The organism is Jongsikchunia kroppenstedtii DSM 45133 (assembly GCF_000380485.1).
Taxonomy (GTDB): domain Bacteria; phylum Actinomycetota; class Actinomycetes; order Mycobacteriales; family Mycobacteriaceae; genus Jongsikchunia; species Jongsikchunia kroppenstedtii.
Window position 1 is genome coordinate 1 of the sequence record NZ_AQYG01000034.1, and the last position, 57671, is coordinate 57671.

Genomic DNA, 57671 nt, shown 5'->3' on the forward strand with positions numbered 1-57671 from the left:
GGGACTGCTGCACGTTCAGGTGACATCTGATCTGGCTTGCCTCTGGGCGGGCCTGGAAGGATGTTGTTGTGCCCAAGCCGTATCCGAGAGAGTTTCGTGATGATGTCGTGCGCGTGGCCCGTGCCCGCGAGTCCGGTGTCACGTTGGCCCAGATCGCGCGGGACTTCGGTGTTCATGAAATGACGTTGACCAAATGGCTGCGTCAGGCCGCTGTCGATGATGGCGAGCGGCCCGGAACGAGTACGTCGGAGTCGGCCGAGTTGCGGGAGGCGAATCGGCGGATCCGGTTGCTGGAGCAGGAGAACGAGGTCTTGCGGCGGGCGACCGCCTATCTGTCGCAGGCCAATCTGCCGGGAAAAGGCTCTACCCGCTCGTGAAAGAGCTCGCCGCCGACGGTATCCCCGTCGCGGTGACGTGCCGGGTCCTGCAGCTCGCCCGTCAGCCCTACTATCGGTGGCTGGCCGTTCCGGTGACCGCCGCGGAGCTGGTCGAGGCCTATCGGGCTAACGCGTTGTGTGATGCCCACCGTGATGATCCCGAGTTCGGCTACCGGTTCCTTACTGATGAGGCGGCTGCCGCCGGCCAGGCGATGGCCTCGCGCACGGCATGGCGGATCTGCCGGTCCAACCGGTGGTGGTCGAGTTTCGGTAAACCTGGCCGCGGGAAGAATCGCCGGCCGGGCCCGCCGGTGCATGATGATCTGGTGTGCCGGGATTTCACCGCTGATAAACCGAATCAGTTGTGGCTCACCGATATCACCGAGCACCGCACCGGTGAGGGCAAGTTGTACCTGTGTGCGGTCAAGGATGTGTGCTCGGGCCGGATCGTCGGGTACTCGATGGACTCACGGATGAAGTCCCGGTTGGCGGTGGCGGCGATCAATAACGCCGTGGCCCGCCGGGACGATGTGGCCGGCTGCATCGTGCATAGCGATCGTGGCAGCCAATTCCGTTCCCGCCGTTACGTTCACACGCTGAACGTCCATCGGCTGGTCGGGTCGATGGGGCGCGTCGGCGCGGCCGGTGACAACGCGGCGATGGAATCGTTCTTCGCGCTGCTGCAGAAGAACGTCTTGGACCGGCGGCCGTGGGCCACCCGGGAAGAGTTGCAGATCGCGATCGTGACCTGGATTGAACGTACCTACCACCGGCGCCGTCGCCAAGACCGACTCGGACGATTGACCCCGATCGAATTCGAGACCATGATGACCACAGCAGTCACTCAGGCTGCGTGACCAAACTGTCACCTGAACGTGCAGCAGTCCCATATGTTGTCAACCGATCCGCCCTACTACAACAACATTGGGTACTCCGACCTTTCCGACTTCTTCTATGTGTGGCAACGCCGTTCGCTTCAAACTATCTACCCGAGGCTGATGTCGTCGATGCTCGTTCCGAAAGCCGAAGAGCTAGTGGCGAATCCGTACCGCCACGACGGCGTCACTGGCGCGCACACGTTCTTTGAGGAGGGATTCCGCTCGGTCTTTCGCCGCGTTCGCGAGTCCACGCTGCCCGACTTCCCTATTACCGTCTACTACGCCTTCAAGCAGCAGGAATCAAACGCGACCGGGGAGGCGTCGAGCGGCTGGGAGACACTACTGGAAGGTATGGTCCAGTCCAACTGGCGAATCACGGCTACCTGGCCTGTACGCAGCGAGCTCACCAATCGAATGTTGTCGCAGGGGACCAACGCATTGGCCTCCTCTATTGTCCTGTCTCTGCGCCCGCGGCCGCAAGACGCACCAGCCATCGACCGGCGTGGGTTTGTGTCAACGCTGAAAGCGGAACTGCCGCAGGCGCTTCGTGAACTCCAGCAAGGCGCGATCGCGCCGGTCGACATGCCTCAGGCCGCGATCGGGCCCGGTATGGCGGTGTTCTCGCGTTACTCGGCCGTGCTCAATGACGACGGCACCTCGATGACAGTCCGCGCCGCACTTGCCCGGATCAACGAGATCCTCGACGAGGTGCTTGCGGAGCAAGAAGGCGACTTCGATGTCGATACGCGCTTCGCCATCGCCTGGTATCGGCTCAACGGGTTCGGCAAGGGCAAGTTCGGCGACGCCGACAGTATGGCCCGCGCCCGGTCGACGTCCGTCGAGCATATGGACCGCGCCGGGATCCTCACCGCCCGCGCCGGCGAGGTGACGCTGCTGTCCCCCGCCGCGCTCGACGAGATCTACGCCGACACTCCATACGACCCGGCGGCCGACAAGATCATCAGCGCCTGGGAAGTCACCATGCATCTGTCCCGGCTGCTGCAGTCCGGTGGCATCCCCGCGGCCGGCGAACTGCTGGCGACGGTCCCCGAGTCGATCGACAAGGACCTCTGCAAGGAGCTGGCCTTCCTCCTGTTCGCGATCTCCGAGGATCGCAAGCAGACCAAGGATGCGGTCGAATTCAACGCACTCGGCACAGCCTGGTCGGACATCGTCGCGGCCAGCCGCACGGCCGTCACCCAGCTGACCCTGGAGTAGCGGCTCGACGATGCGCGCATCCGGTGACGATGCAGTTGATCGATCAGCTGCATCGTCGCCGAACCGCTGCACCAACAGACGGCCCGCCGCTGATCAGACGGATCGGGCATTACCCGCGCGAGCACGTCACATCAATCGTTAACCTAACGCACAACGCGTTATGAATCTTTGGGGAGAACACAGTGGCACAGACGAATCGGGATCGTGTCGGCAAGGCGATGGAATTGCTGGGTCCAGCACTCGACGTCTTCCTGACCAAGGTGTTTGACGGCGAGCTGCCCGGCCAGACCGACTGGACCGCGCTGCTCGCGGCGAAGGACTCGCAGCAGGGCGGCGGCGCACCCAAGTCATACAGTCGCACCGATCCGCAGAACAGCCTGCGGATGCTTGCCAACAATGTGCCGGGCTCACTGCGCCGTGGGTGGTACCCGTTCGATGAGCACCTGTCGCGCGTCGAGAAGAGTTGGGCCGAAGAACTCCGCGATGCCCGCAACAAGTGGGCGCACAACGAACCCTTCAGCTTCGACGACTGCACCCGCGCTCTTGACACCACCGAACGCTTCCTCAAGGCGATCAACGCTCCCGAAGCCGCCGACCAGGTACGGCGATCCCGCATCGACCTGATGCGACTCGGCACCGAGCGCGAGGACAGCAAAGTCGTGAAGTCCACGGCCACAGCAGACATCAAGTCGCCCGGCCTGCAGCCCTGGCGCACGATTCTGACACCGCACAAAGACGTTGCGAGCGGCAACTTCCATGCCGCTCAATTCGCCGCCGACCTCGGAATGGTCGCCCGCGGCGAAAGCGATGCCGAATACAACGATCCCATCGAGTTCTTCCGGCGCACTTTCCTCACCGAAGGGCTCAAGGATCTGATCCGTCGTGCGGTGGCCCGGTTGTCCGGCGATATGAACGCGTCGCCGGTCATCAATCTGCAAACCAACTTCGGTGGCGGCAAGACGCACTCGATGCTCGCCGTATGGCATCTCGCATCCGGACGGTCACTCACCGAGTTTCCACAAGAGGTTCAGGACACCCTCGGTGTTTCGGCGCTGCCCACGAACGTGAAGCGAGTTGCGCTGGTCGGCACGGAGATTCAGGCCGGCGCACCGAAGACGGTCGCGCCCGGAGTCACCGTCAACACCATCTGGGGCATTCTCGCCTGGCAACTCGGCGGCGCCGAGGCCTACGAGATCGTCCGCGCCGCTGACGAAGCCGGCACCAGCCCCGGCGAGTCACTGCGTGTGCTGTTCGAGACGTTCGGTCCAGCCGCCATCCTGATCGATGAGTGGGTGGCGTATGCGCGCATGCTGCTCGGCACCGAGAATCTCCCTGACGGCACCTTCGATTCACAGTTCACCTTCGCGCAGACCCTCACCGAGCAGACCAAGGCGGTGCCGGGAATGCTTCTGCTGGTTTCGATTCCGGCGTCAGAGAAGATCGAGGACGGCAAGTACGTCGGCGACGAAGAAGAGGTCGGCGGCGAGAACGGCAAGGCGGCACTGAACATGCTCCGCAAGGCTGTCAGCCGCGTCGCCGATCAGTGGCGGCCCGCCAATGCCGACGAGAGCTTCGAGATCGTCCGTCGCCGATTGTTCGAAGAACCAACCGCCGATCAACGCGCCCAGATCACCAATGCAGCAAAGGAACTGAGCGGCTTCTACCAGAAGTATCACGCCGAGTTCCCCAAGGAGGCCGTCGATTCCGATTACCAGGACAAGATCAAGCGCAGTTACCCGATCCATCCGGAACTGTTCGAGCGGCTCTATCAGGACTGGTCGACGCTGGAACGGTTCCAGCGCACCCGCGGCGTGCTACGTCTGATGAATGTCATCGTCGGAAGCCTGTGGCGCAGCGAGGCGAGCGCGCCATTCGTGATGCCGGGCGATATTCCCCTGGACGACAAGGAAGTTTCTCAGGAACTGAACCAATACCTGGATGACAACTGGATTCCGATCATCGATCGCGATGTCGACGGTCGCGACGCGGTGCCGGCCAAGATCGACAAGGAGAACACTGCGCTCGGGGCGCGGCATATCACCCAGCGCCTGGCCCGCACGGTCTTCATAGGTGCGGTGCCCGGCCTCAAACTCCCGAAGAGCACGCACAAAGGACTTGACCGCAAGCGCGTCTTTCTCGGCACCGCGATCCCCGGCGATGTCCCCGGAAACTTCTACCCCGCGCTCAATCACCTCACCAATCAGGCCACCTACTTCTACGGCGCGGACAATCGGTATTGGTATGACACGCATGCCAATACGACGCGATCTGCACGCGACTACGCCGAGCAGCTGCACGCCGAGGATGTCTGGGCCGAAGTCAAGCGGCGACTGAACAATCACCGCAAGCCGTCGCCCACCGGTTTCGTCAACGTGCATATCGCTCCCGACTCCACGGCCGAGGTGCCCGACATCGCCGAAGTGCGGCTGGTGATGCTGCCGGCGAACATCCCCCACGCGAAGGGAAAAGCTGATTCGACGGCTACGGAATTCGCGCGCGAATACATCGACAACGCCGGCTCGGCGCAGCGGATCAACCGGAACATGATCGCATTTCTCGCACCGGACGAGAGCCGCTCCAGAGAACTCGACAGCGGCATCCGCGAGTACCTCGCCTGGAAACATCTGGCCGACAACGCGAAGCAGTACGACTTCACGGCCAGCCAGCTCGAACAGATCAACGGCCGGGTGACCACCCACGACCAGACAGTGAAAGATCGCCTGGCACAGACCTACACCTGGCTCATCACGCCTACGGCGCTGCCGGGACAGAAGTACACGCTCGACATCGCCAAGGCAGACACGAACGAAAACGACTTCTCGGCACGCGCTGCCGCAAAAATGCGTGACGACTCCATCCTTGCCTTGAACCACTCGCCGCGAAACATCCGGCTTCAGCTCGACGGCCCGCTCAAGTCGATCTGGGCCGAGCGCGGCTACATCAGCCTCGGTGAGCTGTGGGGCTACTACGCGCAGCACCCATACATGCCACGGTTGCGCGATCGTTCCGTGTTGGAGGCCGGCGTGCTCGGCGTCTTCGACGATCCCATCGGCTGGGAGGCGGCGACGTTCGCCCTGGCGATCGGCGTTGACGACGGCAAGTTCACCGAGGTGTTCCTGCCCAGCGGCAATCTGACGCCGCCGGTCTCCGATTCACTGCTGCTGATCCGACCGGATCTGGCCCAGAAGCATGTCGACGAGCAGATCTCCGAGATCACCGAGGCCCCTGAGTCCATGGATGGCGCGAGCCCGGACGAACCAGTGCAGCCGCCACCGGTCGGACCTGCCCCCAAGACCCGCTACGTCGGGACCAAGCTGTTCGCGCCCGACGCGATCGCCTCGCAGTTCAGCAACGTTCTGCAAGAGGTGATACAGCAGCTGCAGAGCGTCGATGGCGCTCAGGTCGAGGTGCGGATCGATATCGCGGCGACGGCACCTAACGGATTCGATGAAGCAAAGATGCGCACGGTGAAGGAGAACGGCACTACTCTCAAATTCCAAGACAACGAGTTTTACGCGGACTGATCCGACTCGTTCTGCGACTATTTTCTGGTCCTAAAGAGGCCTGCGCTGCTATCCTGTCTGGAAGCACGGCCTCCATCCTGGGGCCGTGTTGCTGCATTTGGTGCCAACGACGATGTTGGCGCATGTCTGTTAGGAGACCGAGATGACTGAGACGACGTGGTTGACCCCGGAGTCGCACGAGCGGCTGAAGAGCGAGTTGGACCAGCTCATCGCCAATCGGCCGGTCATCGCCGCCGAGATCAATGAGCGCCGCGAAGAAGGCGACCTCAAGGAGAACGGCGGCTATCACGCGGCGCGCGAGGAGCAGGGCCAGCAGGAGGCTCGCATCCGTCAGCTGCAGGAGCTGCTGAACAACGCGAAGGTCGGCGAGGCCCCGACGCAGTCGGGCGTGGCGCTGCCGGGTTCGGTGGTCAAGGTCTATTACGACGATGACAAGAAGGACACCGAGACCTTCCTGATCGCGACCCGCGAGGAGGGCGCGCAGGACGGAAAGCTCGAGGTCTACTCGCCGAGTTCGCCGTTGGGTGCCGCACTCATCGATGCGAAGGTCGGCGAGACCCGGGAGTACGCCGTGCCGTCGGGTGCCACCATCAAGGTGACGCTGGTCAGCGCGGAGCCGTACCACTCCTGAGCCAGGCGTTCTGAAGGCCCGGCCGCCCAGGCGGCCGGGCTTTTTGCGTGCGCGTCAGAGATCGCGCTGGAGATACGCCATGTCGACCCAGCGGTCGAATTTCCAGGCGATCTTCTGATGCACACCGACCATCTCGAAGCCGAGCGCGGTGTGGATACCGACACTGGGCTCGTTCGGCATCGTCACCGCCGCGACCGCGCGTTTGAATCCGCGTTCGGCCAGCCGGTCGAACAGCGTTGTGTACAAAGCCTTTCCGGCTCCGGTGCGATGCCGATTGAGGTCGATGTAGATGCTGACCTCGCAGGCGTACAGGAATCCGGCCCGACCGCGGTACGGGCCGCCATAGGCGTAGCCGAACACCGTGCCGTCGTCGTCCTCCACGACGATCCAGTCGTGCGTCGCCAGTGCGGCCTCGATGCGTCGGGCCATCTCCACGACCGAGGGCGCGTCGTATTCCAGCGTTATCGGCGTCTCTATGACATACGGGGTGTAGATGGCAGCGCATGCCGCCGCGTCGTCGATGCCGGCCTGCCTGATCTTCATGTCAGCCCGATCCTCATGACAGCACGTATCCCGCCCGATACAACGCCTCGTGCACCGCTTGCTTGTGCTCGGGACCGCGCGTCTCCAGACTGGCGGTGACCCGCACCTGACCCAGCGGCAGCTCGCCGGACACGCGCGAATGCACGACGTCGATCACGCTCGACCCCGTGTCCCGCAACAACTCCAGCAGCGCCACGAGCCCGCCCGGCCGATCGGGGATATCGACGGTGATCGTCAGATACCTTCCCGCGGACTGCAATCCGTGCGTCGTGACATGCGACAGCAGCAGCGGGTCGATGTTGCCGCCGGACAGCACGACGCAGACCTGGCCGTCGAGCCGCAGCTCGTCGATCTCCATCAGCGCCGCGACCGCGACCGCGCCGGCCGGCTCGACCAGTAGCTTGGCGCGTTCCAGCACCAGCAGCAACGCTCGGCTGATCGCCTCCTCCGATACCGTGACGATCTCGTCGACCAGCTCCGAAACATGCTGGAACGTCACGTCTCCCGGCCGCGCAACGGCGATGCCATCGGCCATCGTGTTCATCTCGGCGACGGGTGTCGGCGCACCCGCGGCCAGCGAACCCGGCCACGCCGCAGCCGATTTCGCCTGCACGCCGATGAGCCGCACCCCCGGCCGGGTCAGTTTGACCGCCGCCGCGATGCCCGCCAGCAACCCACCACCGCCGAGGGGCACCAGGATCGTGCCGACATCCGGCAGCTGCTCGAGGATCTCGACACCGACCGTCGCCTGCCCGGCCACCACGTCCGGGTGGTCGAACGGGTGGATCAGCTCGGCGCCGGTTCGATCGGCGAATTCTTGTGCCGCCCGCAGGCTTTCGTCGATGATGCTGCCGGTCAGCACCACTTCGGCGCCGTAGCCGCGGGTCGCCGCGACCTTCGGCAGTGACGCCCCCTCGGGCATGAATACCGTCGACGCGATACCGAGTTCCGCCGCCGACCAGGCCACGCCCTGCGCATGGTTGCCGGCACTCGCCGCGACCACGCCGCGCGATCGCTGTTCGTCAGTCAGCCCGGCGATCCGTAGATATGCGCCGCGCGGCTTGAACGACCCTGTGCGCTGCAGGTTTTCACACTTCAGCCACACATCGTGGCCGCAGCGCTCCGACAGCGCCCGCGACGCCACCACCGGCGTGCGTCGCATCACCGGTGCGAGCGCAGCGACAGCTCGATCGAGATCGTCAGCGGTCAGCATCAGCCGTCCCTCTCCACGATCAACGCAGGGCGTTCTCCAGGTCACCGATCAGATCGGTGGAATCCTCGATGCCGACCGACAGCCGCACCAGGTTGTCCGGCACCTCCAACAGCGAGCCGGCGGTGGACGCGTGCGTCATCGCGGCCGGCAGCTCGATCAACGACTCGATGCCGCCCAGCGATTCGGCGAGAGTGAAAAGCTGTGTGCCCGCGCAGAACTGCTCGGCCGCCTCGCGTCCACCGGCCACCAGCACCGACACCATGCCGCCGAACCGCTTCATCTGGCGCGCCGCGGCGTCGTGGCCGGGGTGCCCGTCGAGGCCCGGATACAGAATCTTCTCGATCTTCGGGTGCGTCGAGAGGAAATCGATGACCTTCTCCGCGTTGTCCGAATGCCGATCCATCCGTACCGCCAGCGTCTTGATGCCGCGCAGCGTCAGGAACACGTCGAACGGTCCGGGCACGCCGCCGGATCCGTTCTGCAGGAAGGCGATATCGGCATCGAGCTGCTCGTCGTTGGTCAGCAGCGCACCGCCGACGGTGTCCGAGTGGCCGCCGATGTACTTGGTGGTCGAGTGCAGCACCACATCGGCGCCGAGCGTGATCGGCTGCTGCAGATACGGCGAGGCAAAGGTGTTGTCCACCACCAGCTTCACGCCGGCGGCGTGTGCCACCTCGGCGATGGCGGCGATGTCACCGATGTTGAGCAGCGGGTTGGTCGGCGTCTCGATCCACACCAGCTTGGTGTTCGGCCGGATCGCGTCACGGATCGCGGCCGGGTCCGTCACCGGGGCCACCGAATACTCGATGCCCCACTGCGAGAACACCTTGTCGATCAGCCGGAAGGTGCCGCCGTAGGCGTCGTTCGGGATCACCAGGTGATCGCCGGGGCGCAACGTCGCGCGCAGCAGCGCATCGGTCGCCGCCATGCCCGACGAGAAGGCCCGGCCGTAGGCCGCGTTCTCGAGGGCGGCCAGGTTGTCCTCCAAGGCCTTTCGGGTCGGATTGCCGGTGCGCGCGTACTCGTAGCCGCCACGCAGTCCGCCGACGCCGTCCTGGGCGAAGGTCGAGCTGGCATAGATCGGCACGTTGACCGCGCCGTTCTCCTTGTTCGGCTCGTAGCCTGCGTGAATAGCGCGCGTCGCGAAGCCCTGGGGGTTATGCACAAATACTCCTAGCCTGCGGTGTTGACGAAGTTGAGCAGATCGTGGCGGGTGATGACGCCCACCGGCTTGCCGTCGGCGACGACCATCAATGCATCGGACTCGCCGAGTGCCTTGGTGGCGACCGAGATCGGCTCGCCCGCACCGATCAGCGGGAACGGCGCGCCCATATGCGCCGACACCGGATCGGCCAGGCTGGCCCGGCCCTCGAAGACCGCGCTGAGCAGGTCCCGTTCGGTGACCGCGCCGGCCACCTCGCCCGCCATCACCGGCGGCTCGGCGCCGACGACCGGCATCTGCGAAACGCCGTATTCGTTGAGGATCCCGATCGCGTCGCGCAGGGTTTCGGTCGGGTGCGTGTGCACCAGATCAGGCAGCTCGCCCGACTTGCCGCGCAACACATCGCCGACCAGCTTCTCCTGAGTCTCCTTGCCGGACAACGGGGTCCGCAGGAAGCCGTACGATGCCATCCACTGGTCGTTGAAGATCTTCGACAGGTAGCCGCGGCCACCGTCGGGCAGCAGAACCACGACGACCGCATCCGGGCCCTCGCGCTCGGCGACGCGCAGCGCGGCCACCGCGGCCATCCCGCACGAACCACCAACCAGCAGTCCCTCTTCGCGCGCCAGACGGCGCGTCATGTCGAACGAATCAGCGTCGGAGACGGCGATGATCTCGTCGGGAACCGCCGGGTCGTAGGCGGTCGGCCAGAAGTCCTCGCCGACGCCCTCGACCAGGTACGGCCGTCCGGTGCCGCCGGAGTACACCGAGCCCTCGGGGTCGGCACCGATGATCTTGACCTTGCCGCCCGAAATCTCCTTGAGGTAGCGGCCGGTGCCGGTGATGGTGCCGCCGGTGCCCACGCCCGCGACGAAGTGCGTCACCTTGCCCTCGGTGTCGCGCCAGATCTCGGGTCCCGTTGTCTCGTAGTGACTGTCCGGACCACCGGGGTTGGAGTACTGGTCGGGTTTCCACGCCCCGGGAATCTCCTGCACCAGGCGGTCGGAGACGTTGTAGTACGACTGCGGATCCTCGGGCGCCACCGCGGTCGGGCACACCACGACCTCGGCTCCGTAGGCGCGCAACACATTCCGCTTGTCTTCGCTCACCTTGTCGGGACAGACGAAGACACATTTGTAGCCGCGCTGCTGCGCGACCAGCGCGAGGCCCACGCCGGTGTTACCGGACGTCGGCTCGACGATGGTGCCGCCCGGCTTGAGCGCTCCGGACTTCTCGGCGGCGTCGATCATCTTGACCGCGATGCGGTCCTTGGAGCTGCCGCCCGGATTCAAATACTCGATCTTCGCTGCGACGAGTCCCGAGCCGGGAGCCGTCACCGAATTCAGCTTGACCAGCGGGGTGTCGCCGATGAGGTCGACGACATGATTGGCGATGCGCATGCACTCCATCGTCCCAGAAGCACGTAAACCCGCTACCGTTGGCATCGTGCGGAAGGTTCCAGCGCGTCTGCTCAAGGATGTCGCGACCGCCACGGCCGCGACCGCCGGCAGTGCGGGCGCCGGCTGGGCGGCATACAACTACCTCAACGGTCAGGCGAAAACCGCACGGACGGTGATCCCCCACCGCACCGACAACGCACCCAATGGCGACGGCATCTACGAGCCCGGCGGAGTCGGCCCCCTGAAGGTCGGCCGCGACGCGCATCCCGACATCCACCTGATGATCTTCGGCGACTCCACGGCCGCCGGGCTGGGCGTGGACAACGCCGACGAGACACCGGGCGTGCAGCTGGCCCGTGCGGTCGCCGAGGAGACCGGAAAGCGGGTGCGCCTGAGCACCAAGGCCATCGTCGGCGCCACCTCCAAGGGGCTGTCCGGCCAGGTCGACGCGATGCTGATCGCCGGCAACAAGCCCGACGTGGCGGTCATTCTCGTCGGCGCCAACGACATCACCGCCGTCAACAATCCGTGGGCATCCGCGCGCCGGCTCGGCGACGCGGTCGAGCGACTGCGCGAATCCGGCGCCACCGTCGTCGTCGGCACCACCCCCGACCTCGGCGTGGTCAAGGCCATCCCGCAGCCGCTGCGCAGCGTCTTGCGGGAGTACGGCAGGCGCCTCGCCCACGCGCAGCGCACCGAGGTGCTGCGCGGCGGCGGCCATCCGGTTCCGCTGGCCGACCTGCTCTCGCACGAGTTCCTGCAGGCTCCCGACCGGATGTTCTCCTGGGATCACTACCACCCGTCGGCAGCCGGCTATGAGCTCGCTGCCAAGACGCTGCTGCCCGAGGTGCTGGTCGCCGTCGGCGAATGGGGCACCGGCCCGGTCCCGGAACCGCCCGAGGTGTCCGAGGTCGCCGAGAACAACCGTTGGGTGGTACGGGCCCGTCGTCGACTTCAGGGCAACGAGTAGCGTCAAGCTGCGAAGACTCAACTGATTGTCTGATTCACACAAGGAGTAACCATGGCTGAGGCCGTCATCGTCGCTACCGCACGCTCGCCTATCGGGCGCGCCGGCAAGGGGTCGCTGAAGGATATGCGTCCCGACGACCTGTCTGTCCAGATGATCGAGGCGGCCCTGGCCAAGGTGCCGGAGCTCGACCGCAAGGAGATCGAGGACATCCACTGGGGCATCGGTCAGCCGGCCGGCCAGGGCGGTTACAACATCGCCCGCGTGCTGGCGGTCGAGCTGGGCCTGGACACCGTCCCCGGCGTCACCGTGAACCGCTACTGCTCGTCGTCGCTGCAGACCACTCGGATGGCGCTGCACGCGATCCGCGCCGGCGAGGGCGACGTCTTCATTTCCGGTGGCGTGGAGAGCGTTTCCAGCTTCGGCATCTCCGGTGGTGCCGATGGCGCGCCGAACTCCAAGAACCCGATCTTCGACGACGCCCTGGCGCGCACCGAGAAGACCGCCGAGGGCGGCGCCGGCAAGTGGACCGACCCGCGGGAGCAGGGCCTGCTGCCCGACGTCTACATCGCGATGGGCCAGACCGCCGAGAACGTGGCGACCTACACCGGCATCTCGCGCGAGGATCAGGATCGCTGGGGCGTGCTCAGCCAGAATCGCGCCGAGGCCGCCATCAACGCCGGCTTCTTCGAGAAGGACATCACCCCGGTCACGTTGACCGACGGCACCGTCGTCAGCAAGGACGACGGCCCGCGCCCGGGCACCACCTACGAGAAGATCTCACAGCTGAAGCCGGTCTTCCGCCCGGACGGCACCATCACCGCCGGCAATGCGTGCCCGCTGAACGACGGCGCCGCCGCCGTCGTCATCATGAGCGACACCAAGGCCAAGGAGCTGGGCCTGACCCCGCTGGCGCGCATCGTCGCCACCGCGGCGACCGGCCTGTCGCCGGAGATCATGGGCCTGGGCCCGATCGAGGCCATCCGCAAGGTGCTCAAGCTCGCCGGCAAGTCGATCAGCGACATCGACCTCGTCGAGATCAACGAGGCCTTCGCGGTGCAGGTGCTGGGTTCGGCCAACGAGCTGGGCATCGACCACGACAAGCTGAATGTCTCGGGCGGCGCGATCGCGCTGGGCCACCCGTTCGGTATGACCGGCGCCCGCATCACCTCGACGCTGATCAACAATCTGCAGACGCATGACAAGCAGTTCGGTATCGAAAGCATGTGTGTCGGCGGCGGCCAGGGCATGGCGATGGTCCTGGAGCGCCTCTCCTGATCTGAACTCGGATACGAGAAACGCCCCGGCCGATCGGCCGGGGCGTTTCTCGTCGTCTCAGTTGCTAATTGTTGCTGTTGAGGTAACTCAGCAGGCGCAGGATCTCGATGTACAGCCACACCAGAGTGACGGTCAGGCCGAGCGCGATGCCCCACGCAGCCTTCGACGGAGCGCCGGCGCGGATGAGCCGGTCGGCGGAGTCGAAGTCGAGCATGAAGCTGAACGCGGCGAGGCCGATGCACACCAGCGAGAAGATGATCGCCAGCGGACCGCCGTCGCGCAGCGGACCGGCACCGCCGGAGAACAGCGCGATGATCACGTTGCCGACGGCCAGCACCAGCACGCCGATCATCGCGGCGATCATCATGCGGGTGAAACGCGGCGTGACACGGATGGCGCCCGTCTTGTAGACGACCAGCATTCCGGCGAACACACCGAACGTAGCCAGGATCGCCTGCCCGATGAGGGTCCCGGCAGAGACATCCTTGACCATGAAGTTGGCGATGACGAACGAGATGGCGCCGACGAAGACGCCCTCGAAGACGGCGTAGCCGAGGACGATCGCGGGATTGTCCTGCTTACGACCGAAGGATGCGACCAGCACCAGCACCAGGCCACCGATCATGCCGATCAGCATCAGCGGTGTGGCCAGGCCGACGTTCTGGTGGATGACGCCATAGCTGACCGCCGCCGCCGCGATGAGCACCCCGAGGGTGATCGCCGTCTTCTGGACGACGTCGTCGATGGTCAGCGCCCGCGTAGCCGCGGGGGCCTGCTGATACTGCTGCGGGGCCTGCTGTTGCTGCTGCCACATTGCCGCCTGCCCGGCCCCGGCTGCGCCGGCACCGAACCCTGCATAACCACCGGCGGGCTGGTTATCGCGGACAACGCCGCGCATCACCGGGTTGCTGCTCTCACGCTCACGCACTGTTCCGGAACCTTTCTCAAAGGACAGTTGTCTGTACCTGTCTGTCGACCAAGTATCTGCCCGTTCAACGAGTGAAGCGCGGCACTGGTTCCGACTTTACCTTTTCTTGACCTTTTCGGCAGCGGCCGCCGCGCGCTGCTGCTCGACCCACTGCGCCGCCTCGGTCGGCGTCGGGTCGCCGCCGAGCAGGTCGACGACCGGCTGTCCGATGCAGACGGCCTGCAGGACGGAGTTGGCCAGCGCGAAATCGTCGCCCCAGGGCAGATACGGTTTCGCGATCATCAGCGCCGCCACCCCGTGTGCCGCCGCCCAGAGCTGCAGCACCAGCGGCAGCACGTCGCCCTTCGGGTAGTAGCCGATCTCCATCGCCTCCGACACCTTGTCGGCGAACTGGGCGAACGCCGACGACTGCAGCACCATGTCGGTCGTCGACTGCTCATGGCTGATGCTCATCGTCGCCAATCGATAGAGCTCGGGCGTACCGACCGCGAACCGGATGTAGGCCATGCCCTGCGCGGCCAGCGCCTCCAGCGGATGCTCCATCCCTGCGGTCGCTTCCGACAGGACGTCGTTCAGCTGCTCGAAGTATCGCGTGCACACCGCCTCGATCAGCGCGTCCTTGTCGGCGAAGTGCCGATAGATCGACGGTGACGTGACGCCCACCTTGCGGGCGACCGCACGGATCGACACCGCGTCGGCGTCGCCGTGTTCGAGCAGCAGCTCGGTGGTCGCGTCCAGGATGTCGGACCGCAGCGTCTCACCCGAGCCGCGCGGGCTGCGGCTGCGCTTCGCGGACTGTCGGGTGGATTCGGTGACGCTCATGGGCCGGTGGTCGTCAACTTCTTGTCGGACGCCGCTGCAGCGGACGCGGGATCGGATTCGGTGGGCTCTTCGCTCAGGCCGATGCGATCGTGCAGGCGGCGCAGCGGCTTCGGTGCCCACCAGTTTGCCCTACCCGCGACCCGCATGAACGCAGGAACGAGAAGCATCCGGACGAGTGTCGCGTCCATCAACACGGCGATGGTGAGCCCCACCCCGAACATCCGCATGAACGAGACCTGCGAGGCGATCAGGCCGGCGAACACGATCGCCATCAGCAGCGCCGCCGCCGTGACGACCCGGCCGGTGCGGGCCAGACCGTACGCGACGGCGTGATCGTTGCCTTCGCGGGTCTTCGGCCCGGCGAGCCATTCCTCCCGGATCCGCGACATCAGAAACACCTCGTAGTCCATCGACAGCCCGAACGCGACGCAGAACATCAGCGCCGGCATGTTCGCGATGAGATAGCCGGTCGTGTCCACACCGAAGCCGCCCAGATGGCCGTCCTGGAAGATCCACACCAGGGCGCCGAACGTGGCCGTCAGCGAGAAGACGTTGAGCACCAACGCCTTCAGCGGCAGCACCACGCTGCCGGTCAGCAGGAACAGGAGGATGAAGGTGGTGACGGCGATGATCCCGAGCACCAGCGGCAGCCGGTCGATGATGCTGTTGACGTTGTCGACATTCTGCTGCGCCAGACCGTTGAACATGGGCGCGACACCGGCCGGCGCCGGCACGTCGTGCAGGGCGTTCAGCTGATCCTTCCCGCCGGTGGAGAACGGATCCAGAGTCGTTGCCACCGTCAGGAATTCGGACTGCCCACTGCGCGACGTCGGATCGCCGGGAGCGACATCGCGACCGGCCGCCACCGTCACGTCCGGGCCCGTCACCGATGTCACGCCCGCGATCTGCGACAACCGCTGTTGGTATGCGTGCACGTCATTAGCCCTGCCGCCCGAGGCGGGCAGAACGATCGTCACCGACGCAGATGCGTTTTGACCGTAGTCGTTTCGCAGGTCATCGCCGACCTGATGCGCGGTCGCCGACGCCGGCAGCACCCGGTCGTCCGGGTAACCGAACTTGATGCCGATGAACGGTGCGCCCAGGACCAGCAGCAGCGCGATCACCGCGACGCCCACCGGAATCGCATGCCGCAGCACGAAACTCGTCGTCCGATACCACATCGATTCCTCGGGGCGCTTGATCTTCGGCTCGGGCCGGCCGAGCAGCCGCCGGATCGGGCGTCGCAGGTCAAGGCTGTCGACACGGTCGCCCAAAAGTGCGAGCACGGCCGGCGTGATGACGATCGCCGCCACTGCTGCCAGCGCCACGACACCCAGGCCCGCGTAGGCGAATGAGCGCAGGAAGTACATCGGGAACACGGCCATCGCCGCCATCGACAAGCCGACCGTGACCGATGAGAACAGCACGGTGCGGCCGGCGGTCGAGATCGACTTCACCAGCGCCGCATTGCGATCGAGGCCGTCGGCCACCTCCTCGCGATAGCGGTTGATGATGAGCAGCGAATAGTCGATCGCCAGCGCCAGGCCCATCACCGTCGTGAGGTTGAGCGCGAATACCGATACGTCGGTGAAGGCGGTGAAACCGCGCAGGATGGCCGCGGTTCCGACGATGGCGAAGGCGCCGGTGATCAGCGGCAGCAGCGCCGCGACCACCCCGCCGAATACCCAGATCAGCAGGAGGAAGCTGATGGGGATGGCGATCATCTCGGAGATCTGCAGGTCTTTGCTGGTCTGCTCGTTGACCTGGGAGTAGACCATCGCCTGCCCGCCGACCTTGACCGTGAGATCGCCTGCGCTGGAGGTGAATCGATCATGCAGGCGTTGCGCGTTCTTGGCGGCATCCTTGTCGCCGCCGCTGACGTTGGCGACGATCAGCCCCGAATGCCCGTCCCGGCTCTGCAGCGCGGCGGCCGCTCCGGGCGTGTCCCACAGCGACAGGATCGGCTGCTGCACAAAGGAATAGCCGCGCAGGCCGGCCGCGATCTGCTGGGCCTTCGCCCGCGCCTGTTCGTCGGCGACGATCGGACTCGCCGCCGAGTCGGGCTCCGAGAGCTCGATGACGACCGGCAGCCCGCCGCGGCCGAAGGTCTTATCCAGCAGGTCGACCGCCCGCGATGACTGCGACCCCGGGTCGGCGAAGCCGCCGGCCGCCAGGTGCGAACTCACCTGGGCGCCGAACACGCCGCATAACAGCAGCAGGGCGAACGCTCCGAGCAGCACGCGCTTGGGTGCGGCGATGACAGTTCTGGCGATCCGAGCCAACATAGTGCTGCTCTCTTCCGCTGACGGGTGAGCGATCAGCGTTAAGTTAACAACGTTACGTTAACGGCGTCAACCCGCCATGGCCTGGTCGTAATCGAGGCCGAGGCTGCCGAAGGTGAATCGCAGCTCGCGCTCGATGACCTTCTGGTCGGCGCCCAGCAGTCCCGCGGTCCGGGCGAGCTCCCGCGCGCGGACAACCGGGCGAACCGCGTCGACGAGGTGGTGCAGCGGCGTGCGGGTCAGGCCCGCCTTGTGCGCGAGCGCCGGCGGCAACCACCGGGTCGACGCCGACTCGAAGATCGTCGCGAGCGCCGGTTTGAGAGTCGCGTTCAGCGCCATGGTGATCGGCGCGGGCAACCCGGCTCCGATCTGGAATCCGTTATGGAACAGGGCCGAGGTCAGCTCCTTGGACGTCTCGTCCGGTTCGAAGTTCAACTCGTTGGCGACGTCGAAAAGCTGTTGTGCGTCTTTGAGATTCGTGTGCAGCAGTTCCTCGTCGACGCCTATCACCCAGCCGATCCAACGCCAGAGTTGCGCGATCGCCTCGAGTTCGGCTCGCGAATAACGGATCCCGAGGTCCTTGCCCACCCGCAGCGGCAGCGTCAGGAATCCGCCGGAAATGGTGAGGGCACTGTAGGTCTGGTTGATCGGCTCGCCCCAGTCCGTGACCGACCAGCCCGCCTCGGTGATGCAGAAATGCCGAACCATCGCATGGATCAGGCGGATTCGCACCGTGTCCGACCAGCCGCGCCGCCCCGGCGCCATCAGCCCGGGCGCGGTGGCGACCGCAACCCATTGGCCCGTACGAACCAGCCGATTCAGCGTGCCCTCGGTCAGCTCGCCGGTGGCGGCGACCGACCGGGCGAACGCCGGCGATTGGTAGCCGTAGATCAGCGACTGGTACAGCGTGGATTGCTGCAGGCTGCCGAACCGCCAGAGCGCCTTGGCCCCCGCGTCGACCAGGCTGGGCTCATACCAGGCGGGCGGCGTCGCGGCCGCATCCAACAACGCCCTGAAAGCCGCCGGCGCCTGATCGATTCGTTCGTCGGGAGCCTCCAGGATGTGCAGCAGGTCGCGCCAGTGCACCCCGTCGGTGTGCATCTCGTCGATGACCGCCTGGGCGAGCGGGTCACCACGCAGGACGCCGGCCGTCAGCCGATCGACGACGTCGGGATGGAGCTCATGCACTTCGTCCCAGTTGTCGGCGTCGAGGATCGCTTTCGGATCAGGCGTGGCCATACCCCGATTGTGCGGCCGGTGAGACGAAATTTCAAGAACGTCTCTCGGCAAGTCCACCCATGATGAATCGGGAGAAATGCTCCCGCACGGCCTCGGGTTTCGACAGATCGACGGCTGTCACCGGCAGCACCTCGATACTCATCAACCCGCGGATGATCCAGTCGGCGGCGGCCTCGGTCGGCAGGTCTGCGTCGACCTCTCCTCGCGTCTTCGCCAGCTTGATGCGCGGGACCCAGAACTCGACCGATCGCTGCATCAGGTCGTCGCCGCAGACCTCGAAGACCAGCTCCAGCAAGCCCGAGGTGTGCATCGTCGGGTCCAGCTGATCGGACCACCGGCGATGCTCGCTCAGCGCCGCCGCCGCCGCGCCGATCTCATCGCGCAGTGAATCCTGCTCCCCCACAGCAACTCCGAGCATGTCGATGAATGCCGATGCCATGTAGCGGACGCCGACGTCGATCGCATCCTGCTTGCCGCCGAACCAGTTGTACATCGTGCCGCGCGACACCCGGGCCTGGTCGGCGGCCGCCGACAGGCTGAAGCGCTGCAGGCCGAGCCGCATCAGCGTCTGCGCGACCGCGGCCACGAACCGCTCGGGCACTTCGCCCCGCGGACCATTCGTCGGAACCAATCTCACTTTGAACACTTTTGCCGATAGTGTTCAATGTGTCAAGATCGTGACGGGCGACACACTCGCGACCGGCAACCCCAGAAGAGGACAGGCACCAATGACAGATGGCGACTACACCACCGAGGCACAACAGGCCAGACCATCGGAATCGCAACGCGACCCCGCCTACCTGCAGGAACGTCTGCAGAAATGGCTGGTCGGCAAGCATGCCGACGCCACGGTCACCTCGGTCGAACTGCCGTCGGCCAACGGCATGTCCAGCGAGACCGTGCTCGCGGACGCCACCTGGGGTGGCGAACAGCACCGCCTCGTCGTGCGGGTCGCGCCCCTCACATCGTCGGATCCGGTGTTCCCGTCCTACGACATGGACGGCCAGTTCAAGGTCATGGAGTACGTCGGCAAGACCACCGACGTGCCGGTTCCGACCTGCTACTGGTCCGAGTCGGATCCCGAGCCGCTCGGCGCGCCGTTCATCGTCATGGGTCGCGTGGACGGCCTGGTGCCGCCGGATGTCATGCCGTACACGTTCGGGTCGTGGGTGATGGATGCGACACCGGAACAGCGGAAGACGCTGCAGAACAGCGCGATCGGGATTCTCGCCAAGGTCCACACGGTGCCCGCCGACGACGCCCCCGGCGTCCTTCGACCGGAGCCCGGCGAGACCGCGCTGGCCTCGAATATTCGCCGGTTGCGCGAGTTCTACGACTGGGCCAGCGAAGGCAACCGACGGGCGCCGATTCTCGACGAGGCGCTCGACTGGGTCGACGCCAATATGCCGAAAACCGATGCAGCCCTGTTGAACTGGGGCGACGCCCGGATCGGCAATGTGATCTTCCAGGACTTCGAGCCGGCGGCCGTGCTCGACTGGGAGATGGCGATGCTCGGACCCCGCGAGCTGGATCTCGGCTGGACGATCTTCCTGCACCGATTCTTCCAGGACCTGGCGGAGCTGGCCGGCATGCCCGGGCTGCCCGACTTCATGCGCCGCGCCGACTGCGAAGCCGAGTACGAGCGGCTCACCGGCCACAAGCCCGAAAACATGGATTTCTACACGGCGTACGCGGCCATCGTGCACGGCGTCATCATGTACCGAATTCAGGTACGCGCCACCGAATTCGGCATCTCGCCGGCACCGGAAGACCCGAACGACATGATCTTGCATCGATCCACCATCGAGAAGATGCTCGCCGGAACCTATTGGGAGGGAATCAAATAATGACGCTGTCCAAGATGGACGACTATCCGCTGCACCAGGTTGCGGAGGTCATCCGGCACGTCGAAACGTCCGATCGGAACTTCTACGACCGGTACTACTTCAACTGCCACAACGCGACCGCCGACGCGCCGTTCGTGGTGATCGGCCTGGGCGTCTATCCCAATCTCGGGGTCGTCGACTGCTTCGCCGCCGTGCGGTACCGCGACGATCAGGTCGTGTTCCGCGGTTCGCGGGCGCTCGGCGCCGACCGCAGTGACACGTCGGTCGGGCCGTTCAAAATCGAGGTGATCGAGGGACTCGAGAAGCTGCGCGTGACGCTGGAGCCCAGCGACGACTACGACGTCAGCTTCGACATCACCTGGGACGCAGACATTCCGGCGGTCCTGGAACCGCGGCACTTCTACCGACAGATCGAACGCGTCACCTTCGATACCCAGCGTTTCGCACAGACCGGCTGGTGGTCCGGCGAGATCACGGTCGACGGCGACCGATTCGAGGTCGACCCGAAGTCGTGGCGCGGCAGCCGCGACCGATCGTGGGGCGTGCGCCCGATCGGCGAGCCGGAGCCGGCCGGACGCCGGGCCACCATCTCCGGCACCTTCTACTGGAACTACGTGGTGATGCAGTTCGAGGATTCGTCCATCGTCATGATCATCCAGGAGGACCAGCAGGGCCGGCGAGTCATGGACGACGTCACCCGGGTGTGGAAGGACGATCGCGACAACGAGTGGCTCGGCCATGTGACACATGATGTTTCGTTCATCTCCGGAACGCGAGATGTTTCGGCGGCCAAGCTAACGTTTACCCGCCCTACCGGCGAACAGGTGGTCGCCGACGTCGAGATCATCCAGCCGCACTTCTTCGGATTCGGCTCCGGCTATGGGCTGGAACAGGATTGGCGCCACGGAATGTGGCAGGGCGACCTTGTCACCGGTGGGCTGCGCTACAAGGTCGATGAGCTCGACAAGATGCTGAAGCTGTTCTGCCCCACCGAATATCTCGCCAAGTTCACGTTGCACGAGAACGGCGAGACGAAGATCGGCTACGGACTATTCGAGTTCGGCGCCATTGGTCCACACGATCAGTACGGATTCAAGGAGTTCATCGACGTCGCTCCATAAGAGCGCCGAAACAGCGAGGGGTCGGGCGCTGCGAGTTGGACGAGTCACTCGCAGCGCCCGATAGGCTGTACCGCGGCGCATCGCGCCGAGCCCCCATAGCCCAATTGGCAGAGGCAGCGGACTTAAAATCCGTCAAGTGTCGGTTCGAGTCCGACTGGGGGCACTGCGCAGCCCTCTACCTGAGGCAGACGTCAGCTACCCGCTTCGCCCCAGCGGGCCCGATACCAGCATCGCGCGATGGCCACATTTCACCACCCGCCTGGGCACCAGGCAATCAAGACGCCTACCGGCACACGGCTATCGGTCCGGATAGCTCGGACATGACTTGAGATTGTCCTTCTGAGCGCATCAAGACCATTCGGAACTACTTCACAGCACGTCTCCATTGGACCAAATCACCGCATGTCCTCCATGGTCAGCCTGAGCAGTTCCAACAATCTCGCCCCGACTATTGATGGCGGTCGGCTCGGTATGGTGCCCAACCACGTATGGGAGCAGAATCAGCTCATCAGATGCCAACCTCAGCCACGGACGGAACAGTCCATCGTTCATCACTATCCCGATGACGTCACCTTTGTCGTTAATCCCAGTTGGCGACCAACCCGGACCGGTACCCAATGGACGCCACGATTCACCGGCCAGACAAGCCATCGCCAATCCTTCCGACGATACCCCTACAACAACACCATCGTTTGTGATCGTCACCGGCGTTATGTACGAATCCTCCCCGCCGACATACTCCCAGGTACCACTATCCAAGTTCCAAATTATAGACCTTGACGCGGGTCGACCATGTTCAATCACCAGCACTTGACCAACATCATTAAGGTCCACGGCACGCGTTTCCGTTCCTAACGAGGCATCCACTAAGACGCTCGGTGTCGCACCCCTCTGAAACACTGCTGCATGCATATTATATCCAGTATCGGCACAAACAGCTCCACCGATCTGTGATCTATTGTTGATGGCAATGCCTGACCCACGACTCGCCCCAACAGTATCGACATCTGGCCCCTCGATGGGCAAGACAAAAACCGACCCATCCATATAGATAGCGTTCTCAGGGCCGCCCGCGTCCATAATAATATGACCAGCCCCATTAATGCCCCAAACATTTCCAGAAAAGTTAATCTTGAACAATTCTCCATTTTTCATCATCCAAGGCTCGTCAATCTGCCAATGGGGCTTCTGTTCGGACCTGCCGGTACCGACAACCTCTCCCAATTCGTTGATACCACGAGCCCATTGTGGCTCGAATCTTGGCGCACGAATTTCCCGAATGCGATACCCGCTGTCCCCGCCGCTACCGCTGACTTCAAATCGACACTCCGAACGTACCCGTTTTAGCGGACCCGACGCAGTTGTGGACACAAAGGCCGCTGTTTCGAGCCGAGCCCCAGACATGTCCAAACCAGCTGCAGCCGCCAAGTCCGTTAGCGTCTTGTCGAAATTGACACCATTTAAGATCATCGGCACCTGCTTTGCGCTGTGGTCGGGGTCATCTCCCAACTGCAGGATCCCGTAGCCATCTGAGCGAAATGACGTAACTGCACACTCGTCGCTGACGGTTCCGTTGCACCGAGTAGATTTGGCCGCCTCAGCGTTCGCTTTCTTCATCCGCCTACGAATTCGGCCGCCGTCACTTGGGTCTCGAATGGCAAGTTCGCGCAGTATCTTTCGCTCTGAACTTGGCACTGTATCTGCTTGGCCAGTGACAATCACAAACGATCCACCATCCCGGTTCAGTTCGCGTCTTGTAGTCGACAGCGCCTCATCAATCGTCGTACGCTTCTGCCCAAAACAGTCTTCAAAATTGGATACAACAAACGCCCGCGCACAGTTGTCCTCGAAGCCTGCTACCGTAAAAGTATGCGCAAACCACTGTCCGGTAGCGCGATGAACCTGCTTCAGGACATTCGTCCCCTCATGCTCCACTATTGCCGCAACCTCAGCCAAAGTTAGGTCACTCGGCCCGACAAGCCAATCAGCAATAAGCCCAGATAGGCTAAGCCCACCCCACGAGCCAATTCCAGTGTAAGTAACAAAACCCGACAGAGAATCATACTGGAAAATCACCGACTTCGGCGAATCGTCGACAATAGTCGATCCATCCACAGAGTTTGTAAGGCGAAAATCTGCCGATTGATAGATCGCTGCCGGCGTCAACAAAGTTATATTCAAAGTCACGAAAAGGTCCTCCCCTGGTTTCGTCCCGAGCAGACTGCACATAATTTAACTTGCGCGCCAGATCGCTAATACAAGCAAGCACACCAGACAGCATCTGACGATCTCCAAGTAGATGGTCGATCGGCGGGTACGCTGACACTGGTTCGGCACCTTGCGTGAACAGAGCTACCGATGCCTGCTGGTCACAACTACGCACCTTCTGATTTAGACTATTCGATTTTGATTACTCGGATGACCGAAACTTAGGAAATTTGAGCGTCAGTTGTCGCGACTGAGACACATCAGCTCGATCAACACTCGTCACATAGGAGAGGTGGGACGGGTCACTGAGCGCGGCAGCTATAACGGTTTCGAATCTCGCGAAACTCACTGGGTCAAGCCACGACGCGCCGCGTCAACCGATCGGTGAGTGACTGCGTAGCCAGCGGCAGCGCCCATCCGCCCGTCGGCCACAGCGCTCATCAGGCCGACGAGTCCCCAGGACAGAAAGGTCACCTCGGGTTCTTCGAACCCCTCATCGGTGAGTACCTCGGCGACCATCTGCTGCGCGCCACGAATGACGACCGCGCTGCTCTTGGGTCCAAGCAACGCCCGATACACGTCTCGATGGCCGTCGGCGAGCTGGAAGAAGGTCTGGATCGGGTCGGCATCCCGCTGCTCGATCGCCGTCTTCAGGAACTCGGTACCACTCACGACGAGCAAGTCGTCCTTGCTTCGGAAGTGCGCGTAAAAGGTCGATCGGCCGACGTCGGCTCGGTCGAGCACGTCCTGAACGGTGACCTTGTCGTAGCCGCGCTCGATCATCAACTCGATCAGCGCCTTATGCAGCGCGGTACGTGTGCGCCGGACTCGCCTGTCAGTCACAGACATTTCTGCCCTTCTGTGCGGTATCGAACGGAACGCCAAATTTTGGTTCTGGCAAACCGTCGCCTCTCGTTCAATCATGAACACATGTTCCGAATTGAACAAGACTCCAACGGCATACTCATCACAAACCCGAAGGGCTACAACGCCTTCACGACCGTCTTCTTCGGCGGACGGCGCAGACATGATCGCCGCGTCGCGGCCGTGAGCGGCGCTGCAAAGGGCCAACGCGTCCTCGACATCGCCAGCGGACCGGGCGCACTCGTAGCCGCTCTCGCAGATCGCGTCGGGCCGACCGGCGAAGTCATCGGCATCGACGCCGCGTGTGAGATGGTCGACTACGCGACCGCTCATGCCGGCCGCCGGCCGAACTGCCGGTTCCAATGCGGCGCGGCACAAGACCTCGATCTGCCCGATGCCTCGATCGATGTCGTGACGTGTACCTTCGCCATGCACCACATCCCCGAGGACGAGCGCGATCAGGCGCTCGCCGAGATGTGGCGAGTGCTGCGCCCGGGCGGCCGACTCCTCCTCGCCGATATGGCGGCGATCGGCGCCCACAGCCGTCTGACGAAGCTACTCAGTCGGCACATGGACCCCGCCGAGATCGATATTCGGCGCTATCGGGACTCCCTGCGCGCGATCGGGTTTCAGCAGATCGAATACTCCACCGTGAAACCGGCAACGGGCGTGCTCACCGCCCTGCGGCCGGCCTGACCCACACCAGCGCCCCTTACCGATCGCGCCGTAACCGGCTCGGATAATTCAGGCAGTCAGAAAACTTTCGAGAAATTCTCGCCAGCCTGTCGATCTGAGAGAAAGCTGTTCGTCGTTGAGTGACGGTCCGAAAGCCGGGCCCGGAAGAGGGAGTACGTCATGTCTCAGTTCTTGGTTCTCATCTACGACAACGAGGCCGAATTCGCCAACCGCGGGCCCGAAGCCGCCACCCGCATCACGGAAGGCCACGCCAAGCTCGGCGAGAAGCACGCCGAGTCGATCGTGAACGGCAATGCCCTGCAGCCGGTTTCGACCGCAACCTCGGTCCGGCCGGACAACAACGGCGGTTTCAGCCTCACCGACGGACCGTTCGCCGAAACGAAGGAAGCGCTCGGCGGGTACTACCTGATCGAGGCCGCCGATCTCGACGCCGCGATCGCCTTCGCCAAGGAGATTCCGGTCGTCTCCGGCGGACTCGAGGTTCGCCCGATCATGGTGTTCGACCGCTGACCAGCGCGGCCGTGGCGGCCGCGGTCGCCGATGCTCACCGTCGCGAATGGGGATACGTCCTCGCCGCAACGGTGAGCTTCACGCGCGAGTTCGACCTCGCCGAGGAATGCGTCCAGGACGCCTACGCCCGCGCCCTCACGAGGTGGGAGGCGGACGGTATCCCCCGTCGAACCGGGGCCTGGCTGACGACAACCGCGCGACGCATCGCCGTCGACGTCATCCGCCGCAATGAGAACTTCCGGCGCAAGATGCCCGAGCTTGTCATGGACGACACCGCGCCTGAGCTCGATACCGACGACTTTCCGGACGACCGGCTCCGCCTCATCTTCACCTGCTGCCACCCTGCCCTCGGGCTGGAGTCCCAAGTGGCGCTGACGCTTCGATTGCTCTGCGGCCTGACCACGGCCGAGGTGGCCCGCGCCTTCCTCGTCAGCGAACCGACGATGGCAGCGCGAATCACCCGCGCCAAGAAGAAGATCGCGAACGCGCATATCCCCTACCGGGTCCCGTCCCAAGACGAGCTGCCCGCCCGGCTCCTCGGCGTCCTCGAGGTGGTGCACCTGCTTTTCACCACGGGCCACAGCGCGCCCTCGGGATCGAATCTGGTGCGGGCCGAACTCGTCGAACGCTCCATCGAGCTCGCTCGCATGCTGCGCCAACTCATTCCGGACTCGCCGGACGCAGCCGGCCTGCTCGCGCTGATCCTGCTGACCGACGCACGACGACCCGCACGGACCGATTCCCAGGGCGATCTCATCCTGCTCGCCGACCAGGACCGCTCGCTATGGGACCGCGGCGCGATCACCGAAGGGATCGCGTTGGTGCACGAGGCCCTTCGCGGCCGACCACCGAGCCGCTATGCGCTGCAGGCGGCGATTGCCGCTGTTCACGCCGACTCGGAGTCATACGCCGACACCGATTGGCGCGAGATCGTCGCGCTGTATCGGGTGCTCGAATCGATGTGGCCGTCGCCGGTTGTGGCTCTGAACCGCGCTGCCGCACTGGGATTCGCCGACATTCCCCAGGCCGGGCTCGCCGCGCTCGAAGAACTCCGCAGTGAACCGCAACTCGCCGGATACCCCTATCTCGCCAGCACCCGGGCCGACTTCTTGCAGCAGCTGGGCCGCGTCGATGAAGCCCGGCTCGCCTACGAGGAAGCGTTGCTGCTGACCGAGAATGCCGCCGAACGGCGCTTCCTCGAGAAACGGCTCAACGGCCTCGGCTAGCCGAAGCCTATTTCGAGAATCGTTGGCCTACTTCGAGAACTGTTGGAAGAACTCCCAGGAGAACTCGGCAGCGTCGGGACCTCGCGCGTCGGTCCATCGCGACAACTGTGGGTCCGGCGAACCACCCGACCAGTAGTGGTCCATGCCGTGAACGATCCAACGTTGGTCCACCATTCGCCCGTCCGGTGTCGCATAGGTGAGCACCGTCGCCGACCGACCTTGCGGGACAACATATTCCCGGACCGACGTCGGCGCGAGTGATGCCGGTTTCTCGCCCTGATGTCGCCGAACAAGGTTGTCGGTCTCCATCCCCTGCTGAAGGGCCTTGCCCTGGCACTCCGACGAGACAGTGCCGTCGCTGTCGCCGCCGATGACGAACCGCGGCACTACCCTTGCGCGCGAACCCATCTCGACATAGGCGTCTCGCGCGCTATCGGTCACGGGTCTGGTGACCGGGTTATGGAAGATGCAGCTCGGGTCGATGTACTGACCGGCCGATGCAATGCCGATGGCCGTATAGAGATCGGGGTACGCCGCCGACATCACCGACGCCATGAATCCCCCGGACGACATTCCGATCAGATAGACCCGTCGGGCATCGATATTGCTGGAACGCATGGCCTCTCGGGTCATGTCGGCGATCGCCGCTGCCTGTCCACCGTCTCGATGCCAACTCGCCGGGTCGAAGAACTGCCAGCAGTTCGTTGCCGGCCACGGGGCCGAACGGTCCAGTTGGTCGACGTCCGGATAGAGCAGGACGAATCCTTCACGATCGGCGATGCGGTTGTAGCGCGTCGACTCAATCTGCTGTGCCGCGGTGGTCTGACATCCGTGCACGACGACGACCAACGGCGCCGGCTTGCGACGATCGACCGACGCCGGCGTGTAGACCAGGTACGGATAGACATCCGAACCCTGATGGTGCACGCCTGGTCGCACAACGCCTGCCCGTCCCGGTGGCGCCGCTGCCGCGGGCTGCGCAATGACAGCCGCGACGGCCGCAATCACGACGAGCAACGATCCGATGAGTCGCGCGGTCGGTCGAATTCTCACTGGCAGTTCGTCCTTGTCAGATCGAGGGTCGCGGGAGTGGCCGTGTGGACGACGCACCCCGACCCGCCGGTGATCGTGACCGCGGTGCCTGCGGCACCGATGCGCAGCAGGTTCGCGTCCCGTTGCAGACGCACCACCTCGGTCGGCCGACGATCGAACCGATAATCGAAACCCCAGAGGCTGCCATGCGTTGCGACCGTGTCGTTGACCCAGCGATCGGGGCGCTCGACCGCGGGGGCGAAGAGATTCCACGTAGAGGCATCGCGAAGTTCCTTGCGGAAGTTCGCGAAATCGTGAATGCCGGCGTGCGCCTGGTACGTGGCGTCGACTCGGGCGGCGCGCAGCGCCGTGATGTACGCGTCCGACGCCGGATGGATCAACGCCAGCTCGACAGGCAGATCGCTGAGAAGATTGTTGTCGTTGGGCTCGCCGTCGCTCGTCGGCCGGCCGTCGCCGGTCGCCATGAATACTCGCGTCTGGCCGAGGTTAGCCGCGAGCCGAACAGGGTTGTGCCCCACTGCGTATGCACCGTCCAGTGGCCCGTAGAGCGCGTTCAGGTCGGGCGGTTGCTTGGCGTTCAGCTCCGGCACCAACGCCGCCAGATTGGGCATCCCGCGGAACAGATCTGTATCGACGAGGCCGGAAATGATTGCGACGGAACCAAAGAACTGCGGTAGCCGACCGCCCAGATAGGCCGCGCCAAGGCCGCCCATCGACACACCCGCGATCGCATGCCACCGCCGCTCGGAACGAATCGGGAAGCGCTTCATGATCTCCGGGATCACGACGTCGGTGTAGTAGCTCTCCCACTGCGGGCTGCCCTGCCACCAATCGGTGTAGAACCCGGTGCCGCCCTCGGGCATCACGATGATTCCGGGGAAGCCCGCCGCTGTCGTCGTGATGCGTCCCAGCGCATCCTGCGACCACGTCCGGTAGTCGCTGCTCGCCCCCGCGAGCAACACCAACAGCGGATACTTCTTCGACGGGTCGTAGCCGGCCGGAAGCAGCACCTTCGCCCGCGGCGGACCCGGGTACGGCGCAGCATATTTCGCGTTGAGCACGGCGCCGAGCCATATGTCGGGGATCTGTCCGGGCAAGGCCGGAATGGTGATCTCAGTGAGCCGACTGGCCTGTGCCGCCGGCGTACTCACCCATACGACGGTCGACAGCAAAGAAAGGATCAGCCCGCAGAGCAGCAGTCGCAAGCGACTGCCCCGGCGTGCACGCACTGGGTGGATTCTCATCACGCGTCGACCCCCATCAGCAGACTGCATCCACGCGGCTTCGGCCGCTCCGGCTGGAACATACGCCGCGATTCGCCGGCGCGTCGACGAATGCTTCGACTCCGGATTCGCTTGTCGTTAGTTGTGATGTGCATTACCCTCCCAGTGAGGTACGACACAGTCTCTCACTATCGGGCCCCAAGGACCAGCAGAAATGTCAATAACCGATGCCGATGCCGATGCCGGGCGCTGTACCCGGATCACCCGCCGTGCAGTGCTGCTTCTGGCCACACTCGCGATGGTCGCGACGATGATCGGTATCGGCGGTCCCGCCGCGGCCGCCCCATCGACGCACGACACCACCATGGCCGACTCCTGGACCCGCACCGAGGACGGGCCGCAGAAGTACTCCGGGGTGCATATCGACTGGGATGTCCCGATCCGAATGAGTGATGGAATCGTGTTGAAGGCCAACGTGTACCGGCCCATGGACGCCTCCGGCCGCGTGACCACCCCGATTCCGACCATCGTCAACATGACGCCGTACACCAAGCTGATCTACATGCTGCTCGAGTCGGCGACAGCGATCCCCGGCCTGTACGACCCCATCGTCGACCTCATGAACAGATTCGATCTGTTCGACCTCGCCGGAACCCCGATATCCGCAATTGGCGACCAGATCCGGGCAATCTCAAGCGGATCCGCGCGCACGATCTCGGCCGATCCGCAGCTGATCAAGGCCGGCTACGCCGAGGTCATCGTCGATGTTCGCGGCACCGGATTCTCGCAGGGCGTCTGGAACGGTGACGGTGCGCGCGAACAGCAGGACGTTGCCGAGGTCGCCCGATGGGCGGGAAACCAGCCGTGGTCGACGAAGCAGATCGGCACCGCCGGGCTCTCATACGGTGGGATCAGCGCACTCCAAGCTGCGGAACAGCCCAACTCTCCCGTGAAATCCGTATTCGCGGTCGTCCCCGGCAGCGACATCATTCAGGACACCATCGCTCCGGGCGGCGGGTTCAACGCCGGGTTCATCCCGTACTGGATCATGGGCATCGACACGCTCAAATGGCTGCCGGACCTGCGGTCGATCGTCACCGGCACGTTCGACTGGAAGTGGCTCGCCGATCGGGTATCGAGTCCCGTCACCTTCTTCGACACGCTGCTGCGCGCACTGTTCACACTCGACATCAACAACATCCCGCCTGACGTGAACGCGTTGATCGATCCGAATAAGCCATTCCGGCAGGCGATAATCGGTCACCCCGAGCGGATTCACGCGCCGACGTTCGTTGTCGGCGGCTGGCACGACCTGTTCACCAACTCGGAGCCGGACATCATCAACGCCATCGACTTACCGGACAGCAAGAAGAAGCTGTTGATGGGCGACTGGTACCACTCGACCGTCGGCTCCGGGCTGGGCAGCACTGGCCGACCACCCCGAGTCGACGTACTGCAGCGCGCATGGTTCGACAAGTGGCTCAAGGGAATCGACAACGGCATCGATCGCTACAGCCCCGCGACTCTGTTCCAGCAGGGCGGCGCGTGGACCAGCGCGCCGAGCTTCCCGCGACCGGGAATGACCTACACACGGCAGTACTTGACCGGAACGCCCAGCAGGACAACGGGAATCGTCGCATTCGATGGGTCGATCACCTCGCGACCGCCCACCGGCCGAGCTGACGCCGTCGTATCGCCGGGACTGTCCACCGTCTGCTCCCGAGACGCGGCCCAGGGCACCGCCGGCATGCTCGGCTTCATCGATGGATGCGCCAAGGACGCGCGGGTCTCGGAGGTCGCGGCGGCAACGTTCACCTCTGCACCCGTCGCAACATCCACCGCGGTATCCGGACCGGTGAGCCTGCATCTGAACACGAAGCTGGAGACCACCGACGGATACTGGACCGCAACGCTCAATGACGTGGCCCCCGATGGACAATCGACCGTCGTGACCAGTGGGCAACTCACCGCATCGCTGCGCAAGATCGACGACAGCCGCAGCAGTCGTTCGGCCAATGGCGACTACACCAAGCCCGTCCCCTACATCTCGCTCGCAGATCGACAACCGGTGGTGCCCGGCCGGCCGACCGTGCTCGACATCGGTTTCAATCCAACCGATTTCGTGCTTCAACCTGGTCATCGCCTGCGAGTGGACATTTTCGCCGCGAACTTCCCGAAGTCGATAATGATCCCCGCACTCATGCTCAAATCCCAGCTGCGTCCGCAAACCATTGCGATCGATCCGAGCGCGCCCAGTTTCATCAACCTGCCAGTCAGCGTGCCGATGCGATGAGCACTCCCGACCGGCTGCCCCGCGGCCCGCACAAGCTCGAACGCAAGGATGTGTTGGCCTCCCAACGTCAACGCATGTGCCTGGCAGTGCTCGATGTTGTTGCCGAAGAGGGCTTTGCCGCCACATCCATCAGCAAGATCGTCGCTCGCGCGGGCGTCTCTCGACGCAGCTTCTACGAATTGTTCTCCGACAAGGTCGACTGCTTCGGGAACGCCATCGACATGTGCAACACCACGATGCAGACGCGAATGGACGAGGCGTGGAACGCGACCGAGGACACCGATCCCGCCGACCAGGTCGAGGTCTCATTCACGGCGTATCTGCAACTACTGGCAGACGTACCGGCCGCCGCCCGCGCGTTGCATGTGGAACTGCCGTCCATCTCCGAGCTCGCCTCGCGTCGCGAGCACATCATGCAAGTGTTCGCCGCGAAGTTCCGCGACGCGCACCGGCAGGGCGTGGACGAAGGATCCATGAAGCCGGTTCACCCCGGCGTTTTCGACTTCATCGTCGGCGGCGTCGACGACCAGATACGGCGATGTATCCAGCATCGCGGCACGGCCGAATTGCCGAACCTGGCGTCACCGCTGACGCAATCGATCCTGCTCCTGCTCGGCGCCGATCCGGACGCGACCCGCAGCCGCATTATCGACGATTGAATCCGCTGGCACCGCAACGAGTTACGGTACCGATCGACCTACATTGTGCGGGTTTCACCCGGCGGCGGCGTCGCAATCTGAATGTAGGCACCATTGGGATCCTTGACGCAGCCGAGCGCGCCGTACTGCGTGTCCTCGACCGGCATCACGAGTTCGCCACCGAGCTCGACGGCCTGGGCGACGCTTGCGCGCGAGTCATCGGTGGTGATGTACACCTGCCAGAAGGACGGATGATCGTCGTCCTCGAACAGGCCCTTGGCGTCCATGATCCCGGCGAACGGCTCGCCACCGGTCCCGACGACGCTGTACCGGTCCGGCCCCTGCTGATCCTCGGCACCACCGGTGCCGACCTCGACCGGCTGGTAGCCGAATACCTTGGTGTAGAACGCAAGTGCCGTCGGATAGTCCTGGCTCATGCAATCGAACCAGTACGGCGCGCCCGCATTGCCGATCTCGACGAATCCCGGATGCGCGCCCGGTTGCCACGTCCCGACAACCGCGCCGGCCGGGTCCGTGATGATCGTCATCGTGCCCAGATCGCCGACCGGCATCGGTGCCACGATCGGCGTCGCGCCGGCCTCGGTGGCCGCGGCGAATGTCGCCGCGGCATCATCGGTGCGCAGGTACACGCACCACACATCAGCAGGCCCCTCGGGCATCGACTGCATCAGGCCGGCGACCGGCTTTCCGTTCAGCGTGAAGTTGCGGTAGCCGCCGAATTCCGGATTCGGATCCTCGACCTCCCAGCCGAACAGCTTCGTATAGAAGTCGACGGCCTTCTCGGCATCGGAACTGGTCAGGTCGATCCAGATCGGCGCGCCGACGGGGGCTGTGTAGTCAGACATGACGAAGACCTTTCGGGTGGGAATGGCGTACGTCTATGTTGACCCCGGTCACCGACAAAAATCATCGGCGATGCGCGCTATTACTTCAGACGCCACTTCACGGTCACCGACACCGACACCGTCTGCTGTCCCGGCTCGATCGCCGGCATCGCCATCGTCCGGGCCATCGGCTCCTGCCCGCCGCCGTTCACCTGTTCGTCGATGCTGATGACGCTGCCCAGCGAGCCGTTCGAGAGTTTCGCGTACTGCTTCGCCTTGGCCTTCGCGTCGTCGAACGCGCGCTCACGCGCCCCCGCCATCAACTTCGAATCGTCATTGATGCTGAACGAGACGCCGTTCAACCGAGTGGCATTGCCGCCGGCCGCGATCGCCTGGTCGAGGATCTCGGATGCCTTCGACAGATCACGAATGGTGACGCGGACCGTATTGGTCGCCTGATAGCCGCTCACCTGCGACGCCTGACCCGGCGGCGGATTGGTGTTGTTCGGATTGATCGACATCTGCTCGGTCTGGATATCGGCGGACGCAACACCCGCGTTCTTCATCGCGGTGATCACCTTGTCGGCGGCCGCATTGACGGCGGCGATCGCCGACGACACGTCATCGCCACTCGCCTGCGCGCCGATCGTCGCCTGCAGCGTGTCCGGCTCGCCCTGCACCTTGCCGGTGCCGACGACGGTGATTTCTCGCGGAGAGTTCTTGGTCACCGTCTTATTGTCGCTGCCACAACCGACGACCACGGCGCCGATCGCGACCAGCACTACGAACATCGAGGTCACGCGTGTTCTCGCGGGGCTCATTACTCGACCTTACGACGCAGCGCTCCAGCGACAGGCCGAACCTGTGGATTGGCCGACGTCCGTGACCCGCTTTACAGTGACCGGCATGGCTAGGTTCAAACGCGCCGAGACGACCAAGGTGAACCTCGCCCAGGTCGCCCAGGTTGCCGACCTGACCGTCCATCACCTCAGTCGTATCGCCATGGTCACCGCGGACGCGCTGATGGACATCGCCAAGGAACTCAATGAGTTCGCCGCCGAAGCCGCGGCGGCCACCTCGATCGGCAAACACCCGATCGTCGAGGGCGAGGTCGAGGACGTCCGCACCACCCCGGTCGGTGCGGTCGCGGATTCCCGCTCACGCTGAACCCAAACCTGCTGGTCGAATGATCCTCCACGTAATCTGGGGGCGTGAGTGAGATCTTTAAGTTCCCCAACCCGGTGAACGAATACGCCGCCCGCAGCACCGCGGGACTGGTCGTCGTGCTGGCGGTGGTGTCGATCATCGTCAATAGTCCGTGGCTGTACGGCGTTCTTGCTCTGGGGTTCCTGCTGCGCGTGCTCTCGGGGCCGACACTCTCGCCGTTCGGTCAGCTGTCCGTGCGCTACATCGCGCCGCGGTTCGGGCCGGCCAAGCTGGTGCCGGGTCCGCCGAAGCGGTTCGCACAGGCCGTGGGGCTCACCTTCTCGCTGACCGCGTTGATCCTGAGCCTGGCCGGCGTCGGACTCGGCGCGCAGATCGTGATCGGGCTGCTGGTGGTCGCGGCGACGCTCGAATCGGTCTTCGGCGTTTGCCTCGGGTGCATCACCTTCGGCTGGCTGCAGCGGCGCGGCGTGATCCCCGATTCGGTGTGCGAGGCGTGCAACGACGTCAGCTACCTCTACGCGAACAAGCCCGCGGCGAACTGAATGACTGGGAACGTGACACATACGGGTCGCGGAGGACAGTACCTCCTCCGTACCCCGCTATCGTCACGCTCCCAGTAACGACATCGCGATCCCGTCCAGGATGTCGTGCTCGGACACGATCAACTCCTGAACTCCGCCGGCACGCATCAGCTCGACGCTCGCCAGCGTCACCAGCGATCCGCCGCCGATGACGTCGACGCGCCCCGGATGCATCGGCCCCAGCGCGGCACGCTCCGCGCGGGTCATCCGCACCAGCCGCCAGCACACCTCCGACAGCTCATCGATTCCGATGCGGGACAGGTGAATTCGTTCGGGATCGTATTCGGTGAGGCCCTGGCCGAGCGCGGCCAGCGTCGTCATCGTGCCGGCCACGCCGATCCAACTCCGCGCCGTCTGCACCGGCACGACGTCAGTCGCCTCCGCCACCGCCTCGGCGATCACCGACTGGGCGGCGGCGATCTCGGCATCGGTCGGCGGATCGCTGTGCAGGCACCGCTCGGTGAGCCGCACGCAGCCGATGTTGACCGATCGAGCCGCCGTCACCCCGCCATGGTCACCGAGGACGAATTCTGTTGAGCCACCGCCGAGGTCGACCACGACGAATGGTCCGCCCGCCGCATCCAGCTCGCCGACCGCGCCGGTGAACGACAGCCGGGCCTCTTCGTCACCCGAGATCACCTCTGCCACCGAACCGGGCACCACCCGGCCGAGCAGTTCCGCCGTCATCGCGAAGAACTCCTCGCGGTTCGCCGCATCGCGGGTCGCCGACGTCGCGACCATCCGAACGGCCGAAACCCCCTGGGCCACCATCATGTCGACATAGTCGGACAACGCCGTGCGGGTCCGTTCGATCGCCGCGTCCGCGAACCGACCGGTCGCGTCGACACCCTCGCCGAGTCGCACCACCCGCATCTCGCGATGGACGTCGGTGAGCGCGCCCTCGGCGCCGACCTCGGAGATCAGCAGCCGGATCGAGTTGGTCCCACAGTCGACCGCGCCGACCCTCATTCCGCGCCCTCGGCCGCAATGTCCGGCCAGTCGGCGGGAATCGCGCTGCCACGCAAACCCTCTCGCGCCGCCAATGCCACCGCCTCATCACCCAGCGGGTTGACACCCGGACCCTTGGCCAACGAATGTGCGATCAACACGTGCAGACACTTCACCCGATCGGGCATGCCGCCGCCGGTGAAATCGGTTCCGAGGGACTCGATATCGTCCCGCTCGGCCAGATACTGCTCATGCGCGGCTCGATAGGCCGCGGCCAAGTCCTCATCCTGGAGCAACCGGGCCGACATGTCCCGCATCACCCCGGCCGACTCCAGCCGGCTCGCGATGGCGGTCAGCCGCGGGTCGGTCAGGTAGTACAGCGTCGGGAAGGGCGTGCCGTCGGGCAGCCGCGGGGCAGTCTTCACGACGGCCGGCTGACCATCGGGCGTGCGATACGAAATCTCCAGTACACCACGGGGTTCGCGCCCCAGCTGCTGTTCGACGATCGCAAGATCGGCCGGGTCAGGTGCGGTCATGAGTGAGGTGGGGCTCCCGGTCTACTGGCCGGCCGGCACCGACACCGCTTGCCACAGATTCGTGAACCACGGGTTGGCGGCCTGGCGCTCCGCCCGGCGCTGCTCGTCGGACTCGGCGGGCGCGGACGGATACTGGACGACGAACGGCTTCTCGCCGGGCTTCACCATCTGCAGCCGCTCCCGCGCCTGCTCCTCGATGTACGCCGGATCTTGCCCCTGCGCGACCTTGCCCTCGTACTTGCTGATGTCGTGCCGGTTCTTCGCGATATTCGCGTTCACCGAATCCAGCTCGGCCCGGGTCGACAGGTACGCGCGCAGCGGCACCGCCAGCGTGAGCGCCAGCACGCAGATCACCAGCGCCAGGATCAACGCCCGTCGGGCGTTGAACGACTCCCAGTGCGGCAGGTGCGGTGTGCGCTTGCCGGTCGGGCGCTGCGGCGTAGCCATCGTCTCCTCGGGTTCTGTTTGTCAGCCCTCGAACGAGAACCGCGGGAAGGCGAGATCGCCGGCGTAACGCGCGGCATCGCCCAGCCCGTCCTCGATGCGGAGCAGCTGGTTGTACTTGGCGACCCGCTCACTACGGGCCGGTGCACCGGTCTTGATCTGGCCGCAACTGCAGGCGACGGCCAGGTCGGCGATCGTGGTGTCCTCGGTCTCGCCGGAACGGTGGCTCATCATCGTCTTGTAGCCGTTGCGGTGAGCGAGCTCGACCGCGTCGAGCGTCTCGGTCAGCGTGCCGATCTGGTTGACCTTCACCAGCAGCGCGTTGGCGATGCCCTCGTTGATCCCGCGCTCCAAGCGCTCGGGGTTGGTGACGAAGAGGTCGTCACCGACCAGCTGGACCTTGTCGCCGAGCGACTCGGTGAGCGCGGCCCAACCCGTCCAGTCATCCTCGGCCAGCCCATCCTCGATCGACACGATCGGGAACTCGGAGACCAGCTTCTCGTAGTAGGCGGTCAGCGCCGCGGAGTCGAGGTCGTCGCCCTGGAAGTGGTACTTGCCGTCGGAGAAGAACTCGGTCGATGCGGCGTCGAGCGCGACGACGATGTCACTGCCGAACTTGTATCCGGCCTTCTCGACAGCCTCGGCGATCGCGGCCAGCGCGGCCTCGGTGTTCGGCAGGTCGGGGGCGAAGCCGCCCTCGTCGCCGAGCGCGGTGCTCATGCCCTGCTTGTGCAGCACCGACTTGAGCGAGTGATACACCTCAGAGCCCCAGCGCAGCGACTCCTTGAAGGTCGGCGCACCGATCGGGGCGATCATGAACTCCTGGAAGTCGATGCCGTTGTCGGCATGCTCACCGCCGTTGATGATGTTCATCATCGGGACGGGCAGGATGTGCGCGTTGGGTCCGCCGACATAGCGGAACAGCGGCAGGCCGGCCGACTCGGCGGCGCCGCGGGCGACCGCGAGCGAGACACCCAACAGGGCGTTGGCGCCGAGCCGCGACTTGTCCGGGGTGCCGTCCAGATCCAGCAGGGCCTGGTCGACGAGGCGCTGGTCATCGGCCTCGATGCCGATGACCGCCGGGGCGATCTCGCCGAGCACGGCCTCGACGGCCTTGGTGACTCCCTTGCCGAGGTAGCGGTCGCCGCCGTCACGCAGCTCGACGGCCTCGTGCTCACCGGTCGACGCACCGGACGGAACCGCGGCGCGGGCGAAGGTGCCGTCTTCGAGCGCAACCTCGACCTCAACGGTCGGATTTCCCCGCGAGTCCAGGATCTCCCGCGCTCCGACCTGCTCGATGATTGCCACTTGTGCTTCTCCACTCGTCCTGCGGCCCGCGCATCTCGGCCGACCGCCTACCCATAGGTCGGTTTACAGACTAATGGCTGCACTACACGGCCACGCACCTGCCACGCCGTGCAATGACGTCACTGCACGGGCGGCATCACGGTGTCGTACACGTCGACGAATTCGAGCACCCGCCGGCGCAGCTCATCCTCGGCGTTCTCACCGCCGGGGATGACGGTGATCTGCATGATCTCGGCCGGGATCTCATCGGCAGAGACGCCTGCCGCCTGCATCCGCTCGGCCACCTGCTGGGCCAGGGCGAGCGCCGGCTGACCGCGAGTGATGCCGTCGAGCACCGATGGCCGCTTCTTCTCCTCGGCCTTATTGGCCTCCCACTGCTCGATCTGCGTCTGCAGGTCGATGTCGGCGCCGCTGAGAACTCCTGGGGCCCGATGCCGCATCTTGCGGACGAACGCCTCGGCGACATCGTCGATGTCGAAACCCAGCGCCCGATCGTCCGACGCGATGCGCGCGTGGAACAGCACCTGCAGCAGCAGGTCGGACAGTTCCTCGCACAGATGCTGCATGTCGCCGGTGTCGATGGCATCGAGCACCTCGTAGGTCTCCTCGACCAGGTACTTGCGCAGCGACGCGTGCGTCTGCTGCTTCTCCCAGGGACCGCGGCTGCGCAGCACGTCCATCACGGCGACCGCCTCGAGCAGGGTGCTGCCGGACGGCTTGGCCGATTCGATCACCTTCTCGCCGCGGGCGATTCGTTCCTTGGCGAGCGGGTGCGAACGGTCGGCGGTCAGCAGCGTCGAGCCGTCGAGGGTGACATCGGGCGCGAGCACCGACGTGGCATCCGGCAGGTCCCAGACGACCTTGATCGGCACCTCCTCGGTGTAGACGATCGGGCCCTGCAGCAGGCCGATCGCCGCGACCGGGACCTCGTCGGGCCTGTTGGGATCAAGAATGATCACCGCCATCGGTCCCCTCACCTCCTGCCACTCGCATCGATACCGATCCCGGGTTGCGGCCGTCGATCACCAGCAGGAGATCGGCGACGACCTGGACCAGTTCGACATCACGTACCCGCGAGCTTCCCACACCGCCCGTCCGCGGGATAGGCATAGTGACCACTCCGGTGGTGGCGCGATAGGACGCGTCTCGATAAATTCGCTTGAGTCGAACCTGTTGCGAATCAAGCAGGTTCAGCGGCGACACCTTCACCTGGGTGCCCGCCACCCCGACTTCGGTGACGCCGAGCTCGCGGCACAGGATGCGCAGCTTGGCGATCGACACCAGCCGGCGCACCTCCTCCGGCAGCGGGCCGTACCGGTCGATCAGCTCGGTCACGGCATCGGTGATGTCGCTGTCGACCGTCGCGGCGGCGAGCTTGCGGTAGGCCTCCAACCGCAGCCGGTCGGCGTCGACGTAGTCGACCGGGATATGAGCGTCGACCGGCAGATCGATGCGGACCTCTTTGTTCTCCTGCGCCACAATCGGTTTACCGTCGGCCGCCGAACGGTACGCCTCGACGGCCTCGCCGACCAGTCGCACGTACAGGTCAAAGCCGACGCCCGCGACGTGTCCGGATTGCTCTGCACCCAAGACGTTTCCGGCGCCGCGCAGCTCAAGATCCTTCAGCGCCACCGTCATACCGGCGCCCAGCTCGTTGTTCTGCGCGATCGTCGCGAGACGGTCGTAGGCGGTCTCGGTGAGCGGCTTGGTGGAGTCGTAGAGGAAGTAGGCGTATCCGCGTTCGCGACTGCGCCCGACCCGCCCGCGCAGCTGATGCAGCTGCGACAGGCCGAGCACCTCGGCGCGATCGACGATCAACGTGTTCGCATTCGAGATATCTAGTCCGGTCTCAATGATCGTGGTACACACCAGGACATCGAATTCTCGGTTCCAAAATCCGTTGACCGTCTGCTCGAGCTGGTCCTCGCCCATCTGGCCGTGCGCCACCACCACCCGCGCCTCGGGCACCATGTCGCGGATCGACGCGGCCGCCTTGTCGATGGTGTTGACCCGGTTGTGCACGAAGAAGACCTGGCCGTCGCGCAGCAGCTCGCGGCGGATCGCTGCGGCGACCTGCTTCGGCTGATACGGACCGACGTAGGTCAGCACGGGGTGCCGCTCCTCCGGCGGCGTGAGAATCGTTGACATCTCGCGAATCCCGGCCATCGACATCTCGAGGGTCCGCGGGATCGGAGTGGCCGACATGGTCAGCACGTCGACGTGGGTCCGCAGCGACTTGATGTGTTCCTTGTGCTCGACGCCGAACCGCTGCTCCTCGTCGACGATCACCAGGCCGAGGTCTTTCCAGCGCACACCGGTCTGCAGCAGGCGGTGGGTGCCGACGACGATGTCGACCTCACCGGCGGCCATCTTGTCGATGGTCTCGCGGGATTCGGCCGGATCGGTGAACCGCGACAGCCCGCGGATCGTGACCGGGTAGCCGTCCATCCGATCGCTGAAGGTCTGCAGATGCTGCTGCGCCAGAATCGTCGTCGGCACCAGCACCGCGACCTGCTTGCCGTCCTGGACGGCCTTGAACGCCGCGCGGACGGCGATCTCGGTCTTGCCGTAGCCGACGTCGCCGACGATGACCCGGTCCATCGGAACCGGCTTTTCCATATCGGATTTGACCTCGCCGATGACGGTCATCTGGTCGACGGTCTCGGTGAAGCCGAACGCGTCCTCCATCTCGTGCTGCCACGGGGTATCGGGCGCGAACGCGTGTCCGGGCGCCGCCTGACGCGCGGCGTAGAGCTGCACCAGCTCGCCGGCGATCTCGCGAACGGCCTTGCGCGCCTTGCGCTTGGTGTTCTGCCAGTCGGAGCCGCCCAGCTTCGACAGCGACGGCTGCTCGCCGCCGACATAGCGCGAGAGCTGGTCGAGCGAGTCCATCGGGACAAACAACCGATCGCCCGGATGGCCGCGCTTGGACGGCGCGTACTCGATGACGAGGTACTCGCGGCGAGCCCCGCCGACGGTCCGTTCGATCATCTCGACGAACTTGCCGATGCCGTGCTGGTCGTGCACGACCATGTCGCCTGCGGCCAGCGCCAGCGGGTCGACCTGGTTGCGGCGCTTGGCCGGCAGCCGTCGGCCGTCTTGCGCGCCGGCGATCCGGTGACCGGTCAGGTCGGGCTCGGCGACGATGACGATGCGGGCGTCCGGGCACACCAGGCCGGCATGCAGCGCGCCGCGCAGCACGTGTACCTGGCCGGCCGCGAGCGAACCACCCACCACCGCAGGCACTTCGGCGTCGGCCAGACGCTCCAGGACCCGGTCCGCGGTGCCCGAGCCGGCCACCACGATCACGCCGATGCCGCCGTCGGACACGTGCGCCCGCAGCGCCGCAAAGGTTTTCGCGACCTCGTCGGCCTTGCCGCGCGGCGCCGGACCCGGTTGCAGGTTGAGATTGAGCGCGGCGGAATCGTCCGGGCCCGCCTGCAGCGGCGTGACCGTCCACCAGCTGCGTCCGGCCGAAAGCGTCTGCGCCCCAACCTCGCTGATCGGCCGGTAGGCAGCGGCCTGCAGATCGAGGCCCGACACGTTCACCGGACCGGCCGCCCCCAGCGCGGCGGCTGACCAGGACGCCTCCAGAAACTCGGCCCCGGTCTTGGCCAGGTCCGCGGCGCGGGTGCGGATCTTCTCCTCGTCCAGCAGCAGCACATGCGTGCCCGCCGGCATCACCTCGGTGAGCAGCTGCATCTGTCCGGGGACCAGCGCCGGAATGAGCGCCTCCATCCCCTCGACCGCGATGCCCTCCGACAGCTTGGACAGCATGTCGGCCAGCTGTTCCTCGGACTCGTGCTCGGCCAACAGGTCGGCCGCCCGCTGCCGCACGGCCGGGGTCAGCAGCAGTTCACGGCACGGATGCACCTGCACCACCGACATGTGGACCTCGGGCTGACTGCGCTGGTCGGCGACCGAGAACGCGCGCTGCTCCGAGATCTCGTCGCCCCAGAACTCCACGCGCACCGGGTAATCGGTGGTCGTCGGGAAGATGTCGAGAATGCCGCCGCGCACCGCAAACTCGCCGCGCTTGCCGACCATGTCGACGCGGCTGTACGAGAGCTCGACGAGCCGATTCAGCAGCTGCTCGAAGTCGAACTCGGCGCCCTCGCGCAGCTCGATCGCGTCCAGGTCGCCCAGGCCGGGCGCCATCGGCTGCACCAGCGAGCGCACCGTCGTGACGACGACCTGCAGGGGCGCGGCCCCGGGGTGCGCGAGCCGATGCAGCACCCGCAACCGCTGGCCGACGGTGTCCGCGCTCGGGGACAGTCGTTCGTGCGGCAGGGTCTCCCAGGACGGGAACTGCGCGACCGCGTCCCCGATCATGTCGCGCAGTTCGGCGACCAGATCGTCGGCCTCGCGACCCGACGCGGTCACCACCAGGATCGGCGCCGGGGTATCCGCATCGGCCAGCCGCGCGGCGAGCGCGCTGATGAGAAAGCTCCGAGCGGCATCCGGCGAGGTGATCGTCAGTTCGGGGCGCCCGAGCCGATCCAGCACCCCGGTGATCGCACCGTCGATGGCGACCCGCTCCGCGAGTCCGGCGAGTGGCAGATCCACATCACTCGAAGTTTCGCCCGATCCCGATTTCGTACGCCCTGCCACGTCCACACAGTCTGCCTTATGGTGATCACCGAGCTTGCGGTCAGTAGCGACCGCTTGGGAGGGACTTCACATGGCTTCGGGACCATTCGCCGGCATGTCACGCCGGGACTTCTTCGCTCGTGTCGCCGCCGTCGGCGGCACGACCTTCCTGGCATCGTGGGCCGACCCGATCATCCAACGGGCCTATGCCGCCGACCCCAAGGGCACCGGCAGCCTGAACGACATCGAGCACATCGTGCTGCTGATGCAGGAGAACCGGTCGTTCGACCACTACTTCGGCACGATGTCGGGCGTGCGGGGATTCGATGACGCGTCGCCGGCCTTCAAGCAGCGCGGGTGGGCACCGGCGGGCAGCCCCGGCGCCCCTCCGGGCGGGGGCCCGTCGAAGACCGGCTACACGATGCCGTTCCGCCTCGACACCACCCGCGGCGCCACGCTCGACGGCGAATGCATCAACGACCCCGACCACACCTGGGGCGGCATGCACGCGGCATGGAACCACGGCCGCAACGACGGCTGGCTGCCGATGTCGATCGGATCGGTCGGCCCGGCCAATGCCCCGGCGCTGATGGGCTATTACGAGCGCGAGGACATCCCCGTGCACCGCGCGCTGGCCGAGGCGTTCACGATCTGCGACAACTACCACTGCTCGGTCCTCGGGCCCACCGACCCGAACCGCCTGTACTGGATGAGCGCGAGCATCGACCCGGAGGGCACGCACGGCGGTCCGCTGCTCGAAACCCCCACTCTGATACCGCAGCACAAGTACTCCTGGCGCACGATGCCGGAGAACCTGCGCGATGCCGGCGTCAGCTGGAAGATCTACAACAACCGCGATGTCGGCCCCCTGTCGTCGGTGATCCTCGACGGCATGCTGACCTGCTTCAAGCAGGCCGCTGATCCGAACAGCGAATTGCACCGTCGCGGAATCGATCCCGTCTACCCGAACGATCTCCGCACCGACGTTGCCAACGACACGCTGCCCAAGGTGTCGTGGGTGATTCCGTCGCTGCTCGACTGCGAGCATCCGGCGCTCCCGGCCGCGCTCGGCGCAGTCGGCATCGTGCAACTGCTCGACATCCTCACCTCCAACCCGAAGGTGTGGGAGAAGACCGCGCTGATCATCAGCTACGACGAGAACGGCGGCTTCTTCGATCACGTGACGCCGCCGACGGCGCCGCCCGGAACTCCCGGCGAGTACGTCACGGTGCCGAACATCAATTCGGTGTCGTCGTCGAAGGGTATCCGCGGACCGATCGGCCTGGGCTATCGCGTTCCGGGGCTGGTGATCTCGCCGTACAGCCGCGGCGGGCTGGTGGCTTCGGAGACCTTCGACCACACCTCGCAGCTGCAGCTGATCGAGAAGCGGTTCGGGGTCGAGGTGCCGAACCTGACGAAGTGGCGACGTTCGGTGACCGGCGACATGACCTCGGCCTTCGACTTCGGCCACAAGCCCAATCCCGCCAAGGTGCGACTGCCCGATCCGGGACCGAAGGTCGCCCAAGCCGCGATGCAATGCGGCCCGAATGTGGCTCTGGGCTATGCCAATGCGGGAATCCCGTTCCCGGTGCCGCCCAACCGGATGCCGCATCAGGAGCCGGGCAGCCGACGCGCGCCGAGCGGCATCGTCTAGTCGATGAGATCCACGTGGACGCCCGCGGGGCTGTCCCGGCTGGACGGCCGGCGCATCGTCGTCACGGGGGCGACCAACGGCATCGGACTCGAGACCGCACGCACCCTGGCGCAGGCGGGCGCGCACGTGATCATGGCGGTGCGCAACATCGACCTCGGACGGATCCGGGCGGACGAGATCGGCGGGTCCACCTCGGTGATGGAACTCGATGTGGCCGACCTGGATTCGGTGCGCGACTGCGCGGCGGCCCTGGACGGCGACATCGACGTGTTGATCAACAATGCGGGCATCATGCCGACCGCACGCGGGCTGACGGTGGACGGCTTCGAGTCGACCCTCGGCACCAATTTCCTCGGCCCGTTCGCGCTGACCAACCTGCTGCTCCCACAGATCACCGATCGGGTGGTGATCATCGGCTCCAAGGCGCACATGGCCGGGACCTTCGATCTCGGCGACCCGCATTTCGAGCGCCGTAAGTGGACCAGGAAGGCCGCCTACGCGCAGTCCAAGCTCGCCGGAATGCTGTGGGCCCTGCAACTGGATTCGACACTGCACAAACAGGATTCACGGGTCGGCGTGATGCTCGCCCACCCCGGCTGGGCCGCCTCCAACATCACGCTCACCGGCATCGACGACGTCGATCAGCGATTGCGCGGCCTCGGCTCGAAGATCGCCAACGACTCCAGTCGCGGCGCCTGGCCCACGGTCTACGCCGCGGTAGAGCCGATCGGCACCGGCAGCTTCGTCGGCCCGGCCGGCGCCCTCGGCCTGCGCGGGGGTCCCACGCTGGTCGGCCGCGCGCCCCGGGCCTGCGACTTCAATACCGCCGGACTGGTGTGGGAGTTCGCCGAAAAGGCCACTGGCACCACGCTTCCCGCATAGCGACAGACGGCGATTGGGCTCGACTACCCGATTCCGATCGACTTTTCGAGTTCCACCAAGGCGGTCTCGATCGCGTCGGCCATCTCGTCGATGTCCGCCGCCACCTCGGGCGTGGTCACGAATCCGAAGTCGACGTGATCGAGGTACGAGAAGCAGGTGATGTTCAGGGCTATGTCCATCACCGGCGGCCCGATCGGCACGAACGACTCCACCTTGGCGCCCGCCATGTAGAGCGGGAACGAGGGGCCGGGGACATTGGACACGACGAGGTTGACCGGCGACAAGCTCTTCGACAGCCCGGTGGCCGTGTACGCGCGCGCAGCCAGCTGCAACAGTCCCGGCGGCGTCGTCTCAGTCAGCCCCATGATCTGATGCGCGGAGAGCGCGGTGGCCATCTCCTTTGCGCCCGTGGTGTTCTCGTGGATCTTGCGGATCCGTTCGGCAGGGTCGTCGATATCGGTGGCCATCGATACCGTCATGGTGCTGACCTGGTTGCCCACCTCGCCGGTGGCGTCGGCGGTCCGGGTGGACACCGGGATCTGGACGATCAGCGGCTTCTCCGGCAGCTCGCCACGGTTCTCCAGGTAGTCGCGAGCGGCGCCGGCCACGAGGGCGAGCACGACGTCGTTGATCTTGACGCCGAACGCTTCCTTGACCGCCTTGACGCGGGCCAGCTCGACCCGGGAGCCCGTGATCCGCCGATGCGGCGAGATGCTGTCGTTGAACCTGGTGTTCGGCGCCTCGAAGTAGCGCGGCGGCTTGTTGGTCAGACCGACGGCGGCGACCTGTTGGCGCACAGTCTGTTCCAGCACCCGCGCGATGCGGAACGGGGTCTTCACGGCCACGTTGACCGCCGCGCCGATGAGTCGCTCGGGCAGCCCCGGCATCCCGGTGCCGACCAGCGACCCGACTACTTCCGTCGATGCCGGACGCGGCTCCGGGGTGATGTCCAGCAGGATCTCACCCAAACCGGCGCCCGAGACGCCGTCGATGATCGCGTGATGCATCTTGGCCAGCGTGGCAACCCGGCCGCCCTCGACGCCCTCGATCACCCACAGCTCCCACAACGGACGAGAGCGATCCAGCTTGTAGGACATCAGCCGGCCGATCAGCTCGTCCAGCTCCTCGCGGCCGCCCGGCGCGGGCACCCCGATGCGACGGATGTGGAAGTCCGGATCCAGTTCGTCGTCCTCGACGAACCACGGCCGGTCGAGACCGATGGGCCCGCCCTCGACCCGCCACCGCAGCTGCGGCATCTGCGGCAGTCGCTCGATGATCAGCTCGCGCACCCGCGCGAAACTGAAATCCGATACGCCCGTGGGGTCACAGACCGTCAGGGCACCAACATGCATGTGCCAACCCGCAGTCTCCGAATACCAGAAGGCTGCGTCAACACTCGAAAGCCGCTTCATCGCCGAAACAATATCCGACACCAGCCCCGATTCGGATCAGATCGGAGAGTTCGTCGAGGAAGCCCGTCGGCGCCATATCGGCCCGCCTAGCTGCATCGATCGGGAATGCCGGAAACGGTCGCGGCGTTGGCTCGGGTCATGACCGACCGCATGCCCACGATCTTCCTCAGCCACGGCGCCCCGCCGCTGGTCGACGATCAGCTCTGGGTCGAGCAACTGACGCAGTGGGGGCAGGATCTGCCGACGCCGAAGGCGATCCTGATCGTTTCGGCGCACTGGGAAGCCGCACCGGTGACGATCGGCGCGACCGATCCGCGGGTGCCGCTCACCTATGACTTCGGCGGGTTCCCCGAGCGCTTCTACCGCGCTCGCTACGACGCGCCCGGTGCCGCCGATCTCGCGCAGCGCGTCGCGGCGATGATGCCCGACGGACAGCAGGTTCGACAGGATCCGAGCCGCCGGCTCGATCACGGCGCCTACGTCCCGCTGTCGGTGATGTGGCCAAATGCCGAGGTGCCGGTGCTGCAGATGTCGCTTCCCACAATGGATCCCGCCGCACTGCTACGGCTCGGCGAACGGCTGCGGCCGCTGCGCGACGAGGGCGTGCTGATCATCGGCTCCGGGTTCACGACGCATGGCCTGCCTTTTCTCACCGACATGACGCCTGAGGCAGCGGCACCGACCTGGTCGGCCGAGTTCGACGACTGGGCGCGGGAACGCTTCGATACCGGCGACATCGAGGGGCTGCTGAATTTCCGCCAGGTTGCCCCGGGCATGCCCTATGCGCATCCGACCGTCGAGCACTTCGCGCCGCTGTTCGTCGCGCTCGGCGCCAGTGATGATGCCGAACAGAAGCCGCAGCAGGTCATCGACGGATTCTGGATCGGGCTGGCCAAGCGCAGCGTTCAGCTGGTCTGAGAATCGCCACCGTCGGGGGCGGAATCGACCGGGTTGGGGCCGACCAGCTGCGGGTCGGCCTCCAGGTTCGTCAGTCCGTTCCAGCACAGGTTCACCAGGTGTGCGGCGACGACTTCCTTCGGCGGTTCACGCACGTCCAGCCACCACTGCGCGGTCTGCGACACCATGCCGACGAGGGCCTGCGCGTAGAGGTTGGCCAGCATCGGATCCTTGCCGCGGCGCTCGAAATCGCTGCCCAGGATGTGCTCGACCTGCGAGATCGCGTCGTTGAGCAGGCTCGAGTACGAGCCCGTCTTGGCATCGATCGGCGAGTCACGCACCAGGATCCGGAAGCCCTCGGTGCGCTCCTCCATGTAGGTCAGCAGCGCCAAGGCCACCTGCTGCACCCGATAACGCGAGCGGTTGTTGCTCAGCGATGATTCGATCGCGGCGAGCAGCGTCTCCATCTCGCGGTCGACGACGACGGCGTACAGCCCCTCTTTGCCGCCGAAGTGTTCGTAGACAACGGGTTTGGAGACATTGGCGCGGCTGGCGATCTCCTCGACCGACGTGCCGTCGAAACCCTTTTCGGCGAACAGCTGGCGCGCGATCTCGATGAGCTGATGGCGGCGTTGCTGCGCGGTCATCCGCGCGCGCGGCGCCCGGGGGACGTCGCCCTCGCCTGTGGGCCGGTTGACCGCCATGTGATCTCCTGTGCCGTGCCGTGGCTCCGCCACCAGGACTCGAACCTAGAATGCCTGAACCAAAATCAGGAGTGTTGCCGATTACACCATGGCGGATGGCGCAGACGATTCTGCCATGCACCGGCGCGGCACCTCCACCGGTATCCGCGGCGTCATCGGCAGTGGTAACGTGCATCACAACGTGCCGAGCGATCGTTCGGTCGTAGGGTCTGAGCAGGATGGTGACATGGAGCTGAAGTTCTCTCCCGCGGACGAGGAATTCCGGCAGGAGGTCCGGGCGTTCTTCGCCGAGCATCTGACCGACGAGCTGCGTCAGGCTGGCCGGCTGCAGACCAGCGTCTACTCCGATCACGAGGCCAGCATGGCCTGGCAAGCCATCCTGCACGAGAAGGGCTGGGCCGCGCCGGCGTGGCCGGTCAAGTACGGCGGGCAGCAATGGACCGTCGCGCAGCACTACATCTTCTCGGTCGAGTCGATCCTCGCCGACGCACCGGCCCTGTCTCCCATGGGAATCCGGATGGTCGCGCACGCCATCATGCGGTTCGGCACCGAGGAGCAGAAGGACTTCTTCCTGCCGCGGATCCTCACCGGCGAGGTCTTCTTCTGTCAGGGATACAGCGAACCGGAATCCGGCAGCGACCTCGCGTCCCTGCAGATGTCGGCCAAGGCCGACGGCGACGACCTGGTGCTCAACGGATCGAAGATCTGGACAACCCATGCGACCGAAGCGAATTGGATGTTCGCCCTGGTCCGCACCACCAACGGCCCGCGCAAGCAGCAGGGCATCACGTTCATCCTGATCGACTTCACCTCATCCGGCATCGAGGTGCGCCCGCTGGTGATGAGCTCGGGCGAAGAGGTTCAGAACGTCGTCTTCTTCGACAACGTGCGGGTGCCCAAGGCCAACGTTCTCGGCGACATCGACGACGGCTGGACCGTCGCGAAGTATCTGCTCGAATTCGAAAGGGGCGGCGGCGCATACTCGCCCTTCCTGCAAGTAGGCCTCGCACGGCTGATGCACGCGGCCGCGAGCGTTCCCGCGCCCAGCGGCAGCGGAACACTCGCCGACGACCCGGCCTTCGCTGACAAGGTCGCCGACCTGGCGATGCGTTTCGACGTTCTGGAAGTGCTCGAATACCGGGTGCTGGACGTCGTCGCGTCGGGCGGCAATCCCGGCGCCTCGTCGTCGATGCTGAAGATCCTCGGCACCGAACTGTCCCAGGAGCTCACCACGCTCGCCCTCGAGGCGGCCGGGCCGCGCGGCCGCGCCTACCAGCCGCATGCCACCGCACCCGGCGGCCCGATCGTCGATTACACGCCCCCGGCCGACGGCTACTGCGGCGGCGAGCCGTGGCAGGCAGTCGCTCCCCTGCGCTACTTCAACGACCGGGCGGGCTCGATCTACGCCGGCTCCAACGAGGTGCAGCGCAACATCCTCGCCAAGGCGGCCCTGGGCCTGTAGGCCGGCCCACACTTCGAACGAGAACAGGCAGACGACAATGGATTTCACGCTCAGCGATGAACAGAAGCTTCTCAGGGACGCCGTCGGCGGCTATCTGGCGTCAAGCTACGACCTGGTCGGCAGTCGGCAGGCCGCGCGCCTGGGCGACGGCTGGCAGCCGCAGGTGTGGCGTGCCTTCGCCGAGGATCTCGGCATCCTCGGCGCATCGCTGCCCGAGAGTGCCGGGGGCGCCGGCGGCGGCGCCGAAGAAGTCATGGTGATCGCGCAGGAACTTGGCGGCCACCTGGTGGTCGAGCCGTACATCGGCACGGTCGTGCTCGGCGGATCGATCCTCTCCGCGGCCGACACCGAGACCGCCGCGGGCATCCTGTCGGGCATCGTCGACGGATCGGCCGTCACGGCCCTCGCCGCGATCGAGCCCACGTCCGGGCAGTCGTACCGGTCCGTCGCCACCACGGCCCGCCGCGATGGCGACGACTGGATCATCAACGGCGACAAGATCATCGTGGCCGATGCCCCGATCGCCACGCATCTGATCATCACCGCACGCACCGCCGGCGAGACCACCGACGCCGCCGGCATCACGCTGTTCGCGATCCCCTTCAGTCCGGCCAATCAGACGGAAGGCATTGCGGCCCATCACTATCGGACCATCGACGATCACCAGGCCGGCGACCTGACCTTCACCGACCTCCGCATCCCCGATTCCGCCCGGATCGGCGAGGTCGGCGGCGGCTGGCCGATTCTCGACGCCGCCATCGATGCCGCTACGGCCGCCACGATCGCCGAAGCCGTCGGCGCCATGCGAAAGGTGTTGGCCGACACCGTCGAATACACCAAGCAGCGGCAGCAGTTCGGCGTGCCGATCAGCAGCTTCCAGGCGCTGCAGCATCGCATGGTGAACATGTACATGGAGGTCGAGCAGGCCACCGCCGCCATGTATCTGGCGACCCTGAATCTCGACGGCCCGAACCGTCGGCGCGCGGTATCTGCGGCGAAGGCGACGATCGCCCGCGCCGCCCGGCTCGTCGGGCAGGAGGCGGTGCAGCTGCACGGCGGCATGGGCATGACCGAGGAACTGGCGATCGGCCACTACTTCAAGCGACTCACCGCGATCGAGGCGGAATTCGGCGGCCGCGACTTCCACACCCGGCGCTACCGCCAGGAATGGACACCGCTCAGCGTCTGACAGACCTCCGGAAACGACGAACGGGCCCCTGACCATTCGGGGGCCCGTTCGTCGTGACGGTTACTAGGCCTTCTTCGGCAGCGTCAGCAGTGTCGCGATGCTGACGATGATCAGCAGGATGCCGCCGACCCAGACGAAGGTGCTGACCGCGAGCCCGGGCAGGGTGCACACGATCACGCCGGCGAGGATCGACAGAATCGCCGAGGCCACGATCCAGCCGCGGTTGGTGTGCTCGGAACCGGCGCTATAGGTCAGCAGATCTTGCACACCCTGGAAGATCCAGCCGATGCCGATGACGATCGCCAGCAGCGTCAGCGATTCACCGGGGTGGAACAGGCAGATCACACCAGCCACGAACACGATCACCCCGGCGATGCCGAGAAGCACCCGCCAGCCGGTCGGCAGCTCCTGTGCCGAGAAGGCGGTCACCAGACGGAACACGCCGCCGATGATCAGCGCGATGCCGAACAACACGGCGACCACGAGCAGCGTCGCGGTCGGCCAGAAGAGTGCCACGATGCCGACGATGAGGCCGAGGACCGCGTAGGCGATGACAGCCGAACGAACGGCGTTCTGAAGTTGCGCCGGAAAAGGTTTCGGGAACTGCCCAGTTTCAGTCATGGCAGCACCATATGACTCGGTTACCCGATTCACACGGCTACGCCCATAAATCTGCCGGTATGTGACCCTATTGCCACATACCGGCAGACCTGGCCGTGATCTTGTGCCCGATCAGTCCTTCGGGCCGCCGGCCGCGTACACGACCTGACCGGAAATGAATCCGGCTCCCTCGCTGGCGAAGAACGACGCCAGATGCGCGATGTCCTCGGGCTGGCCGACGCGCTGCACCGGGATCTGCTCGGCCGAGAACTTGATGAAGTCGTCGAACGGAACCTTCATGCGGGCGGCCGTCGCGGCGGTCATGTCGGTCTGGATGAATCCCGGCGCGATGGCGTTCGCGGTCACCCCGAACTTGCCGAGCTCGATCGCCAGCGTTTTGGTGAATCCCTGCATGCCGGCCTTGGCCGCCGAGTAGTTCGCCTGACCGCGGTTGCCCAGCGCCGAGGTGCTCGACAGATTGACGATGCGGCCCCACTTGGCCTCGACCATGTGCGCCTGGCAGGTACGCGCCATCAGGAAGGCACCGCGCAGGTGCACGCCCATCACCGCATCCCAGTCGTCGACGCTCATCTTGAAGAGCATGTTGTCGCGGATGATGCCCGCGTTGTTGATGAGGATGGTGGGGCCGCCGAGTTCGGCAGCGACCTTCTCGACCGCGCCCTTGACGGCGTCCTCGTTGGATACGTCGGCGCCGACGCCGAGCGTCTTGCCACCGGTCGCGGCGGCGATCGCGTCCGCCGTCTCCTGCGAGGCATCTTCGGCGAGATCGATCACCGCGACGTTATGTCCGTCTTCAGAAAGTCGCTTCGCCACCGCGGCACCGATACCCCGTGCCGCGCCCGTCACAATTGCTGTCCGCTGAGCAGTCATGCCCCTGTTTGTAGCAGGTGTCCCCGTTTTTATCAGCCCGGATCGGTGCGTAGGATCAATCCGGCCGTTGCAGCCATGCGAGGGAGATTCATGCATTCAGGTCCGACCGCCGTGATTGTGCTGGCTGCGGGAGCCGGCACCCGGATGAAGTCGTCGACCCCCAAGGTTCTGCACGCGATCGGCGGGCGCACGCTCCTGTCGCACGCGTTGCATGCCGCGGCCGGCATCACCCCCGACCACCTGGTCACCGTCGTCGGCCACGACCGCGAGCGCGTCTCGCAGTCCTGCGCCGAGGTCGCCGCCGAACTGGGCCGCGACGTTCTCATCGCGGTCCAGGAGCAGCAGAACGGCACGGGAGACGCGGTCCGCGCCGGCATGCGCGCACTGCCCGCCGACTATCAGGGCACCATCGTCGTCACCGCCGCCGATGTGCCGCTGCTCGATGCCGAGACCATCGCTCGTCTCATCGACACGCATCAGCAGGCACCGGCCGCCGCCGTCACCCTGCTGACGTCGACCGCCGACGACCCGACCGGCTACGGCCGCGTCCTGCGCACCCAGGATGGCGAGGTCACCGAGATCGTCGAGCAGAAAGACGCCACCGAACAGCAGCAGGCGATCACCGAGGTCAACTCGGGTGTGTACGCGTTCGACGCGCAGCTGCTGACGGCCGCGCTCGAGGAGCTGTCGCCGAACAACGCCCAGCACGAGCTGTACCTGACCGACGTCGTCGCGATCGCCCGATCGAAGGGCACGTCGGTCCGCGCACTGCACCTCGACGACGCCGCGCTCGTCGCGGGCGCCAACGATCGCGTCCAGCTGGCCGACCTCGGCGCGCAGCTGAATCAACGGATCCTGGTGCAGCACATGCGAAACGGCGTCACCATCATCGATCCCGCGACGACCTGGATCGATGTCGAGGTGACTATCGGCCAGGACGTGACCATTGCGCCCGGCACCCAGCTCCACGGCCGCACCGCGATCGCCGACGAGGCACAGATCGGGCCGGACACCACACTCACCGACGTCGAGATCGGCACAGGCGCCTCGGTGATCCGCACGCATGGCTCGCAGGCCCGGATCGGTGCCGGCGCCAGCGTCGGACCATTCGCCTACCTCCGGCCGGGCACCGTCCTCGGCACGGACGGCAAGATCGGCACCTTCGTCGAGACCAAGAACGCCGACATCGGCCCCGGCTCCAAGGTGCCGCACCTGACCTACGTCGGCGACGCCACCATTGGTGAGCAGACCAACATCGGCGCGTCCAGCGTGTTCGTCAACTATGACGGGGTCAACAAGCATCACACCGTCATCGGCTCGCACTGCCGGACCGGCTCGGACACCATGTTCATCGCTCCGCTGCAGATCGGCGACGGCGTCTACACCGGGGCGGGTACGGTGCTCACGCAGGACGTGCCGTCGGGTGCACTCGCGGTGTCCGGCGGAAAGCAACGCAACATCGAGGGCTGGGTGCAGCGCAAGCGACCCGGCACCGCTGCCGCGGAGGCTGCCGAACGCGCAGCGGACGATACGACCGAATGACCGCAACCGACTCAGCCCACGATTCTCAGCCCAAGATTCAAGCCCCAACATGAAGGAAAAGCAGTGACCTGGACGACCGATAGCCAGAAGAGCCTGATGCTGTTCTCTGGCCGTGCCCACCCGGAGCTGGCCGATGCCGTGGCGAGTGAACTCGGCATCAAGATCACTCCCCAGACCGCACGCGACTTCGCCAACGGGGAGATCTTCGTCCGCTTCGAGGAATCGGTCCGCGGCTCGGATGCCTTTGTCCTGCAAAGCCATCCGGCTCCGCTGAATCAGTGGCTGATGGAACAGCTGATCATGATCGACGCGCTCAAGCGCGGCAGCGCCAAGCGGATCACCGCGATCCTGCCGTTCTACCCGTATGCGCGTCAGGACAAGAAGCACCGCGGCCGCGAGCCGATCTCGGCCCGACTGGTCGCCGACCTGCTGAAGACCGCGGGCGCCGACCGGATCATCACGGTCGACCTGCACACCGATCAGATCCAGGGATTCTTCGACGGCCCGGTCGACCACATGCACGCGCAGGGCCAGCTGGCCGAGTACGTCCGCGAGCACTACGGCACCGAGAACGTCTGCGTCGTCTCCCCGGACGCCGGTCGCGTCAAGGTCGGCGAGAAGTGGGCCGACGCCCTCGACGGCGCGCCCATGGCCTTCGTGCACAAGACCCGCGACCCCGATGTCCCGAACCAGATCAAGTCCAACCGTGTGGTCGGTGACGTGGCGGGTATGACCTGTGTGCTGATCGACGACATGATCGACACGGGCGGCACCATCGCCGGCGCGGTCCGCGTCCTCAAGGAGGCCGGGGCCGGCGACGTCATCATCGCCACCACGCACGGCGTGTTCTCCGATCCGGCGGCCGAGCGGCTGGCCACCTGCGGCGCCAAGGAGGTCATCGCGACCGACACGCTGCCCATCCCGCCGGAGAAGCGCTTCGACAACCTGACTGTCCTGTCGATCGCGCCGCTGCTGGCTCGCACCATCCGCGAGGTCTTCGAGAACGGCTCGGTCACCAGCCTGTTCAACGGCGTCGCCTGACGCTGGAACCGTGCAGAGCGATCGTTCGGTAGAATGGTCGCCATGTCCGCCGCGCCCCACGATCTGGCCGCCCTCGAATCGGGCACCACGCCCGACGCCGCCGCCGCACTCTTCGACTCTTTACCGCCCGTGGCCGTCGATGAGGTCGCCGGGCGCTGGCACGGCGGCGAGGTGCCGACCGGTCACCCGATGGACGGACTGCTGACGATGTCCGGGTGGTACGGCAAACAGTTCGACGATGCCGACCACGTCCATCCGCTGCTGTTCGGCACACCGCCGAAGCTGTTCGCGGTGAACCCGAGGCTCGCGCCGATGGGGCTACTGGCACGCCAGGGCGGGCGGCTTCCGCGCTTCGATCCGGGACCGTTGCGCGGCGGATTGCGAGCCGCCCGAACACGGCATCATCGAGCTCGGCTGAGGATGATCGAGCATCGGGGAAAGACCAGCGCGGCAATGGTTTACGACGACCTGCCGATCATCGATCATTTCCGCAAGGTCGACAACGATACGCTGCTCGGCGTGATGGATCTGCGCGGCATGACGGAGCCATACTTCTTCACCTTGCGTCGGGATTGACGGTAGTCGCGACCGTCCGCGACAGCGCAGTACGGTGATGCCCATGGACGCAACGATTTACCACAATCCACGGTGCAGCACGTCGCGCAAGACGCTCGACAAGCTCAAGGAGGCCGGTATCGAGCCGACCGTGGTGAAGTATCTCGACACCCCGCCGAGCCGGGCCGAGCTGAAGAGGATGATCGAGGCGGCCGGGATCCCCGTGAGCAAGGCCGTCCGCAAGCGCGAGGCGCTGTACAGCGAGCTGAAGCTCGACGGCGCGAGCGACGATCAGCTGCTCGACGCGATGGCGGCCAATCCGATCCTCATCGAGCGCCCATTCGTGGTCACCGACAAGGGAGTTCGGCTGGCCCGGCCTATCGAGAGCGTCGACGACATCATCTGATCGACAAACCCCGCCTACGAACGACGTCCCCCACCTGGATTCGGGTGTGGGACGTCGTCGACTGTGGGGTCCGCGCGGTACCGGACCTACGCGGCGACCGGCTTGGGCAGGCGCGGGTTGAGCCCAGGGGCGACGATTCCCACCAGACCGCGCGCGATCCCCTTGAGCTGATCGAACATGTCGAAGTAGTCGCGCCACACGATGATCTGGCCGTCGACGATGTCGAACCGGCCGCATACCCAGAACTTGTAGTGGAACCGGCCGATACCGAGCTCGTCGAACCGCTCGGTCATCACGACGTTGCCGCTCGACGAGATGTGCTGGAACTGCACCGAGAAGTCGGCACTGCGGAGCTTGAGCATTCGGTAGAACGCGCCGGCGACCCGACGCTTACCGCGCACCGTCGGGAAACCCACGTTGATCCACTCGACGTCGTCATGCAGATTCGACACGGCGCCGTCCACGTCACGCAGGGCGAGGGCATTCAGAGTGTCGCGAACGATGTCTTCCGGGGTACGTGAGGTCATATCTGCACCCTATTCGGCTCGTCGTGGACCGCGGAAGACCGCGCCTACGATCGATTTGGCGACGTCGAACCAGTCGAAGTAGTCGCGCCAAACAACGATGCGGCGGTCACGCACCTCGAAATGCGCGCACACCCAGAACCGCATCCGCAGCCCGCGCCAGGTCAGCGCGTCGGTGCGCTCCACCAGCACCACCGACCCGCAGGCGGACATGTGATGCACCGTGACGTCGTAGTGCACGCGCGACCGCGCCAGCCGCTCGATCATCCGCATCACCCGCGCCCGGCCGCGCAGGGTCCGCAGCGACACGTTCGCGAACGTCACGTCGGGATCGAGCATCGTCCGGGCCAGGTCGATGTCGTCGTTCACCAACGCCTCGAGGAACCGCACCACGGAGTCCTCGGCCGACCACAACAGCCAATCGTTCGCGGCCTCGGCATACGCCACCTGCATTGCATCGATGGTGCAGAAAATCTTCGACCAATCGGCCAACGACACGTGACGGCGAGTGGAACAGCTTCCCCACCTCGTCTTCGTCGTCGTCCGCCGAAGTTGCGCGCCGAGCGTGTGAGCAACCGCCGTTGGCGGATCCCCAGCCTGTGAGCGCGCAACTTCCGCGATTTGGTAGCCGTGCGCGGCGCCCAGTACCCTGGTCAGGTCTCGGCGAGGGTGGCATGACCACCGTTATCGGCGCGGCAGTGTTCTCCCGGCCTGTTCGGCTCGGTGGATTCTGTGCGGCGATCGCCGCTACCACCGAAAGCCCCCGGCATAACAAGGAGAACCCCGATGGCCAAGAAGCCGACCACCAATCAGCTCACCGCGCAGGTCCGCACCGAGAGCGGCAAGGGTGCCGCCCGCCGCGCCCGCCGCGCCGGCAACGTCCCCGCCGTCCTCTACGGCCACGGCACCGAGCCGCAGCACCTGCTGATCAACGCCCACGACTTCGCCGCGATCCTGCGCGCCAACGGCACCAACGCGATCATCGAGCTGGACATCAACGGCGACCAGCAGCTGGCGCTGACCAAGCAGGTCGACGTGCACCCGATCCGTAGCTACATCGAGCACACCGACCTGCTGATCGTCCGCAAGGGCGAGAAGGTCTCCGTCGAGGTCACCATCGAGGTCGTCGGCAGTGCCGAGGCAGGCACCCTGGTCACCCAGGACGCGACCACCATCGAGGTCGAGGCCGACGCGCTGAACATCCCCGAGTCGCTGACCGTCTCGGTCGAGGGCGCCGCCGTCGGCACCATCGTCACCGCCGCCGGCGTCATCCTGCCCGAGGGCGTCACCCTGGTGACCGACCCGGACGCCCCGGTCGTCGGCGTGCACGAGATCGCGGCCGCACCGGTCGA

General features: G+C 65.5%; 51 protein-coding genes, 2 tRNA genes and 1 pseudogene (1 of these 54 running past the window's edge). 26 read left to right on the plus strand and 28 right to left on the minus strand.

Features of this window, described 5'->3' with window-relative positions:
- Positions 1 to 68: 68 nt before the first annotated feature.
- The 4 genes and pseudogenes from G341_RS0102440 (at position 69) to greA (ending at position 6628) form a co-directional block, all read left to right on the plus strand.
- A protein-coding gene (locus tag G341_RS0102440) for an IS3 family transposase (protein ID WP_155826735.1) occupies positions 69 to 1234 on the plus strand; the annotation gives its coding sequence in 2 pieces (ribosomal slippage) (positions 69 to 353 and positions 356 to 1234; 1164 coding nt in all).
- Between the two features lie 33 nt (positions 1235 to 1267).
- Positions 1268 to 2473, plus strand: a pseudogene (locus G341_RS20760) (hypothetical protein); the annotation flags it as partial.
- Between the two features lie 182 nt (positions 2474 to 2655).
- The gene (locus tag G341_RS0102455; RefSeq protein WP_018177518.1) at positions 2656 to 5997 is read left to right on the plus strand and encodes a Swt1 family HEPN domain-containing protein; all 3342 of its coding nucleotides are present in this window, start codon (positions 2656 to 2658) and stop codon (positions 5995 to 5997) included.
- A 142-nt stretch (positions 5998 to 6139) separates the two neighbouring features.
- The gene (greA, locus tag G341_RS0102460) at positions 6140 to 6628 is read left to right on the plus strand and encodes a transcription elongation factor GreA (protein ID WP_018177519.1); all 489 of its coding nucleotides are present in this window, start codon (positions 6140 to 6142) and stop codon (positions 6626 to 6628) included.
- Positions 6629 to 6682: 54 nt separating this feature from the next.
- Here the strand turns inward: greA and G341_RS0102465 are convergent, their stop codons facing one another.
- Genes G341_RS0102465 through G341_RS0102480 form a run of 4 tightly spaced genes read right to left on the minus strand, consistent with a single transcriptional unit; the run spans position 6683 to position 10946 of the window.
- Positions 6683 to 7171 (minus strand): GNAT family N-acetyltransferase, encoded by a 489-nt coding sequence (locus tag G341_RS0102465; RefSeq protein WP_018177520.1) that lies wholly within the window; start codon positions 7169 to 7171, stop codon positions 6683 to 6685.
- A gap of 13 nt (positions 7172 to 7184) precedes the next feature.
- The gene (gene ilvA / locus G341_RS0102470; protein WP_018177521.1) at positions 7185 to 8384 is read right to left on the minus strand and encodes a threonine ammonia-lyase; all 1200 of its coding nucleotides are present in this window, start codon (positions 8382 to 8384) and stop codon (positions 7185 to 7187) included.
- 19 nt (positions 8385 to 8403) lie between these two features.
- The gene (locus G341_RS0102475; RefSeq protein WP_018177522.1) at positions 8404 to 9549 is read right to left on the minus strand and encodes a cystathionine gamma-synthase; all 1146 of its coding nucleotides are present in this window, start codon (positions 9547 to 9549) and stop codon (positions 8404 to 8406) included.
- Between the two features lie 8 nt (positions 9550 to 9557).
- Positions 9558 to 10946: a cystathionine beta-synthase gene (locus G341_RS0102480; RefSeq protein ID WP_018177523.1), complete on the minus strand. Its 1389-nt coding sequence runs from the start codon at positions 10944 to 10946 to the stop codon at positions 9558 to 9560.
- Between the two features lie 46 nt (positions 10947 to 10992).
- Here G341_RS0102480 and G341_RS0102485 point away from each other — a divergent pair, with 46 nt between their 5' ends.
- Entirely contained in the window at positions 10993 to 11916 is a 924-nt protein-coding gene (locus G341_RS0102485) for an SGNH/GDSL hydrolase family protein (protein WP_018177524.1), read from the plus strand.
- Between the two features lie 51 nt (positions 11917 to 11967).
- A complete protein-coding gene (locus G341_RS0102490) occupies positions 11968 to 13191 on the plus strand; it encodes an acetyl-CoA C-acetyltransferase (protein WP_018177525.1) in 1224 nt (407 codons plus the stop codon).
- Positions 13192 to 13255: 64 nt separating this feature from the next.
- Here the strand turns inward: G341_RS0102490 and G341_RS0102495 are convergent, their stop codons facing one another.
- The 5 genes from G341_RS0102495 to G341_RS0102515 all read right to left on the minus strand — a co-directional run bounded on the left by G341_RS0102495 (position 13256) and on the right by G341_RS0102515 (position 19099).
- Positions 13256 to 14089: a Bax inhibitor-1/YccA family protein gene (locus tag G341_RS0102495; protein WP_026303155.1), complete on the minus strand. Its 834-nt coding sequence runs from the start codon at positions 14087 to 14089 to the stop codon at positions 13256 to 13258.
- Between the two features lie 126 nt (positions 14090 to 14215).
- Positions 14216 to 14941, minus strand: a complete 726-nt coding sequence (locus G341_RS0102500) for a TetR/AcrR family transcriptional regulator (protein WP_018177527.1) — start codon at positions 14939 to 14941, stop codon at positions 14216 to 14218.
- Positions 14938 to 17226 (minus strand): MMPL family transporter, encoded by a 2289-nt coding sequence (locus G341_RS0102505; RefSeq protein ID WP_018177528.1) that lies wholly within the window; start codon positions 17224 to 17226, stop codon positions 14938 to 14940. The genes G341_RS0102500 and G341_RS0102505 overlap by 4 nt, the downstream gene beginning before the upstream one ends.
- A 66-nt stretch (positions 17227 to 17292) precedes the next feature.
- Positions 17293 to 18462 carry an oxygenase MpaB family protein gene (locus G341_RS0102510; protein WP_018177529.1) on the minus strand — a complete coding sequence of 390 codons (1170 nt, stop codon included), beginning with the start codon at positions 18460 to 18462 and terminating at the stop codon, positions 17293 to 17295.
- Positions 18463 to 18493: 31 nt separating this feature from the next.
- Positions 18494 to 19099: a TetR/AcrR family transcriptional regulator gene (locus G341_RS0102515; RefSeq protein ID WP_026303156.1), complete on the minus strand. Its 606-nt coding sequence runs from the start codon at positions 19097 to 19099 to the stop codon at positions 18494 to 18496.
- Positions 19100 to 19190: 91 nt separating this feature from the next.
- On the opposite strand from G341_RS0102515, the gene G341_RS0102520 reads away from it, so the two are divergent.
- From G341_RS0102520 to G341_RS0102530, 3 genes are all read left to right on the plus strand, one after another.
- Positions 19191 to 20309: a phosphotransferase family protein gene (locus G341_RS0102520; RefSeq protein ID WP_018177531.1), complete on the plus strand. Its 1119-nt coding sequence runs from the start codon at positions 19191 to 19193 to the stop codon at positions 20307 to 20309.
- A complete protein-coding gene (locus G341_RS0102525; protein ID WP_018177532.1) occupies positions 20309 to 21430 on the plus strand; it encodes an Rv3169 family protein in 1122 nt (373 codons plus the stop codon). The genes G341_RS0102520 and G341_RS0102525 overlap by 1 nt, the downstream gene beginning before the upstream one ends.
- An 89-nt stretch (positions 21431 to 21519) precedes the next feature.
- Positions 21520 to 21593: transfer RNA gene (locus tag G341_RS0102530), tRNA-Leu, on the plus strand.
- Between the two features lie 206 nt (positions 21594 to 21799).
- Here G341_RS0102530 and G341_RS23715 read toward each other — a convergent pair.
- Complete coding sequence (locus G341_RS23715) at positions 21800 to 23617, minus strand: hypothetical protein (protein WP_155826737.1); 1818 nt, start codon at positions 23615 to 23617, stop codon at positions 21800 to 21802.
- A 366-nt stretch (positions 23618 to 23983) separates the two neighbouring features.
- Positions 23984 to 24562: a helix-turn-helix domain-containing protein gene (locus tag G341_RS0102535; protein WP_155826738.1), complete on the minus strand. Its 579-nt coding sequence runs from the start codon at positions 24560 to 24562 to the stop codon at positions 23984 to 23986.
- Positions 24563 to 24568: 6 nt separating this feature from the next.
- On the opposite strand from G341_RS0102535, the gene G341_RS20765 reads away from it, so the two are divergent.
- From G341_RS20765 to G341_RS0102550, 3 genes are all read left to right on the plus strand, one after another.
- Complete coding sequence (locus G341_RS20765) at positions 24569 to 25198, plus strand: class I SAM-dependent methyltransferase (protein WP_043450376.1); 630 nt, start codon at positions 24569 to 24571, stop codon at positions 25196 to 25198.
- Positions 25199 to 25357: 159 nt separating this feature from the next.
- Complete coding sequence (locus tag G341_RS0102545; RefSeq protein WP_018177535.1) at positions 25358 to 25708, plus strand: YciI family protein; 351 nt, start codon at positions 25358 to 25360, stop codon at positions 25706 to 25708.
- Positions 25709 to 25719: 11 nt separating this feature from the next.
- A complete protein-coding gene (locus G341_RS0102550) occupies positions 25720 to 26934 on the plus strand; it encodes an RNA polymerase sigma factor (protein WP_018177536.1) in 1215 nt (404 codons plus the stop codon).
- Positions 26935 to 26961: 27 nt separating this feature from the next.
- Here the strand turns inward: G341_RS0102550 and G341_RS0102555 are convergent, their stop codons facing one another.
- Together G341_RS0102555 and G341_RS0102560 are read right to left on the minus strand one after the other, a co-directional pair.
- Positions 26962 to 27987 carry an extracellular catalytic domain type 1 short-chain-length polyhydroxyalkanoate depolymerase gene (locus tag G341_RS0102555; protein ID WP_018177537.1) on the minus strand — a complete coding sequence of 342 codons (1026 nt, stop codon included), beginning with the start codon at positions 27985 to 27987 and terminating at the stop codon, positions 26962 to 26964.
- Positions 27984 to 29216, minus strand: a complete 1233-nt coding sequence (locus tag G341_RS0102560; RefSeq protein WP_018177538.1) for an alpha/beta hydrolase — start codon at positions 29214 to 29216, stop codon at positions 27984 to 27986. Before G341_RS0102560 ends, G341_RS0102555 begins: the two co-directional genes overlap by 4 nt.
- A gap of 208 nt (positions 29217 to 29424) precedes the next feature.
- On the opposite strand from G341_RS0102560, the gene G341_RS0102565 reads away from it, so the two are divergent.
- Both G341_RS0102565 and G341_RS20770 read left to right on the plus strand, forming a co-directional pair.
- Positions 29425 to 31503 (plus strand): CocE/NonD family hydrolase, encoded by a 2079-nt coding sequence (locus tag G341_RS0102565; protein WP_081622395.1) that lies wholly within the window; start codon positions 29425 to 29427, stop codon positions 31501 to 31503.
- Positions 31500 to 32162, plus strand: a complete 663-nt coding sequence (locus G341_RS20770) for a TetR/AcrR family transcriptional regulator (protein ID WP_018177540.1) — start codon at positions 31500 to 31502, stop codon at positions 32160 to 32162. Before G341_RS0102565 ends, G341_RS20770 begins: the two co-directional genes overlap by 4 nt.
- Positions 32163 to 32200: 38 nt before the next feature.
- Here the strand turns inward: G341_RS20770 and G341_RS0102575 are convergent, their stop codons facing one another.
- Both G341_RS0102575 and G341_RS0102580 read right to left on the minus strand, forming a co-directional pair.
- Entirely contained in the window at positions 32201 to 33007 is an 807-nt protein-coding gene (locus tag G341_RS0102575) for a VOC family protein (RefSeq protein WP_018177541.1), read from the minus strand.
- 80 nt (positions 33008 to 33087) lie between these two features.
- Positions 33088 to 33807, minus strand: a complete 720-nt coding sequence (locus G341_RS0102580) for an SIMPL domain-containing protein (RefSeq protein WP_081622396.1) — start codon at positions 33805 to 33807, stop codon at positions 33088 to 33090.
- An 85-nt stretch (positions 33808 to 33892) separates the two neighbouring features.
- Between G341_RS0102580 and G341_RS0102585 the strand changes: the two genes are divergently transcribed.
- Both G341_RS0102585 and G341_RS0102590 read left to right on the plus strand, forming a co-directional pair.
- Positions 33893 to 34153 (plus strand): hypothetical protein, encoded by a 261-nt coding sequence (locus tag G341_RS0102585; RefSeq protein ID WP_155826740.1) that lies wholly within the window; start codon positions 33893 to 33895, stop codon positions 34151 to 34153.
- Positions 34154 to 34197: 44 nt separating this feature from the next.
- Positions 34198 to 34695, plus strand: coding sequence for a DUF4395 domain-containing protein (locus G341_RS0102590; RefSeq protein ID WP_018177544.1), 498 nt, complete (start codon positions 34198 to 34200; stop codon positions 34693 to 34695).
- Positions 34696 to 34758: 63 nt separating this feature from the next.
- Here G341_RS0102590 and G341_RS0102595 read toward each other — a convergent pair whose 3' ends face one another.
- The 6 genes from G341_RS0102595 to mfd all read right to left on the minus strand — a co-directional run bounded on the left by G341_RS0102595 (position 34759) and on the right by mfd (position 42536).
- On the minus strand, positions 34759 to 35703 hold the full coding sequence (locus G341_RS0102595) for a Ppx/GppA phosphatase family protein (RefSeq protein ID WP_018177545.1): 945 nt from the start codon (positions 35701 to 35703) through the stop codon (positions 34759 to 34761).
- Positions 35700 to 36218: a DUF501 domain-containing protein gene (locus G341_RS0102600; RefSeq protein ID WP_018177546.1), complete on the minus strand. Its 519-nt coding sequence runs from the start codon at positions 36216 to 36218 to the stop codon at positions 35700 to 35702. Before G341_RS0102600 ends, G341_RS0102595 begins: the two co-directional genes overlap by 4 nt.
- Positions 36219 to 36239: 21 nt before the next feature.
- Positions 36240 to 36665, minus strand: a complete 426-nt coding sequence (locus tag G341_RS0102605; protein ID WP_018177547.1) for an FtsB family cell division protein — start codon at positions 36663 to 36665, stop codon at positions 36240 to 36242.
- A 21-nt stretch (positions 36666 to 36686) separates the two neighbouring features.
- Positions 36687 to 37970, minus strand: a complete 1284-nt coding sequence (eno, locus tag G341_RS0102610; RefSeq protein WP_018177548.1) for a phosphopyruvate hydratase — start codon at positions 37968 to 37970, stop codon at positions 36687 to 36689.
- Between the two features lie 119 nt (positions 37971 to 38089).
- Entirely contained in the window at positions 38090 to 38935 is an 846-nt protein-coding gene (locus G341_RS20775; protein WP_018177549.1) for a nucleoside triphosphate pyrophosphohydrolase, read from the minus strand.
- On the minus strand, positions 38916 to 42536 hold the full coding sequence (gene mfd, locus G341_RS0102620) for a transcription-repair coupling factor (protein WP_018177550.1): 3621 nt from the start codon (positions 42534 to 42536) through the stop codon (positions 38916 to 38918). The genes G341_RS20775 and mfd overlap by 20 nt, the downstream gene beginning before the upstream one ends.
- A gap of 115 nt (positions 42537 to 42651) precedes the next feature.
- Here mfd and G341_RS0102625 point away from each other — a divergent pair, with 115 nt between their 5' ends.
- Entirely contained in the window at positions 42652 to 44214 is a 1563-nt protein-coding gene (locus G341_RS0102625; RefSeq protein WP_018177551.1) for a phospholipase C, read from the plus strand.
- 3 nt (positions 44215 to 44217) lie between these two features.
- Positions 44218 to 45096 (plus strand): SDR family NAD(P)-dependent oxidoreductase, encoded by an 879-nt coding sequence (locus tag G341_RS0102630; protein ID WP_018177552.1) that lies wholly within the window; start codon positions 44218 to 44220, stop codon positions 45094 to 45096.
- Positions 45097 to 45119: 23 nt separating this feature from the next.
- On the opposite strand, the gene G341_RS0102635 is transcribed toward G341_RS0102630, so the two are convergent.
- A complete protein-coding gene (locus tag G341_RS0102635) occupies positions 45120 to 46508 on the minus strand; it encodes a WS/DGAT/MGAT family O-acyltransferase (RefSeq protein ID WP_026303158.1) in 1389 nt (462 codons plus the stop codon).
- 138 nt (positions 46509 to 46646) lie between these two features.
- Between G341_RS0102635 and G341_RS0102640 the strand changes: the two genes are divergently transcribed.
- A complete protein-coding gene (locus tag G341_RS0102640; RefSeq protein ID WP_026303159.1) occupies positions 46647 to 47426 on the plus strand; it encodes a dioxygenase family protein in 780 nt (259 codons plus the stop codon).
- Here the strand turns inward: G341_RS0102640 and G341_RS0102645 are convergent.
- Entirely contained in the window at positions 47414 to 48109 is a 696-nt protein-coding gene (locus tag G341_RS0102645; protein ID WP_018177556.1) for a TetR/AcrR family transcriptional regulator, read from the minus strand. The two genes, G341_RS0102640 and G341_RS0102645, sit on opposite strands and share 13 nt — an antisense overlap.
- Before the next feature lie 21 nt (positions 48110 to 48130).
- Positions 48131 to 48205 (minus strand) — tRNA-Gln (locus G341_RS0102650).
- Positions 48206 to 48335: 130 nt separating this feature from the next.
- On the opposite strand from G341_RS0102650, the gene G341_RS0102655 reads away from it, so the two are divergent.
- Together G341_RS0102655 and G341_RS0102660 are read left to right on the plus strand one after the other, a co-directional pair.
- A complete protein-coding gene (locus G341_RS0102655) occupies positions 48336 to 49571 on the plus strand; it encodes an acyl-CoA dehydrogenase family protein (protein WP_026303160.1) in 1236 nt (411 codons plus the stop codon).
- Positions 49572 to 49608: 37 nt separating this feature from the next.
- On the plus strand, positions 49609 to 50760 hold the full coding sequence (locus G341_RS0102660) for an acyl-CoA dehydrogenase family protein (RefSeq protein WP_018177558.1): 1152 nt from the start codon (positions 49609 to 49611) through the stop codon (positions 50758 to 50760).
- Positions 50761 to 50823: 63 nt separating this feature from the next.
- Here G341_RS0102660 and G341_RS0102665 read toward each other — a convergent pair whose 3' ends face one another.
- Together G341_RS0102665 and G341_RS0102670 are read right to left on the minus strand one after the other, a co-directional pair.
- Positions 50824 to 51381, minus strand: a complete 558-nt coding sequence (locus G341_RS0102665) for an HdeD family acid-resistance protein (protein WP_018177559.1) — start codon at positions 51379 to 51381, stop codon at positions 50824 to 50826.
- 111 nt (positions 51382 to 51492) lie between these two features.
- Positions 51493 to 52251 carry an SDR family oxidoreductase gene (locus G341_RS0102670; protein WP_026303161.1) on the minus strand — a complete coding sequence of 253 codons (759 nt, stop codon included), beginning with the start codon at positions 52249 to 52251 and terminating at the stop codon, positions 51493 to 51495.
- Positions 52252 to 52341: 90 nt separating this feature from the next.
- Here G341_RS0102670 and glmU point away from each other — a divergent pair, with 90 nt between their 5' ends.
- The 4 genes from glmU (at position 52342) to arsC (ending at position 55795) form a co-directional block, all read left to right on the plus strand.
- Positions 52342 to 53793 (plus strand): bifunctional UDP-N-acetylglucosamine diphosphorylase/glucosamine-1-phosphate N-acetyltransferase GlmU, encoded by a 1452-nt coding sequence (gene glmU, locus G341_RS0102675; protein ID WP_018177561.1) that lies wholly within the window; start codon positions 52342 to 52344, stop codon positions 53791 to 53793.
- Positions 53794 to 53856: 63 nt separating this feature from the next.
- A complete protein-coding gene (locus tag G341_RS0102680) occupies positions 53857 to 54834 on the plus strand; it encodes a ribose-phosphate diphosphokinase (protein WP_026303162.1) in 978 nt (325 codons plus the stop codon).
- A 33-nt stretch (positions 54835 to 54867) separates the two neighbouring features.
- Positions 54868 to 55410, plus strand: coding sequence for a DUF4334 domain-containing protein (locus G341_RS0102685; RefSeq protein ID WP_018177563.1), 543 nt, complete (start codon positions 54868 to 54870; stop codon positions 55408 to 55410).
- Between the two features lie 43 nt (positions 55411 to 55453).
- Positions 55454 to 55795, plus strand: a complete 342-nt coding sequence (gene arsC / locus G341_RS0102690; RefSeq protein WP_018177564.1) for an arsenate reductase (glutaredoxin) — start codon at positions 55454 to 55456, stop codon at positions 55793 to 55795.
- Positions 55796 to 55881: 86 nt separating this feature from the next.
- Here the strand turns inward: arsC and G341_RS0102695 are convergent, their stop codons facing one another.
- Both G341_RS0102695 and G341_RS0102700 read right to left on the minus strand, forming a co-directional pair.
- The gene (locus tag G341_RS0102695) at positions 55882 to 56322 is read right to left on the minus strand and encodes a limonene-1,2-epoxide hydrolase family protein (protein ID WP_018177565.1); all 441 of its coding nucleotides are present in this window, start codon (positions 56320 to 56322) and stop codon (positions 55882 to 55884) included.
- 9 nt (positions 56323 to 56331) lie between these two features.
- Positions 56332 to 56772: a limonene-1,2-epoxide hydrolase family protein gene (locus tag G341_RS0102700; RefSeq protein ID WP_155826741.1), complete on the minus strand. Its 441-nt coding sequence runs from the start codon at positions 56770 to 56772 to the stop codon at positions 56332 to 56334.
- Between the two features lie 333 nt (positions 56773 to 57105).
- Here G341_RS0102700 and G341_RS0102705 point away from each other — a divergent pair, with 333 nt between their 5' ends.
- Positions 57106 to 57671: the 5' portion of a 50S ribosomal protein L25/general stress protein Ctc gene (locus G341_RS0102705; protein ID WP_018177567.1), read on the plus strand. It continues 76 nt past the right edge of the window; only the first 566 of its 642 coding nucleotides appear in the window; its start codon is at positions 57106 to 57108; the stop codon falls past the right edge of the window.

What these genes read in the sequence shown, in the direction of transcription:
- G341_RS0102465 (WP_018177520.1), bottom strand. Translation starts at nt 7,171, where the DNA reads ATGAAGATCAGGCAGGCCGGCATCGACGACGCGGCGGCATGCGCTGCC.
- glmU (WP_018177561.1), top strand. Translation starts at nt 52,342, where the DNA reads ATGCATTCAGGTCCGACCGCCGTGATTGTGCTGGCTGCGGGAGCCGGC.
- G341_RS0102655 (WP_026303160.1), top strand. Translation starts at nt 48,336, where the DNA reads ATGGAGCTGAAGTTCTCTCCCGCGGACGAGGAATTCCGGCAGGAGGTC.
- G341_RS0102595 (WP_018177545.1), bottom strand. Translation starts at nt 35,703, where the DNA reads ATGAGGGTCGGCGCGGTCGACTGTGGGACCAACTCGATCCGGCTGCTG.
- G341_RS0102665 (WP_018177559.1), bottom strand. Translation starts at nt 51,381, where the DNA reads ATGACTGAAACTGGGCAGTTCCCGAAACCTTTTCCGGCGCAACTTCAG.
- G341_RS0102575 (WP_018177541.1), bottom strand. Translation starts at nt 33,007, where the DNA reads ATGTCTGACTACACAGCCCCCGTCGGCGCGCCGATCTGGATCGACCTG.
- G341_RS0102510 (WP_018177529.1), bottom strand. Translation starts at nt 18,462, where the DNA reads ATGGCCACGCCTGATCCGAAAGCGATCCTCGACGCCGACAACTGGGAC.
- G341_RS0102565 (WP_081622395.1), top strand. Translation starts at nt 29,425, where the DNA reads ATGTCAATAACCGATGCCGATGCCGATGCCGGGCGCTGTACCCGGATC.
- G341_RS0102600 (WP_018177546.1), bottom strand. Translation starts at nt 36,218, where the DNA reads ATGACCGCACCTGACCCGGCCGATCTTGCGATCGTCGAACAGCAGCTG.
- G341_RS20775 (WP_018177549.1), bottom strand. Translation starts at nt 38,935, where the DNA reads ATGGCGGTGATCATTCTTGATCCCAACAGGCCCGACGAGGTCCCGGTC.
- G341_RS0102495 (WP_026303155.1), bottom strand. Translation starts at nt 14,089, where the DNA reads ATGCGCGGCGTTGTCCGCGATAACCAGCCCGCCGGTGGTTATGCAGGG.
- G341_RS0102580 (WP_081622396.1), bottom strand. Translation starts at nt 33,807, where the DNA reads ATGAGCCCCGCGAGAACACGCGTGACCTCGATGTTCGTAGTGCTGGTC.
- G341_RS0102535 (WP_155826738.1), bottom strand. Translation starts at nt 24,562, where the DNA reads ATGATTGAACGAGAGGCGACGGTTTGCCAGAACCAAAATTTGGCGTTC.
- G341_RS0102645 (WP_018177556.1), bottom strand. Translation starts at nt 48,109, where the DNA reads ATGGCGGTCAACCGGCCCACAGGCGAGGGCGACGTCCCCCGGGCGCCG.
- G341_RS0102545 (WP_018177535.1), top strand. Translation starts at nt 25,358, where the DNA reads ATGTCTCAGTTCTTGGTTCTCATCTACGACAACGAGGCCGAATTCGCC.
- G341_RS0102685 (WP_018177563.1), top strand. Translation starts at nt 54,868, where the DNA reads ATGGTCGCCATGTCCGCCGCGCCCCACGATCTGGCCGCCCTCGAATCG.
- G341_RS0102695 (WP_018177565.1), bottom strand. Translation starts at nt 56,322, where the DNA reads ATGACCTCACGTACCCCGGAAGACATCGTTCGCGACACTCTGAATGCC.
- G341_RS0102700 (WP_155826741.1), bottom strand. Translation starts at nt 56,772, where the DNA reads ATGCAGGTGGCGTATGCCGAGGCCGCGAACGATTGGCTGTTGTGGTCG.
- G341_RS0102525 (WP_018177532.1), top strand. Translation starts at nt 20,309, where the DNA reads ATGACGCTGTCCAAGATGGACGACTATCCGCTGCACCAGGTTGCGGAG.
- G341_RS0102630 (WP_018177552.1), top strand. Translation starts at nt 44,218, where the DNA reads ATGAGATCCACGTGGACGCCCGCGGGGCTGTCCCGGCTGGACGGCCGG.
- G341_RS0102660 (WP_018177558.1), top strand. Translation starts at nt 49,609, where the DNA reads ATGGATTTCACGCTCAGCGATGAACAGAAGCTTCTCAGGGACGCCGTC.
- G341_RS0102625 (WP_018177551.1), top strand. Translation starts at nt 42,652, where the DNA reads ATGGCTTCGGGACCATTCGCCGGCATGTCACGCCGGGACTTCTTCGCT.
- G341_RS0102505 (WP_018177528.1), bottom strand. Translation starts at nt 17,226, where the DNA reads ATGTTGGCTCGGATCGCCAGAACTGTCATCGCCGCACCCAAGCGCGTG.
- arsC (WP_018177564.1), top strand. Translation starts at nt 55,454, where the DNA reads ATGGACGCAACGATTTACCACAATCCACGGTGCAGCACGTCGCGCAAG.
- G341_RS20770 (WP_018177540.1), top strand. Translation starts at nt 31,500, where the DNA reads ATGAGCACTCCCGACCGGCTGCCCCGCGGCCCGCACAAGCTCGAACGC.
- ilvA (WP_018177521.1), bottom strand. Translation starts at nt 8,384, where the DNA reads ATGCTGACCGCTGACGATCTCGATCGAGCTGTCGCTGCGCTCGCACCG.
- G341_RS20765 (WP_043450376.1), top strand. Translation starts at nt 24,569, where the DNA reads ATGTTCCGAATTGAACAAGACTCCAACGGCATACTCATCACAAACCCG.
- G341_RS0102490 (WP_018177525.1), top strand. Translation starts at nt 11,968, where the DNA reads ATGGCTGAGGCCGTCATCGTCGCTACCGCACGCTCGCCTATCGGGCGC.
- G341_RS0102670 (WP_026303161.1), bottom strand. Translation starts at nt 52,251, where the DNA reads ATGACTGCTCAGCGGACAGCAATTGTGACGGGCGCGGCACGGGGTATC.
- greA (WP_018177519.1), top strand. Translation starts at nt 6,140, where the DNA reads ATGACTGAGACGACGTGGTTGACCCCGGAGTCGCACGAGCGGCTGAAG.
- G341_RS0102635 (WP_026303158.1), bottom strand. Translation starts at nt 46,508, where the DNA reads ATGAAGCGGCTTTCGAGTGTTGACGCAGCCTTCTGGTATTCGGAGACT.
- G341_RS0102640 (WP_026303159.1), top strand. Translation starts at nt 46,647, where the DNA reads ATGACCGACCGCATGCCCACGATCTTCCTCAGCCACGGCGCCCCGCCG.
- G341_RS0102520 (WP_018177531.1), top strand. Translation starts at nt 19,191, where the DNA reads ATGACAGATGGCGACTACACCACCGAGGCACAACAGGCCAGACCATCG.
- G341_RS0102500 (WP_018177527.1), bottom strand. Translation starts at nt 14,941, where the DNA reads ATGAGCGTCACCGAATCCACCCGACAGTCCGCGAAGCGCAGCCGCAGC.
- G341_RS0102605 (WP_018177547.1), bottom strand. Translation starts at nt 36,665, where the DNA reads ATGGCTACGCCGCAGCGCCCGACCGGCAAGCGCACACCGCACCTGCCG.
- G341_RS0102480 (WP_018177523.1), bottom strand. Translation starts at nt 10,946, where the DNA reads ATGCGCATCGCCAATCATGTCGTCGACCTCATCGGCGACACCCCGCTG.
- G341_RS0102585 (WP_155826740.1), top strand. Translation starts at nt 33,893, where the DNA reads ATGGCTAGGTTCAAACGCGCCGAGACGACCAAGGTGAACCTCGCCCAG.